General features: G+C 72.9%; 54 protein-coding genes and 1 riboswitch (2 of these 55 only partly in view). Of the genes, 21 read left to right on the top strand and 33 right to left on the bottom strand.

What is annotated here, in order from left to right:
- The 3 genes from CP977_RS09535 to CP977_RS09545 form a co-directional block, all read left to right on the top strand.
- On the top strand, positions 1-654 hold the final stretch of the coding sequence (locus CP977_RS09535) for an N-acetylmuramoyl-L-alanine amidase (protein WP_062757138.1). Its footprint begins 2,130 nt before the window's first position; the window shows 654 of its 2,784 coding nt (coding positions 2,131-2,784); its start codon lies off the left edge, out of view; its stop codon occupies positions 652-654.
- Positions 655-746: 92 nt separating this feature from the next.
- A complete protein-coding gene (locus CP977_RS35495) occupies positions 747-803 on the top strand; it encodes a trp operon leader peptide (RefSeq protein ID WP_353796211.1) in 57 nt (18 codons plus the stop codon).
- A 101-nt stretch (positions 804-904) separates the two neighbouring features.
- Positions 905-2,773 carry an anthranilate synthase family protein gene (locus CP977_RS09545; RefSeq protein WP_062756440.1) on the top strand — a complete coding sequence of 623 codons (1,869 nt, stop codon included), beginning with the start codon at positions 905-907 and terminating at the stop codon, positions 2,771-2,773.
- Positions 2,774-2,806: 33 nt separating this feature from the next.
- On the opposite strand, the gene CP977_RS09550 is transcribed toward CP977_RS09545, so the two are convergent.
- The 4 genes from CP977_RS09550 to CP977_RS09565 all read right to left on the bottom strand — a co-directional run bounded on the left by CP977_RS09550 (position 2,807) and on the right by CP977_RS09565 (position 6,635).
- Complete coding sequence (locus CP977_RS09550) at positions 2,807-3,805, bottom strand: 2-hydroxyacid dehydrogenase (protein ID WP_062756438.1); 999 nt, start codon at positions 3,803-3,805, stop codon at positions 2,807-2,809.
- A 148-nt stretch (positions 3,806-3,953) separates the two neighbouring features.
- Positions 3,954-4,601: a response regulator gene (locus tag CP977_RS09555; RefSeq protein ID WP_062757137.1), complete on the bottom strand. Its 648-nt coding sequence runs from the start codon at positions 4,599-4,601 to the stop codon at positions 3,954-3,956.
- Between the two features lie 20 nt (positions 4,602-4,621).
- Positions 4,622-5,833, bottom strand: a complete 1,212-nt coding sequence (macS, locus tag CP977_RS09560) for a MacS family sensor histidine kinase (protein WP_062756433.1) — start codon at positions 5,831-5,833, stop codon at positions 4,622-4,624.
- A gap of 70 nt (positions 5,834-5,903) precedes the next feature.
- Entirely contained in the window at positions 5,904-6,635 is a 732-nt protein-coding gene (locus CP977_RS09565; protein WP_030205630.1) for a lysophospholipid acyltransferase family protein, read from the bottom strand.
- A 225-nt stretch (positions 6,636-6,860) separates the two neighbouring features.
- On the opposite strand from CP977_RS09565, the gene CP977_RS09570 reads away from it, so the two are divergent.
- Both CP977_RS09570 and CP977_RS09575 read left to right on the top strand, forming a co-directional pair.
- Positions 6,861-7,643 carry an alpha/beta hydrolase gene (locus CP977_RS09570; RefSeq protein WP_062756431.1) on the top strand — a complete coding sequence of 261 codons (783 nt, stop codon included), beginning with the start codon at positions 6,861-6,863 and terminating at the stop codon, positions 7,641-7,643.
- Positions 7,636-8,436 carry a hypothetical protein gene (locus CP977_RS09575; RefSeq protein WP_062756429.1) on the top strand — a complete coding sequence of 267 codons (801 nt, stop codon included), beginning with the start codon at positions 7,636-7,638 and terminating at the stop codon, positions 8,434-8,436. The genes CP977_RS09570 and CP977_RS09575 overlap by 8 nt, the downstream gene beginning before the upstream one ends.
- 235 nt (positions 8,437-8,671) lie before the next feature.
- Here the strand turns inward: CP977_RS09575 and CP977_RS09580 are convergent, their stop codons facing one another.
- The 6 genes from CP977_RS09580 to CP977_RS09605 all read right to left on the bottom strand — a co-directional run bounded on the left by CP977_RS09580 (position 8,672) and on the right by CP977_RS09605 (position 13,628).
- Complete coding sequence (locus CP977_RS09580) at positions 8,672-9,424, bottom strand: endonuclease/exonuclease/phosphatase family protein (protein ID WP_062756425.1); 753 nt, start codon at positions 9,422-9,424, stop codon at positions 8,672-8,674.
- A gap of 89 nt (positions 9,425-9,513) precedes the next feature.
- Positions 9,514-10,455, bottom strand: a complete 942-nt coding sequence (locus CP977_RS09585) for an ROK family glucokinase (protein ID WP_062756424.1) — start codon at positions 10,453-10,455, stop codon at positions 9,514-9,516.
- A 66-nt stretch (positions 10,456-10,521) separates the two neighbouring features.
- Complete coding sequence (locus tag CP977_RS09590) at positions 10,522-10,962, bottom strand: DUF5304 domain-containing protein (protein WP_062756423.1); 441 nt, start codon at positions 10,960-10,962, stop codon at positions 10,522-10,524.
- Positions 10,963-11,004: 42 nt separating this feature from the next.
- Positions 11,005-12,156 carry an ArsA family ATPase gene (locus tag CP977_RS09595; RefSeq protein WP_062756421.1) on the bottom strand — a complete coding sequence of 384 codons (1,152 nt, stop codon included), beginning with the start codon at positions 12,154-12,156 and terminating at the stop codon, positions 11,005-11,007.
- A 130-nt stretch (positions 12,157-12,286) separates the two neighbouring features.
- Positions 12,287-12,730 carry an SRPBCC family protein gene (locus CP977_RS09600; RefSeq protein ID WP_062756419.1) on the bottom strand — a complete coding sequence of 148 codons (444 nt, stop codon included), beginning with the start codon at positions 12,728-12,730 and terminating at the stop codon, positions 12,287-12,289.
- 130 nt (positions 12,731-12,860) lie between these two features.
- Positions 12,861-13,628, bottom strand: a complete 768-nt coding sequence (locus tag CP977_RS09605; RefSeq protein WP_079131238.1) for a metallophosphoesterase family protein — start codon at positions 13,626-13,628, stop codon at positions 12,861-12,863.
- 302 nt (positions 13,629-13,930) lie between these two features.
- Here CP977_RS09605 and CP977_RS09610 point away from each other — a divergent pair, with 302 nt between their 5' ends.
- Positions 13,931-15,727 carry an AMP-dependent synthetase/ligase gene (locus CP977_RS09610; RefSeq protein ID WP_062756415.1) on the top strand — a complete coding sequence of 599 codons (1,797 nt, stop codon included), beginning with the start codon at positions 13,931-13,933 and terminating at the stop codon, positions 15,725-15,727.
- A 63-nt stretch (positions 15,728-15,790) separates the two neighbouring features.
- Here CP977_RS09610 and CP977_RS09615 read toward each other — a convergent pair whose 3' ends face one another.
- Positions 15,791-16,933, bottom strand: a complete 1,143-nt coding sequence (locus CP977_RS09615) for a glycosyltransferase family 4 protein (RefSeq protein WP_109185767.1) — start codon at positions 16,931-16,933, stop codon at positions 15,791-15,793.
- A gap of 85 nt (positions 16,934-17,018) precedes the next feature.
- On the opposite strand from CP977_RS09615, the gene CP977_RS09620 reads away from it, so the two are divergent.
- Positions 17,019-18,296: a glycosyltransferase family 87 protein gene (locus tag CP977_RS09620; protein WP_062756411.1), complete on the top strand. Its 1,278-nt coding sequence runs from the start codon at positions 17,019-17,021 to the stop codon at positions 18,294-18,296.
- Positions 18,297-18,334: 38 nt separating this feature from the next.
- Here CP977_RS09620 and CP977_RS09625 read toward each other — a convergent pair whose 3' ends face one another.
- The 5 genes from CP977_RS09625 to CP977_RS09645 form a co-directional block, all read right to left on the bottom strand.
- Positions 18,335-19,558, bottom strand: coding sequence for a hypothetical protein (locus CP977_RS09625; RefSeq protein WP_183953179.1), 1,224 nt, complete (start codon positions 19,556-19,558; stop codon positions 18,335-18,337).
- Between the two features lie 208 nt (positions 19,559-19,766).
- Complete coding sequence (locus CP977_RS09630) at positions 19,767-20,816, bottom strand: C40 family peptidase (protein ID WP_152369913.1); 1,050 nt, start codon at positions 20,814-20,816, stop codon at positions 19,767-19,769.
- 194 nt (positions 20,817-21,010) lie between these two features.
- Positions 21,011-22,060: a C40 family peptidase gene (locus tag CP977_RS09635; protein WP_062756410.1), complete on the bottom strand. Its 1,050-nt coding sequence runs from the start codon at positions 22,058-22,060 to the stop codon at positions 21,011-21,013.
- 255 nt (positions 22,061-22,315) lie between these two features.
- Positions 22,316-23,680: an NYN domain-containing protein gene (locus CP977_RS09640; RefSeq protein ID WP_109185769.1), complete on the bottom strand. Its 1,365-nt coding sequence runs from the start codon at positions 23,678-23,680 to the stop codon at positions 22,316-22,318.
- A 33-nt stretch (positions 23,681-23,713) separates the two neighbouring features.
- Positions 23,714-23,956, bottom strand: coding sequence for a hypothetical protein (locus tag CP977_RS09645; protein ID WP_015033005.1), 243 nt, complete (start codon positions 23,954-23,956; stop codon positions 23,714-23,716).
- A 159-nt stretch (positions 23,957-24,115) separates the two neighbouring features.
- Between CP977_RS09645 and CP977_RS09650 the strand changes: the two genes are divergently transcribed.
- Both CP977_RS09650 and CP977_RS09655 read left to right on the top strand, forming a co-directional pair.
- Positions 24,116-24,850 (top strand): rhomboid family intramembrane serine protease, encoded by a 735-nt coding sequence (locus CP977_RS09650; protein WP_152369914.1) that lies wholly within the window; start codon positions 24,116-24,118, stop codon positions 24,848-24,850.
- Positions 24,847-25,128, top strand: coding sequence for an Lrp/AsnC family transcriptional regulator (locus CP977_RS09655; RefSeq protein WP_030205672.1), 282 nt, complete (start codon positions 24,847-24,849; stop codon positions 25,126-25,128). Before CP977_RS09650 ends, CP977_RS09655 begins: the two co-directional genes overlap by 4 nt.
- A 69-nt stretch (positions 25,129-25,197) precedes the next feature.
- On the opposite strand, the gene CP977_RS09660 is transcribed toward CP977_RS09655, so the two are convergent.
- The 6 genes from CP977_RS09660 to ctaE form a co-directional block, all read right to left on the bottom strand.
- Positions 25,198-26,619 (bottom strand): aminotransferase class V-fold PLP-dependent enzyme, encoded by a 1,422-nt coding sequence (locus CP977_RS09660; RefSeq protein WP_062756405.1) that lies wholly within the window; start codon positions 26,617-26,619, stop codon positions 25,198-25,200.
- A gap of 208 nt (positions 26,620-26,827) precedes the next feature.
- Positions 26,828-26,944, bottom strand: a riboswitch (SAM riboswitch).
- Between the two features lie 86 nt (positions 26,945-27,030).
- Entirely contained in the window at positions 27,031-28,095 is a 1,065-nt protein-coding gene (gene trpD, locus CP977_RS09665) for an anthranilate phosphoribosyltransferase (RefSeq protein ID WP_062756403.1), read from the bottom strand.
- Between the two features lie 126 nt (positions 28,096-28,221).
- Positions 28,222-29,847, bottom strand: a complete 1,626-nt coding sequence (gene qcrB, locus CP977_RS09670; RefSeq protein WP_109185771.1) for a cytochrome bc1 complex cytochrome b subunit — start codon at positions 29,845-29,847, stop codon at positions 28,222-28,224.
- A complete protein-coding gene (gene qcrA, locus CP977_RS09675) occupies positions 29,844-30,896 on the bottom strand; it encodes a cytochrome bc1 complex Rieske iron-sulfur subunit (protein ID WP_062756399.1) in 1,053 nt (350 codons plus the stop codon). The genes qcrB and qcrA overlap by 4 nt, the downstream gene beginning before the upstream one ends.
- Entirely contained in the window at positions 30,893-31,702 is an 810-nt protein-coding gene (gene qcrC / locus CP977_RS09680) for a cytochrome bc1 complex diheme cytochrome c subunit (protein WP_062756397.1), read from the bottom strand. Before qcrC ends, qcrA begins: the two co-directional genes overlap by 4 nt.
- 74 nt (positions 31,703-31,776) lie before the next feature.
- Positions 31,777-32,397 (bottom strand): aa3-type cytochrome oxidase subunit III, encoded by a 621-nt coding sequence (gene ctaE, locus CP977_RS09685; protein ID WP_030205686.1) that lies wholly within the window; start codon positions 32,395-32,397, stop codon positions 31,777-31,779.
- Between the two features lie 202 nt (positions 32,398-32,599).
- Between ctaE and CP977_RS09690 the strand changes: the two genes are divergently transcribed.
- A complete protein-coding gene (locus CP977_RS09690) occupies positions 32,600-33,001 on the top strand; it encodes a DNA-binding transcriptional response regulator (RefSeq protein WP_062756395.1) in 402 nt (133 codons plus the stop codon).
- 14 nt (positions 33,002-33,015) lie between these two features.
- On the opposite strand, the gene CP977_RS09695 is transcribed toward CP977_RS09690, so the two are convergent.
- From CP977_RS09695 to ctaC, 4 genes are all read right to left on the bottom strand, one after another.
- Positions 33,016-34,269, bottom strand: a complete 1,254-nt coding sequence (locus tag CP977_RS09695) for a L,D-transpeptidase (RefSeq protein WP_062756393.1) — start codon at positions 34,267-34,269, stop codon at positions 33,016-33,018.
- Between the two features lie 122 nt (positions 34,270-34,391).
- Entirely contained in the window at positions 34,392-34,790 is a 399-nt protein-coding gene (locus CP977_RS09700; protein WP_030205698.1) for a cytochrome c oxidase subunit 4, read from the bottom strand.
- Complete coding sequence (ctaD, locus tag CP977_RS09705; RefSeq protein WP_062756389.1) at positions 34,787-36,523, bottom strand: aa3-type cytochrome oxidase subunit I; 1,737 nt, start codon at positions 36,521-36,523, stop codon at positions 34,787-34,789. Before ctaD ends, CP977_RS09700 begins: the two co-directional genes overlap by 4 nt.
- The gene (gene ctaC, locus CP977_RS09710; RefSeq protein WP_372460677.1) at positions 36,520-37,515 is read right to left on the bottom strand and encodes an aa3-type cytochrome oxidase subunit II; all 996 of its coding nucleotides are present in this window, start codon (positions 37,513-37,515) and stop codon (positions 36,520-36,522) included. Before ctaC ends, ctaD begins: the two co-directional genes overlap by 4 nt.
- Positions 37,516-38,067: 552 nt before the next feature.
- On the opposite strand from ctaC, the gene CP977_RS09715 reads away from it, so the two are divergent.
- Positions 38,068-39,465 carry a cysteine desulfurase/sulfurtransferase TusA family protein gene (locus CP977_RS09715; protein WP_109185772.1) on the top strand — a complete coding sequence of 466 codons (1,398 nt, stop codon included), beginning with the start codon at positions 38,068-38,070 and terminating at the stop codon, positions 39,463-39,465.
- A gap of 71 nt (positions 39,466-39,536) precedes the next feature.
- Here the strand turns inward: CP977_RS09715 and CP977_RS09720 are convergent, their stop codons facing one another.
- Positions 39,537-40,511 carry a carbohydrate kinase family protein gene (locus CP977_RS09720; protein ID WP_062756382.1) on the bottom strand — a complete coding sequence of 325 codons (975 nt, stop codon included), beginning with the start codon at positions 40,509-40,511 and terminating at the stop codon, positions 39,537-39,539.
- A 129-nt stretch (positions 40,512-40,640) separates the two neighbouring features.
- Here CP977_RS09720 and CP977_RS09725 point away from each other — a divergent pair, with 129 nt between their 5' ends.
- Together CP977_RS09725 and CP977_RS09730 are read left to right on the top strand one after the other, a co-directional pair.
- Positions 40,641-40,847 carry a hypothetical protein gene (locus CP977_RS09725; RefSeq protein WP_152369915.1) on the top strand — a complete coding sequence of 69 codons (207 nt, stop codon included), beginning with the start codon at positions 40,641-40,643 and terminating at the stop codon, positions 40,845-40,847.
- Between the two features lie 75 nt (positions 40,848-40,922).
- On the top strand, positions 40,923-42,482 hold the full coding sequence (locus CP977_RS09730; protein WP_152369916.1) for a hypothetical protein: 1,560 nt from the start codon (positions 40,923-40,925) through the stop codon (positions 42,480-42,482).
- 82 nt (positions 42,483-42,564) lie between these two features.
- Here CP977_RS09730 and CP977_RS09735 read toward each other — a convergent pair whose 3' ends face one another.
- Positions 42,565-42,921, bottom strand: coding sequence for a HesB/IscA family protein (locus CP977_RS09735; protein ID WP_018848827.1), 357 nt, complete (start codon positions 42,919-42,921; stop codon positions 42,565-42,567).
- Between the two features lie 238 nt (positions 42,922-43,159).
- Here CP977_RS09735 and nadA point away from each other — a divergent pair, with 238 nt between their 5' ends.
- The gene (gene nadA / locus CP977_RS09745) at positions 43,160-44,347 is read left to right on the top strand and encodes a quinolinate synthase NadA (protein WP_062756376.1); all 1,188 of its coding nucleotides are present in this window, start codon (positions 43,160-43,162) and stop codon (positions 44,345-44,347) included.
- Positions 44,348-44,464: 117 nt separating this feature from the next.
- Here the strand turns inward: nadA and CP977_RS09750 are convergent, their stop codons facing one another.
- From CP977_RS09750 to CP977_RS09765, 4 genes are all read right to left on the bottom strand, one after another.
- A complete protein-coding gene (locus CP977_RS09750) occupies positions 44,465-45,163 on the bottom strand; it encodes a response regulator (protein WP_152369917.1) in 699 nt (232 codons plus the stop codon).
- Positions 45,160-46,410: a sensor histidine kinase gene (locus tag CP977_RS09755; protein WP_372460674.1), complete on the bottom strand. Its 1,251-nt coding sequence runs from the start codon at positions 46,408-46,410 to the stop codon at positions 45,160-45,162. Before CP977_RS09755 ends, CP977_RS09750 begins: the two co-directional genes overlap by 4 nt.
- A gap of 249 nt (positions 46,411-46,659) precedes the next feature.
- On the bottom strand, positions 46,660-46,938 hold the full coding sequence (pspAA, locus tag CP977_RS09760) for a PspA-associated protein PspAA (protein WP_062756369.1): 279 nt from the start codon (positions 46,936-46,938) through the stop codon (positions 46,660-46,662).
- Between the two features lie 39 nt (positions 46,939-46,977).
- Positions 46,978-47,778, bottom strand: coding sequence for a PspA/IM30 family protein (locus CP977_RS09765; protein ID WP_079131236.1), 801 nt, complete (start codon positions 47,776-47,778; stop codon positions 46,978-46,980).
- A gap of 272 nt (positions 47,779-48,050) precedes the next feature.
- Here CP977_RS09765 and CP977_RS09770 point away from each other — a divergent pair, with 272 nt between their 5' ends.
- From CP977_RS09770 to CP977_RS09780, 3 genes are all read left to right on the top strand, one after another.
- Positions 48,051-48,656, top strand: a complete 606-nt coding sequence (locus CP977_RS09770; RefSeq protein ID WP_062756364.1) for a DUF3043 domain-containing protein — start codon at positions 48,051-48,053, stop codon at positions 48,654-48,656.
- A gap of 107 nt (positions 48,657-48,763) precedes the next feature.
- Positions 48,764-49,498, top strand: coding sequence for a class I SAM-dependent methyltransferase (locus CP977_RS09775; protein ID WP_183953201.1), 735 nt, complete (start codon positions 48,764-48,766; stop codon positions 49,496-49,498).
- A gap of 82 nt (positions 49,499-49,580) precedes the next feature.
- Positions 49,581-50,663: a S1C family serine protease gene (locus CP977_RS09780; RefSeq protein WP_062756362.1), complete on the top strand. Its 1,083-nt coding sequence runs from the start codon at positions 49,581-49,583 to the stop codon at positions 50,661-50,663.
- Positions 50,664-50,856: 193 nt separating this feature from the next.
- Here CP977_RS09780 and CP977_RS09785 read toward each other — a convergent pair whose 3' ends face one another.
- Positions 50,857-51,063 carry a hypothetical protein gene (locus tag CP977_RS09785; protein ID WP_030205728.1) on the bottom strand — a complete coding sequence of 69 codons (207 nt, stop codon included), beginning with the start codon at positions 51,061-51,063 and terminating at the stop codon, positions 50,857-50,859.
- 91 nt (positions 51,064-51,154) lie between these two features.
- On the opposite strand from CP977_RS09785, the gene CP977_RS09790 reads away from it, so the two are divergent.
- The 4 genes from CP977_RS09790 to CP977_RS34450 form a co-directional block, all read left to right on the top strand.
- Positions 51,155-52,357: a bifunctional adenosylcobinamide kinase/adenosylcobinamide-phosphate guanylyltransferase gene (locus CP977_RS09790; RefSeq protein WP_162603054.1), complete on the top strand. Its 1,203-nt coding sequence runs from the start codon at positions 51,155-51,157 to the stop codon at positions 52,355-52,357.
- A gap of 46 nt (positions 52,358-52,403) precedes the next feature.
- Positions 52,404-53,492, top strand: a complete 1,089-nt coding sequence (gene cobT / locus CP977_RS09795; RefSeq protein ID WP_183953181.1) for a nicotinate-nucleotide--dimethylbenzimidazole phosphoribosyltransferase — start codon at positions 52,404-52,406, stop codon at positions 53,490-53,492.
- A 110-nt stretch (positions 53,493-53,602) separates the two neighbouring features.
- On the top strand, positions 53,603-55,366 hold the full coding sequence (locus tag CP977_RS09800; protein WP_152369918.1) for a phosphatidylglycerol lysyltransferase domain-containing protein: 1,764 nt from the start codon (positions 53,603-53,605) through the stop codon (positions 55,364-55,366).
- Positions 55,363-55,895 carry the 5' portion of a hypothetical protein gene (locus CP977_RS34450; RefSeq protein ID WP_062756354.1) on the top strand. 193 nt of this gene lie beyond the right edge of the window, so only the first 533 of its 726 coding nucleotides appear in the window; its start codon is at positions 55,363-55,365; its stop codon lies beyond the right edge, outside the window. Before CP977_RS09800 ends, CP977_RS34450 begins: the two co-directional genes overlap by 4 nt.

Here is a 55,895-nt window from a genome sequence, read left to right on the forward strand (position 1 = left end):
AGCTGGCAGGTCTACGACGTGGTCACCCCCATGACGGCCCTCCGCGCCGACGGCACCGGGGACGCCGTGGCCCGGGAGCCCGGCGGCACGCTCTGGTACTACCAGGGCAGCGGCAACCCGTCGGCGCCGTTCAAGGGCCGGCTGCGGGTCGGCGGCGGCTGGCAGATCTACGACACCGTCGTCGGCATCCGCGACCTGACCGGGGACGGCAAGCCGGACCTGCTCGCCCGCGAGAAGTCGGGCGTCCTGTGGCTCTACAAGGGCACCGGCACCCCGGCCGTGCCGTTCGAACGCCGGGTGCAGATCGGCACCGGCTGGCAGATCTACAACAGCATCGTCAGCACCGGCGACCTCAGCGGTGACGGCAAGGCCGACTTCATCGGCCGCGACACCTCCGGCGCGCTGTGGCTGTACCGGGGCACCGGCAGCGCCACCGCCCCGTACGGCACGCGCGTCAAGGTCGGCACCGGCTGGCAGGTCTACAACAGCATCGTCGGGCCGAGCGACCTGACCGGGGACGGCAAGGTCGACTTCATCGGGCGCGACGCCGCCGGCGACCTGTGGCTCTACCGGGGCACCGGCAGCGCCACCGCTCCGTACACCGCGCGCGTCAAGGTCGCCAGCGGCTGGCAGATCTACAACACGGTCTTCTGACCGGACCGCGGGGCCGCTCCGGGGCCCGTTCCTCACCGTCCACGGTGCGGGACGGGCCCCGTTCCCGTCTCCGGCTGGGTTACAGTGCTCGCATGTACGCGCCGCTGAACCAGAACTGGTGGTGGACCGCTCTTCCGGCGGCCCACTGACTGCGCGTACACCGACACACGCGAAGGCCGCCCGAGGGGCGGCCTTTCCCGTACCCGGGGCCGTTCCTCTCCGCACACCACCGGAAGGAACGACGGACCCCATGGACCTCTCCCGTCTGCTCGACGACTCCTGCCCTCCCTTCGCCCTGCTGCGCAGGCGCACCCCGGGCCGCGACCACGACACCGTCGAGGTGCTGATCGGCCGGGTCCACGAGGCCGAGCGCCTCGCGGAGCTGCCGGTGGGCCCGCTGCCGACGCTCGCGCTCGTGCCCTTCCGGCAGATCCGGGAGCGCGGCTTCGACGTGCGCGACGACGGCACCCCGCTCTCCGTGCTCGTCGCCGACGAGGCGTACGAGCTGCCGCTCGCCGAGGCCCTGGAGCGGCTCCCGGCACACGACGTGCGGGTCGAAGGGGGCGGATTCGACGTCTCCGACGAGGAGTACGCGCAGACCGTGCGGCGGGTGATCGACGAGGAGATCGGCTCCGGCGAGGGCGCGAACTTCGTCATCCGGCGCACCTACACCGGGGAGGTCCCGGGCTTCGGGCGCGCCGACGCGCTCGCCCTGTTCCGGCGGCTGCTGGCGGGCGAGCGGGGCGCGTACTGGACCTTCGTCGTGCACACCGGGGAGCGGACGCTGGTCGGGGCGAGCCCCGAGGTGCACGTGCGGATGGCGGGCGGGACGGTCGTGATGAACCCGATCAGCGGCACGTACCGCTACCCGGCCGGCGCCGCCCCCACCCCGGAGGACCTGCTCGCCTTCCTCGGCGACCGCAAGGAGACCGAGGAGCTGTCCATGGTGGTGGACGAGGAGCTGAAGATGATGTGCACGGTGGGCGACCGGGGCGGGGTGGTGATCGGCCCGCGCCTGAAGGAGATGGCGCACCTCGCGCACACCGAGTACGAGCTGCGCGGCCGGTCCTCGCTGGACGTGCGGGAGGTGCTGCGGGAGACGATGTTCGCGGCGACCGTGACCGGGTCGCCGGTGCAGAACGCCTGCCGGGTGATCGAGCGCCACGAGGCCGGGGGCCGGGGCTACTACGCGGGGGCCCTCGCCCTGCTCGGCACGGACGGGACCGGCGCGCAGACGCTGGACTCCCCCATCCTGATCCGTACGGCCGACATCGCCGCCGACGGGCGGCTGCGGGTCCCGGTCGGCGCGACCCTCGTGCGGCATTCGGACCCGGCGGGCGAGGTGGCCGAGACCCACGCCAAGGCGGCCGGGATCCTCACCGCGCTCGGGGTGCGGGAGGGCCGGCCGGCGACGGGGGCGCCCGCCGCGCCCCGGCTGGCCGACGACCCCCGGGTGCGGGCCGCGCTCGACGCGCGCCGGGCGGACCTCGCCCCGTTCTGGCTGAAGATGCAGGTCCGCTCGGCCGAGCTGTCGGGGCACGCGCTCGTGGTGGACGCCGAGGACACCTTCACGGCGATGCTGGCGCACGTGCTGCGCTCCTCGGGTCTTGAGGTGTCGGTGCTGCGGTACGACGAGCCGGGGCTGCGGGAGCTGGCGCTCGCGCACGAGGGGCCGGTCGTCCTCGGCCCCGGGCCCGGCGACCCCTCGGACGCGGCCGACCCGAAGATGCGGTTCCTGCGCGCTCTGACCGCCGACCTGGTCCGCGACCACCGGCACGGCCTGCTGGGGGTGTGCCTCGGACATGAACTGATCGCCGCCGAGCTGGGCCTGGAGATCGTCCGCAAGCGGGTGCCGTTCCAGGGCGCCCAGGTGCGGGTCGACCTCTTCGGACAGGAGCGGACGGTCGGCTTCTACAACAGCTTCACCGCCCGCTGCGACGACCGGGCCGCCGAGGAGCTGGCGCTGCACCGGATCGAGGTCAGCCGCGACCCGGCGACGGGCGAGGTGCACGCGCTGCGCGGGCCCGGCTTCGCCGGCGTGCAGTTCCACCCGGAGTCGGTCCTGACGACGGAGGGCGCGGCCCTGACGGCCTCGCTCCTCGCGGGCGTGCTGGTCTGAGGGGCCGGGGGTCCCCGGGACCGGGCCGCCGGGTCATCCGGCCCTGGGGACCAGGACGTTCTCGCTGCGCCGGCCCGCGATGTGGTCGAGGACGTTGCGGAGGGTGGTGTCCACGATCTGGCCGACGGCGTCCGCCGTGTAGTACGCCTGGTGGGAGGTGACCACCACGTTCGGGAAGGTGACCAGGCGGGCCAGGGTGTCGTCCTCGACCACCTCCAGGGACTTGTCGAGGAAGAACAGCCCGGCCTCCGCCTCGTACACGTCCAGGCCGACGCCGGTGAAGCGGCCGGCGCGCAGCTCGGCGACCAGGGCCTCGGTGTCCACGAGTCCGCCGCGGCTGGAGTTCACCAGGATGGCGTCGTCCCTCATCGCCTTCAGGGCGGCGGCGTCGACCACGTGCCGGGTGGCGGGGAGCAGCGGCACGTGGAGGCTGATCAGGTCCGACTCCGCGAAGAGCCGCTCCTTCTCCACGTACCGCATGCCGAGGTCCACGCAGGCCGGGTTCTCGGCGACGTCCCAGCCGAGGAGCTTCATGCCGAAGCCGTGGGCGATCCGGGTGAAGGCCTCGCCGATCTTGCCGGTGCCGAGGACGCCGACGGTCCGCCCCCGCAGGTCGCGGCCCATCAGTCCGTCGAGCCGGAAGTCGAAGTCGCGGGTCCGGTTGGACGCGCGGACGATCCGGCGGTTGACGGCCATGGCGAGGGTCCAGGCGAACTCCGCGACCGAGTACGGCGAGTAGTACGACACCCGGGCGACGGTGAGGCCCAGTCGCTCGGCGACCTCCAGGTCGATGTTGTTGAAGCCCGTGGAGCGCTGGGCGATCATCTGGGTGCCGCCGGCGGCGAGGGTCTGCAGGACGCGGTGGTCCAGGACGGCGTTGACGCTGGTGGAGACGATCTCGTAGCCGGCCGCGATGCGGGCGGTGTCCTCGGTGAGGAAGACGTCCAGGCAGTGCACGTCGTGGTGTCCCTCGAAGGCCCGCTCGATGAGGGGCCGCTCGTCCGCCTGCACGCCGAATGCCAGGATTTCCACGCATGCCCCTCGGTGCGGTGACGGGCCGGATGCCGGCGCCTGTGTCCTGCCAGCGCGAATATACGGCCCCCGGCCCGTCCCCGCCCGTCGGACGGGGCCAGGTGCCGTGCCGGGCGTCGCGGCCCCGGCCATGATCCGTCGGACGGACCTACGCGTCGTCGAGGCCGCGCTCGATGGCGTACCGGACGAGCTCCACCCGGTTGTGCAGCTGGAGCTTGCCGAGGGTGTTCTGCACGTGGTTCTGCACCGTGCGGTGCGAGATGACCAGACGCTCGGCGATCTGTTTGTAGCTGAGGCCCTTGGCGACGAGCCGCAGGACCTCGGTCTCGCGGTCGGTCAGCTGGGGGGCCTTCGGCTCGTCGCCGCCGGCGGCCGGGGCGGGCTCGGAGGCCAGCCGGCGGTACTCGCCGAGGACCAGCCCGGCCAGGCCGGGGGTGAAGACGGGGTCGCCGGCCGCCGTGCGCCGCACCGCGTCGATCAGCTCCTCCGTACTGGCGGACTTGAGGAGGTAGCCGGTGGCGCCGGACTTGACCGCCTCCAGGACGTCGGCGTGCTCGCCGCTCGCCGAGAGGACGAGGACCCTCAGCTCCGGCCGGGCGCCGACCAGCTCCTTGCAGACCTGGACGCCGGGCTTGACCGGCAGGTTCAGGTCCAGGACGAGGACGTCGGGGGCGGCCGCCGCCGCGCGCCGCACGGCCTGCTCGCCGTCGCCCGCGGTGGCGACCACGTCGAAGCCCGCCTCGGCGAGGTCGCGGGCGACCGCGTCCCGCCACATCGGGTGGTCGTCCACGACCATCACTCTGATCGGCTGCTCGTTCACTGCTTCTCCGCCTTCCCCCGTGGGACCTTCAACTCGACTTCCGTGCCCTGCCCGGGGACCGAGACGACCTCGGCGCTGCCGCCCAGGTCCCGCAGCCTCCCCCGGATGGAGAGGGCGACGCCCATCCGGCCCTCGCCCTCCGCCTGCGCGAGGCGACCCTCCGGGATGCCCGGTCCGTCGTCCCGGACGGTGACGATCACCTCGTCGGGCCAGTCCTCGATCAGGATCCAGGCGTGGGCACCCTCGCCCGCGTGCACCCTCACATTGTCCAGGGCGGCGCCGACGGCGGCGGCCAGCTCGCGGGCGGCGGGCGGCGGCAGGAGGACCGGCGCGCCCGGCTCGGAGAGGGTGACCCGGGCCCCGGCGCGCGGGGCGATCAGGACGCGCAGGTCGACGGGGGCGGACTCGTCGGGCTCGTCGTCCACCTCCACGACCCGGACCACGGCCCCCTCGGACTCGTCCTCGGAGACCAGGCTGGGCCGGGCGAGCCCGCCCGCCACCAGGGTGCGCAGGGCCACCTCCTGCTCGCCGGCCATCCTGCCCAGTTCGGCGGCCTCGCCGCCGAGGGCGGTGCCGCGCCGCTGCACCATCGCGAGGACCTGGAGGACGCTGTCGTGGATGTCGCGGGCGAGCCGCTCCCGCTCCCGGGTGGCGGCCTCGATCTCCAGGGCGCGGGCGAGGGTGCGCTCGGAGGCGCGGGCGACCTCGACGACGTATCCGATGGCGATGGAGGCGACCCAGACCAGGATCACGTTGTGGACGGTGTCCCGGGTGGGGTGGCCGCGCTCGACGATGTTGGCGACGGCGACGAGGGAGGAGGCGAAGCCGGCCCAGCGCCAGCCGCCCTTGATGGCGAACGCGAGGACGGACCCCGCGGTCCATATGGAGGGCAGGGTGGGGCCGTCGATCGTCTGGGCGTGGGCGTCGGCGAGCGGGGTGAGGAGGATGCCGGTGAGGGCGACGGTGAGGTCGGCGCCGAGGAAGCGCCTGGTGCAGCCGGCCGCGTTCGCCACCCTGGGGAGGGTGGCGAGGGTCCAGACGCACATCACCGCCAGGTAGACGACGCCGATCCAGGGCCGCTCGTACCGGTCCCGGCCGGTGACGAAGATCAGGACCGCGTAGACCATGGTCAGGACGCGGTAGCCGGTCAGGGCCCGCCACAGCGGCTGCTCGACCGACATGCGTACGACGCGCTCGCGCTTGACCATCTCTCCCCCACCCCCGTCGCCCCGGCGGGGCGGTTCTCCCTGCTCGCGCTCCCTGCTCGCTCCCGCGCGCTTACGCCCCCGACTCCTCGCGGGCGGCGATCTCGGCCTTCACCGCCTCCTTGGCGGCCTTCTCCGCCTCCGCGATCTGCCGCTTGGCGGCGGTGGCGTAGATGTCGACGTACTCCTGGCCGGACAGCTTCATGATCTCGTACATGACCTCGTCGGTCACCGAGCGGAGGATGAAGCGGTCCCCCTCCATGCCCTGGTAGCGGGTGAAGTCCAGCGGCTTGCCGATCCGGATCCCCGGGCGCATCAGCTTGGGGACGAGCTTGCCGGGCGGCTGGATCTTCTCGGTGTCGATCATGGCGACCGGGATCACGGGCGCGCCGGTGGCCAGGGCGACCCGGGCCAGGCCGCCGGGCTTGCCCCGGTAGAGGCGCCCGTCCGGCGAGCGGGTGCCCTCGGGGTAGATGCCGAAGAGGCCGCCGCCCTCGATGACCTCGATGCCGGCCCTGATGGCGGCCTCGCCGGCGCCCCGGGCGCCCGAGCGGTCCACCGGGAGCTGGCCGACGCCCTTGAAGAAGGCGGCGGTGAGCTTGCCCTTCACGCCGGGGGTGGTGAAGTACTCGGCCTTGGCGATGAAGGTGACCTTGCGGTCGAGCACGGCCGGCAGGAAGAAGGAGTCCGAGAAGGACAGGTGGTTGCTCGCCAGGATGGCGGGCCCGTCGGCGGGAACGTTCTCCAGGCCCTCCACCCAGGGCCGGAAGGCGAGCTTCAGGGACCCGCCGAGGGAGAACTTCATTGCGCCGTAGATCAACTCGCCATGCCTTCCGTGTGCCGTAGGGCCCCGACTTTATCCCGTACCGGCGTACGCCCCCCGCTACGGCCCTGGTCGGTGTCGGTCCGGTCGCGTACGGTGAAGTCCCTTCCCCATTTTCCGTCGCTTCGGCGCACCGGAGGCGCACCCAGGGCGCATCCGGGGACGCGTCCGGGGGCGAACGCGAAGCCGAGCGAACAGGAGACCTTGGTGCCGGTCCTTCCCGGAGCCGAGCCGTACCGCCATGAGGGCGGAGAGGTCGGCGTCCTCCTCTGTCACGGATTCACCGGTTCCCCGCAGTCGATGCGGCCGTGGGCCGAGTACCTGGCCGAACGCGGCCTGTCGGTGTCGGTGCCGCTGCTGCCGGGGCACGGCACCCGCTGGCAGGACATGCGGATCACCACCTGGCACGACTGGTACGCCGAGGTGGACCGGGCGCTGCGCGAGCTGCGGGAGCGGTGCTCGACCGTCTTCGTCTTCGGCCTCTCCATGGGCGGGGCGCTCGCACTGCGGCTCGCGGCCCGGCACGGGGACGCGGTGCGGGGGCTCGTCCTGGTCAACCCGGGGAACAAGGTGCACGGCGTGGCCGCGCACGCGCTGCCGGTCGTCCGGCACCTGGTCCCCACCACGAAGGGCGTGGCCAACGACATCGCCAAGGAGGGCGTGACGGAGGTCGGCTACGACCGGGTGCCGCTGCACGCGGCGCACTCCCTGCGCCGGTTCTTCCGTACGGTGGACGGGGAGCTGCCGCAGGTCACGCAGCCCCTCGTGCTGCTGCACAGCCCGCAGGACCACGTGGTGCCCCCGGCCGACTCGGCCAGGATCCTGAGCCGGGTCTCCTCGACGGACGTCCGGGAGGTCCTGCTGGAACAGAGCTACCACGTGGCGACGTTGGACCATGACGCGGAGCGGATCTTCGACGAGAGCTGGGCCTTCGTCGAGCGTCTCGCCCCGGAACGGGTCGGCGGGAAGGGGAGCAGGAGCGGTGGCTGAGCAGCAGGACGGCGGAGACCGGGATCCGCAGCCCATCGACGAGGAGGCGGCCTGGGCCGCGATCGTCGCGGGGTACGGCGAGGAGCCCGCGGACCCTCCGGGGACGAAGCCGTTCCGGCCGATCGAGAACCTGTCCCTGCCGGAGCCGGAGGACCTCGACGGGGACGGCGACGGGACCGGGGCCGGTTCGGGGGGCGCGCCCGCGCCGAAGGCGGCCGGGAAGCCGGACGCGGCCTGGAAGCCGAGGACGGCCGGAAGGCCGGAGGCGGAGGACGGGCCGGGGAAGGACGGGCCCGCGAGCGGGAGCGGTGCGTCCGGGGGCAGTGGGTCCGGGAGCGGCGGGTCCGCGGCCGGCGGGAAGTCGGGGGCGGCGGAGGAGGCCGGGGCCGGCGAGGAGCCGGAGGCGGACGGGACCGGCGCCGGTCCGGAGAAGCCGGCGCTCGGCGGCTCGATCGTGTTCGCGCCCGGGGTGCGGCCCGCCGGCCCCCGGGACTACTCCCCCGCCGAGCCGGAGGACGGCCCGGCGGGCTCCGACGAGGGCCACTTCGTGCCGCCGGAGCCGCCCCCGCTGCCGGAGGCGGACGCGGCGGCCAAGTTCGCCTGGCTCGGCGTGGTCGGCGGCCCGGTGCTGCTTCTCGTGGCCGTCCTGCTCCAGTGGGACATGACGTGGTGGCTGACGACGCTCTGCGTGGGCGGCTTCCTGGGCGGCTTCGCGACCCTGGTCGCGCGCATGAAGCACGACGACGAGGACGACGACGGCTTCGACGATCCGGGCCGCGGGGCGGTCGTCTAGGGCCTGTCCGGCGGATCGGGGTCGGACAGGCCGCGGCGTCCGGTGCATGGGGCCTCCCCGGGCCCGCAAGGGCCCGGGGGAAGGCTCGCAAGGCGCCGAAACGGCCCGACGGCTCCGCCACCGACCCGCTCCGGCAACGCGGCGTGGGGGCACCTCCCGTGCCCGAAGGGCTACGGGGGGGGGAGCCGTGCCGGGCGTCGCGGCCCCGGCCATGACCCGCCGGACACGCCCTGGGTCACGGGCTCGGTGCGGCGGGCACCCGGACAGCCGCGAGGACCGGCAGGTGGTCGGTGGCGGCCCTCAGGTCGGCGGGGTCCAGGTCCGTCGGGACCCCGCAGCCGAGGAACTCGACGCCCGGGGTGGCCAGGACCGCGTCGATGCGCTGGTGGGGGTCCTCGGGGATCGAGGTGTACTCGCCGCCCCACGGGGCCTCGGCCCAGCCGTCCCTGAGCTTCCCGGTGAGCCGGGTGAAGGCGGGGCCGCCGGGCCGTTCGTTGAGGTCGCCGCCGACGAGGACGTGCGGGGTGCCGAGGGCGGCGACCCGGTCGAGGACCAGGCCGGCCTGGGCGTACCGCTCGTCCTTCCGCAGGCTCAGGTGGCAGCTGATCAGCCCGACCCGGGCCCCCGCGAAGCGGACGACCGCCGTCGCCAGGCCCCGGCGGTGCAGGCCCGGGGTGAGCGGGAGCAGCACGTCCTCGGTGCGTTCCACGGTGGCCCGCAGGGAGCAGAGCAGCAGGGGGCCCGCGGCGGTGGCGCCGCCGCTGAGGACGACGAGGTCGCTCTTGGCGGCGAGCCGGGCGGCGTGCTTGCGCCAGCGGAAGAAGCGCGGGGCCTCCTGGACGAAGACGACGTCCGGGGCGCAGGCCCGGACGACCCGGGCGAGGGCGTCCTCGTCGTCGCGCATCGAGCGGACGTTGTAGCTCAGGACCCGGAGGACGGCCGAACCGTCGTCCTCGGTGCGGGAGTTGGGCAGTTCGGTGATCGCCATGGGGGCCAACATACGACGACCGCCCGCCGGGTCCGAGGGGACGCGGCGGGCGGTCGTCGTATGGCTCCTCGCGGATGCTTCCGTACGGGTCAGCCCTGGCGGGCCAGGTCCGCGGCGCCGACCAGACCGGCCTTGTTGCCGAGCCGGGCGGCGAGGACCTGGGCGTGCGGGCGCCACTGGCCGCCGATCAGCCAGCGCCGGAAGGACTTGCGGATCGGGTCGAGGACGAGGTCGCCCTCGTCCGAGACGCCGCCGCCGACGATGAACGCCGAGGGGTCGAAGAGCGAGGCCAGGTCGGCGAGGCCGGCGCCGGCCCAGCGGGCCAGCTCCCGGAAGGAGTCGACGGCGACCGGGTCGCCGGCGCGGGCGGCCTGGCTGACGTGCCGGCCCTCGATGCCCTCGGGGGTGCCGTCGCCGAGGCTCAGCAGGACCTCGGCGTTCTCCGGGGTGGCGTTGGCGCGCTGCCGGGCGTACCGGACGAGGGCGCGGCCGGAGGCGTACTGCTCCCAGCAGCCCTGGCTGCCGCAGCCGCAGAGCAGGCCGTCGGGGACGACCCGGATGTGGCCGAATTCGGCGGCCACGCCGAAGCGGCCGCGGCGCAGCTTGTTGCCGATGATGATGCCGCCGCCGAGGCCGGTGCCGAGGGTGATGCAGATGACGTCCTCGTGGCCCTGGCCGGCGCCGAAGCGGTACTCGCCCCAGGCGGCGGCGTTGGCGTCGTTCTCCACGACGACGGGCAGGCCGACGCGCTGCTCGACCTTGTCCTTGAGCGGCTCGTGCCGCCAGTCGATGTTGGGCGCGAAGAGGACGGTGGCACGCTTGTCGTCCACGTAGCCGGCGGCACCGATGCCCACGGCCTCGATCGCGTGGCCCTTGCCGGCCTGGGAGACCGCGGTGCTGATCGCGTCGACGATGCCCTCGGGGGTCGGCGGGGTGGGCACCTTGTGGGTGTCGAGGATGTTGCCCTCCTCGTCGACCACGCCGGCCGCGATCTTCGTGCCGCCGATGTCGACGCCGATGGTGAGTCCCATGTGTCCCTCAGTTTTCGGTCGAGCCCCGCTAGGGCCCACCGTACCCGAGGGGGAGGGGCGTCCTGATCAATCCAGGTCGATGTGCTGGCCGGTTCCGGGCCCTTCGCCGTCCTCGCGGGGCGGCTTCGGTGCCTCGCGCGGGGGCTCTTCGGCGGGGGTGTCCTTCCGGGTCCAGCGGGTCTCGTGGCCCTCGACGGCGGAGCGGTAGGCGGCGAGGAGTTCGCCGCCGGCGGCGGCGAGGTGGTCGAAGACCTGCGGGTTGCGCTCGACGACGGGCTCGACGGCGGCCTTCGCCTGCTGGACGAGCTGCTGGACGGTCCGCGCGGCCTGCCCCGCGAGGAGCGGGTTCCCGAAGCCTTCGGAGACCTTGCCCGCGACGGCGTCGAAGAGCTTGCGGAACTCCTCGGCGGCCGGTCCCGGCCCGGCCCCGTGCTCGGCCCTGCGGCGGGCCTTCTCCGCCTCCAGGTCCTCGGCGCACGCCTTGGCCCAGGCGTCCGGATCGCTCATGGCGCACTCCTCAGTCGGCTGTACTTCGACGGTACACGGGCGTCATGACGTACGGGGCCAGAGTCCGGGGTCGGGGGTGAAGCGGACGCGGAGGTCGCCGTCCACGAGGCCGGCGCCGGTGACGGTGCAGCGGCGGAGGGCGCCGGGGAGGGGGAGGTTGCGGCGGAACGGGCCCGCGGCCAGGAGCAGCTCGTCGCCGCGCCGGACGAGGGAGAGCTCCTCCTTGGCGGCGCCGGGCAGGGTGACGTGCCAGACGAGGACGCCGTCCTCGTCGCGCCGGTCCTCGACGGTCCACTCGGGCACGGGCGCGGGCGCGGCACCGGTCCGGGCGGGGGCGAGGAGGGCGAGGTCGTCGGCGCCGCGCGGGGCGCGGCCGAGGTGCGGGAGCTCGTGGAGCGCGTCGCCGGCGCCGGCGCGGAGCTCCGCCAGGTGCCGGTGCTGCTCGGCGGTCAGTCCGGCGAGCCAGGGGTCCTCGGAGCCGGCGGGCAGGAGCCGGTTGGCGACGACGGCGTCGAGGGAGAGGCGGTGGAGGGCGAGGCCGAGGCGTGCGGTGCGCAGGGCGCGGGTGGCGGCGGGCCCGGGTTCGAGGACGAGCCGGACGGTGGTGGCGGGGTCCTCCACGACGGCCTGGACGGCGGCGAGTTCGGCCTCCCAGCGGGCGGTGGTCCCGTACAGCCACTGCGCGGGCATGGGGACCCCGGCGAGCTGGGCGAGCATCGGGCGCAGGGCGCGGGCGGCCTGCCGCTCCGGGGGCAGGAGCCGGTGCAGGTAGCGGCGGAGCTGCTCGGGCAGGGCGAGGAGGGCGAGGGCCTCGGGGAGCGGGGGCAGGTCCACGACGGCGAGTTCGTGGTCGCCCCCGGCGGCCTCGCGCAGGGCCCGCAGCAGGGCGAAGGGGCGGCTGCCGGGCAGTTCGGTCAGCTCGGCGTCCTCGAAGGGCGCGGCGCCGAGCAGGTCGAGGGCGGTGCCGGAGCGGGCCTGGAGGGCGAGGAACTCGCGGCGGAAGTCGGCGGCGGGCTCGGGCCGCAGCACCCGGAGGTCCCCGTGGCCCGCCGACCCTCCGGTGTCCTCGACGCCCTCCGCGTCCTCGGAGACGAGCAGCACCCGCCGCCCGGCCCGCGCCTCGGCGAGGGCGGTCGCGGCGGCCACGGTGGTGCGCCCGGCGCCGCCGAGGCCGGTGACAAGGATGATCCGCATGTGGAGGACGCTACCCGCCTCCGGCGGGGGCGGTCCCGGCGCCCCTGCCGGACGACCGGGCCCACTGGCCAGGGCCGTACCGCCGGAGCCGTACCCCGGAGAAGTCGTACCCCGCCCCGCCGCGCAGCGCCTACGCGCCGGATTCCACGCGCTTCTTCAGGCCCGCCAGGGCGCGGTCGATGATGACCTTCTCGGCCTTGCGCTTGATCATGCCGAGCATGGGGATCTTGACGTCGACGGTCAGCTGGTAGGTGACCTCGGTGCGCTTGCCGCCGTCGAGCGGGGCGAGGCGGTAGGAGCCGTCGAGGGAGCGGAGCATCTGGGACTTGACCAGGGTCCAGCTGACCTCGTGGGCGCCGGTCCAGGTGTACGCCAGGGTGTGGTCGTCCTTGATCGCGCCCGCGTCGAGAAGCAGCCGGACCTTCTCCGCGCGGCCGGCGGCGTCCTTCTCCAGGACCTCTGCCTCCTTCACCTCGCCCGTCCACTCGGGGTAGCGGGCGAAGTCGGCGATCACGCCCATGACGTCGGCCGGCGCCGCCTCGACGGTGATGCTCGAGCTGGTGTGTTCGGCCATCGCGGTGGCTCCTCCACTGTGCGGTCCGGCGGAAGTCAGGGGGGCACGGGCGTGCCGACGGCAGGCTATCGCGCCCCGGGCCCGGACCCGCCACGGGAAGGCCGGGGATCGCGCTCCGGGGCCTGGGAGATCACCACTCCAGGGCGAAGGGTCTGCCGGTGGAGGCGAAGTGCCCGACGTTGACGCACTCGGTCGCGCCGATCCGCATCCGCCGGGCCAGCGGCTGGTGGACGTGGCCGAAGAGGGCGTAGCGCGGCCGGGTGCGCCGGATCGCGTCCAACAGGGCCCGGCTGCCGCGCTCGAAGCGGCGGGCCACCGTGTCGTAGGTCAGGTCCGGCACCTCCGGCGGGATGTGGGAGCAGAGGACGTCGACCTCGCCGAGCGCCTCGACCTTCGCCGCGTACTCCTCGTCGGAGATCTCGTACGGCGTGCGCATCGGGGTGCGCAGGCCCCCGCCGACGAAGCCGACGACGAGGCCGCCGAGCTCGATCCGCTGCCCGTCGAGGACGGTCGTCCCGGGCCGGGCGAACTCGGGCCAGAAGCGGGGGATGTCCACGTTCCCGTAGGTGGCGTACGTGGGGGTGGGGAAGGCGGCGAAGAGTTCGGCGTACTGGCGGCGCACGGCGGCCTCGATGGCGGTGGTGCGGTCGATGCCCAGCTCGGCCCAGAGGCGGCGGCCCAGGTCGCGGGCCTCGTCGAAGCGGCGGGCGGTGCGCAGCTCGACGAGCAGGTGGGCGTTCTCGGTGCCGAAGAGGTCGGGGAAGATGCCCCGGCTGTGGTCGGCGTAGTCGAGGAAGAGGACCAGGTCCCCGAGGCATATCAGGGCGTCGGCGCCCTCCCCCGCACGGGCGAGGTCTCCGGCGTTGCCGTGCACGTCACTGACCACATGGACTCGCATGGAGCCACCTTAGGGGGCGCCCCGGGGGCCGGCCCGGGAATCGGGCGAAGGGCCGGCTCCAACCCCCCTACCTGCGGTTACTTCCGCGTCGGGAAACGGGTGGACTACTGTTCACGGAGCACCGCCACGCGTGTGTGACGCACGGAACATCTGGCCGGGACCCCCTATCGGGAACCATGTACTGGTGGGTAACGTCCGGGCGGTCCAGTCGTGCTCACCCCCACTGAGCACCTGACCGAACATGGACCGACCGGTGCATCACACAGAGCCGTGGCGCCGGCGCCCGATGAGGAGCAGCAGTCTTGCGCGAGTTCAGCCTTCCGGCCCTGTACGAGGTCCCCACGGACGGCAACCTGACGGATCTCATCCGCCGCAACGCCTCCCAGCACCCAGACGTCGCCGTGATGGGGCGCAAGATCGACGGCGTCTGGACGGACGTCACCGCCACCGAGTTCCTCGCCGAGGTCCGGGGGGTCGCCAAGGGCCTGATCGCCGCGGGGGTGGAGCCGGGCGACCGGGTCGCGCTGCTCTCCCGCACGCGCTACGAGTGGGTGCTCCTCGACTTCGCGATCTGGAGTGCGGGCGGCGTGACCGTGCCGGTGTACGAGACCAGCTCGCCGGAGCAGATCCAGTGGATCCTCGGCGACTCGGGCGCGGCCGCCGTCCTGGTGGAGAGCGCGGCGCACGAGGAGTCGGTGGCCTCGGTCCGTGCGGACCTGCCGGAGCTGAAGAGCGTGTGGCGGATCGAGGACGACGCCGTCGCGCGCCTCACCGCCGAGGGCGCCGGCGTCTCCGACGAGCTGCTCGACGCGCGCATGTCGGCGGCGAACGCGGACGACCCGGCGACGATCGTCTACACCTCGGGCACCACGGGCCGCCCCAAGGGCTGCGTCCTGACCCACCGGGCCTTCTTCGCCGAGTGCGGCAACGTGGTCGAGCGGCTGAAGCCCCTCTTCCGTACCGGCGAGTGCTCGGTGCTGCTCTTCCTGCCGGCCGCGCACGTCTTCGGGCGGCTCGTCGAGGTGGCGTCCGTGATGGCGCCGATCCGGCTGGGCTGCGTCCCGGACATCAAGAACCTCACGGACGAGCTGGCCTCGTTCCGGCCGACGCTGATCCTGGGCGTCCCCCGGGTCTTCGAGAAGGTCTACAACTCGGCGCGGGCGAAGGCGCAGGCCGACGGCAAGGGCAAGATCTTCGACCGGGCCGCGCAGACGGCCATCGCGTACAGCCGGGCGCTCGGCACCCCGCAGGGCCCGTCCCTCGGCCTGAGGCTGAAGCACAAGGTCTTCGACAAGCTGGTCTTCGGCAAGCTGCGGGCGGTGCTCGGCGGGCGCGGCGAGTACGCGATCTCGGGCGGCGCGCCGCTGGGCGAGCGGCTCGGCCACTTCTTCCGGGGCATCGGCTTCACCGTCCTGGAGGGCTACGGCCTGACGGAGTCGTGCGCGGCGACCGCGTTCAACCCGTGGGACCGGCAGAAGATCGGCACGGTCGGGCAGCCGCTGCCGGGCTCGGTGGTGCGGATCGCCGACGACGGCGAGGTGCTGCTGCACGGCGAGCACGTCTTCTCGCGGTACTGGAACAACGAGGCGGCGACGGCCGAGGCCCTCGCCGACGGCTGGTTCCACACGGGCGACATCGGCACGCTCGACGAGGACGGCTACCTGGCGATCACCGGCCGGAAGAAGGAGATCCTGGTGACGGCGGGCGGCAAGAACGTCGCCCCGGCGGTCATCGAGGACCGGATCCGGGCGCACGCGCTGGTCGCGGAGTGCATGGTGGTCGGCGACGGGCGCCCGTTCGTGGGCGCGCTCGTCACCCTGGACGAGGAGTTCCTCGGCCGCTGGGCGTCCGAGCACGGCAAGCCGGCCGGTGCGACGGCGGCGTCCCTGCGCGAGGACCCGGAGCTCCTGGCGGAGGTCCAGCGGGCGATCGACGACGGCAACGCGGCGGTGTCCAAGGCGGAGTCGGTCCGCAAGTTCCGTGTGCTGCCCGCCCAGTTCACGGAGGAGGCGGGGCACATCACCCCGTCCCTGAAGCTGAAGCGGAACGTGGTGGCGAAGGACTTCGCGGACGAGATCGAGGCGATCTACCGGGGCTGAGCCCGGTACGTACGTGAGGAGGCCCCGGACGATGCGTCCGGGGCCTCCTCACGTACGTACCGCTCAGAGCAGCTCGCGCAGCCGCTCCGCGAGCAGGTCCCAGCGCCACTTCTCCTCCACCCAGGCCCGGCCCCGCTCGCCCATGCGGGCGCGGAGTTCGGGGTCGAGGAGGAGGGCGGTGACGCGGTCGGCGGTCTCCTCCGGGGAGTCGCCGCGCACGACCCAGCCGGTCTCGCCGTCGAGGACGGCGTCGGGGGCGCCGCCGGAGTCGCCCGCGACGACGGGCAGGCCGGTGGCGGAGGCCTCCAGGTAGACGATGCCGAGGCCCTCGACGTCGAGGCCGCCGCGCCGGGTGCGGCAGGGCATGGCGAAGACGTCGCCGGCCCCGTAGTGGGCGGGCAGTTCGGCCCAGGGGACGGCGCCGGTGAAGCGTACGGATCCGGCCACGCCGGTCTCGGCGGCCAGGCGCCGCAGGTCCTTCTCGTACGGGCCGCCGCCGACGATCAGGAGGACGGCGTCGGGGACCCGGCGCAGGATGCCCGGCAGGGCCCTGATCAGGGTGTCCTGGCCCTTGCGCGGGACGAGCCGGGAGACGCAGACGACGACGGGGCGGTCGCTGAGCCCGAGGCGGGCGCGGACCTCGTCGCCGCCGGAGCCGGGGTGGAAGGTCTTCTCGTCCACGCCGGGCGGGAGCTGGACCATCCGGCCGGCGGCGGCGGGCGTGAGGGCCGAGGCGATCCGGGAGCGGGTGTACTCGCCGAGGTAGGTGATCGTGTCGGTGCCCTCGCCGATGCGGCGCAGCAACTGCCGGGCGGCGGGCAGTTGGGCCCAGCCCGCCTCGTGGCCGTGGGTGGTGGCGACCAGCCGCCGGGCGCCGGCCCGGCGCAGGGCGGGGGCCATCAGGCCGAGCGGGGCCGCGGCGCCGAACCACACGGACTCACAGCCGTGTTCGCGCAGCAGCGCGGTGGCGCGGGCGGTCACCCGGGGAGTGGGCAGCAGCATGGTGGTGCGGTCCCGGACGACGGTGAAGGGCTGTTCGGCGTCGAACGCGGCCGTCGCCTCGGCCCCTTCGCGGCCCCGCTTCCACGTGGAGGCGTAGACCACGACCTGCTGGGGGTCCAGGCGCAGGGCCATGTTGTGCAGGAAGGCCTGGATTCCCCCGGGACGCGGCGGGAAGTCGTTGGTTACGATCAGGGTCTTGTGCATCGTGGCCGACAGTACGCGATGGCACCCCCAGCCCGGCACCACCACTCCCCCGCGCGAGCGGGCCGACCCGACGAGGACGAGTCACGTGACGACGGGCGCGGCGGGGAAGGGATCGCGCGCGGGCCTGTGGCTCCCGGTCGGCCTCTGGGGGCTCACCCGGGTCCTGCTCCTGCTCTGCGTGTTCGACGTCGTGGAGGTCCCGGGGCCGGACATCGCGTACGACGTCGAGAACATCTACCGGGGCTGGTACGAGGTGCTGCGGGACGGCACGTACCCGCGGGACGACGTCACCTGGCAGTACCCGCCGGCGGCGGCGTTCGTGATGATCGCCCCCGACCTGCTGCCGTTCCTCGGCTACGCAGCCGCCTTCTTCGTCCTCGCCCTGCTCTGCGACGCGCTGGTCTTCGGCCTCCTCCTGTACACGGGCCGCCGGGCGGGCCGGACGTCCCGGGGCGCCTGGATCTGGCTGGCGGGCGTCGCGCTGCTCGGCCCGACCGCGTACGCCCGGTACGACGTGATGGTGACCGCCGTCGCGGTGGCGGGGCTCCTCGCGGCCGGCCGCAGTCCCCGGGTCCTCGGCGCGCTCGCCGGTTTCGGGGCGGTCCTGAAGGTGTGGCCGGCGCTGGTGCTCGTGGGCACCCCGAAGGGGCGGGCGACGCTCCGCTCCTGGTCGGCGGCGGCGGGCGCGGCGGCCGGAGTGCTGCTGCTGTGCGTGCTGTGGAAGCCGGGGGCGCTCTCCTTCCTCACCTTCCAACGGGACCGGGGCACCGAGGTGGAGTCGCTGGGCGCGACGGTCTTCCACGTGCTGCGGCACTTCGGCTGGGAGGGCGAGGTGCGGATGAACTACGGCTCGATGGAGTTCCTCGGCCCGTACGTGTCCGCGGTGTCGACGGCCGCGATGGCGGTGACGATCGGCGCCTTCGGCTGGCTGCTGCTGTGGCGGATCAGGGCGCGCCGGTTCGTCTCCTCGACGGTGGCGGACGCGGCCTTCGTGGCGGTGCTGCTCTTCACGCTGACGAGCCGGGTGCTCTCCCCGCAGTACATGCTGTGGCTGATCGGTCTGGCGGCGGTGTGCCTGGCCTTCCGGTCGAGCCGGATGGAGCGGCCCGCGCACCTGGTGGTCTGGGCGACGGCGGTGACGCAGTTCGAGTTCCCGGTGTGGTTCTGGCACGTGACGCGGAGCGATCCGCTGGGCATGGCGGTGCTCTTCACCCGCAACGGCCTGCTGGTCGCCGCCGCCGTCCTGGCCTGCCGGATCCTGTGGCACCAGACGGTCACGGAACCGCGCCTCACCACCGCGACCGTCCCCGCGCAGGCCTCCCGCCCGGACTCCGAGGGGGCCTTGTCGGGCTCGTCCCGCTGAGGGAGGACGCCCCTGCGACGGTGGTGCGCCGGACGGGCCTATCCGAGCTGCTCCCGCACGTACGTCCGCCAGGACTCGGTGAACTCCTCCGGGGTGGTGCCCAGGACGTCGTGGAGGGCGTTCTCCACCGCGCCCTCCCGGCCCGGGTGCGCGCCCACCGCACGGTAGAACGCGGTCAGTCTCTCCTCGCCCCAGCGCTCCGCGACCATCTCGCAGGCCAGCCAGCCGCCCTCGTAGGCCCGCGCCAGGGACTCCGCGTCCCCGCCGAAGGAGAAGTCGGCGTCCTCCGGGAGACGGACGGGCGGTTCGCCGCCCTGGACCGCGCGGCGCAGCTCGGGGGCGGCCTGTGCGGGGGTGCGGTCGGCGTCCCGGTAGGCGACCCAGTCCGCGAAGCCCTCGGAGAGCCAGATCGGGGTCGACGGGGTGGTGTGGGTGCGGGTGGCGACGTGGACGGTCTCGTGGGTGAGGACGAGCTGCCGGCCGAAGTCGCCGAGGACCCCGTACGCGTCGGGGTTGACGATCACCCGGTCGGCGGGCGCGTCCGCCCCGCCCTTGGTCTCGCCCGTGGTGACGGCCGCTATCCCCCGGTAGGAGTCCCCCGGCGCCCCGAGGAGCTGCCCCATGGCGTCCAGGGAGCCGGGCACGAGGACGACCACCCGGCGGGCCCAGTCCTCGGGCCAGACCCCTGCGACGGCGGGGACCGCCCGGTCGGCCGCCGCCGCGATCTCCCGGAGCCGCGCCCGGTCCCGGCCGGCGCCGAGGACCAGGGAGCGGGTGCCGTGGACGGCCGCGACGTCGCCCTGCTCCCACAGCTGCCGGGGCGCGCCCTCGGCGGGCCGCTCGCCGGTCACGTACCAGCGCCCGTTCCGCTCGGTGAGGTCCAGGACGCGGGCGCCGGTGACGGGCCGCCGGTCGTGGCCCCTGAGCCGGTGGCCCAGCTCGGCGCGGGCGGTGACCCGGTCGGGGCCGGTGCGCTCGACGCCGGTGACCCGGTACGACCAGTCGTCGAGCGGCACCGCGGCGAGCCGCCGGTAGACGGTGAGGGCGGTCGGCGCGTACGCGGGGTCGAGGGCGGCGCGGTAGGCGGGCTCGTCGCGGGCGAGGAGGGCCCTGGCGTGCGCGTCGAGGAGCGTCTGGATCTCCCGGGTGGTCGCGCGGCCGGGCCCGGTCTCCGCGCAGCCGACGAGGCCCGTCAGGGCGAGCAGCAGGGCCAGCAGGCAGAAGACCGCCGGCCGTCGCGCTCCGTACCCCTGCTCCGCCACGCCTCCGATCGTACGATCCGAACGGCGGGGACGGCTCCCGAGCCGACCGGGGGCCGGGCGGGACGGCCCTCGGAAGGGACCGGCCCGGGACGGACCGGCCCGGGGCGGTCGCGGCTCCCGGGACGGGCGGCGGGCCCCGGTCCGCCCGGCCCCCGGCGGCCGGGCCCGTGTCGTCCGGTTCAGGGCCGGGTCGCCCTCGCCGACCGCCTCAGACCCGGGTCACCGTCACGTGCGACATCATGTTCACCGGGTCGTAGCGGACCCGGGCGCCCGGGTAGGGGGCGTGGATGACCTGGCCGTTCCCGACGTAGATCGCCACGTGGCTGGCGTCGCTCCGGTACGTGACCAGGTCCCCCGGCCGCGCGTGCGAGAGCGGCACCCGGCGGCCCGCGTGCCGCTGGGCGGCGGAGGTGCGGGGCAGGCTGATCCCGGCCTGGCGGTAGGACCAGACCATCAGGCCCGAGCAGTCGAAGGCGGAGGGCCCGGTCGCCCCCCACACGTACGGCCTGCCGACCGCGCCGCGGGCGGCGGCCACGGCGGCGGCGACCCGCGAGGAGACCGGTCCGGCGTCCGCGGCGGCGGGCGCCGTCTCCCCGGCCGGTCCGCCGGGGGCGCCGCCGGCGTCCTCGCGGCCCCCGGTGCGGGAGGCGCGCTCCTCGAAGTCGGCGCGCTCCTCGGCGGTGAGGGAGGCGAGCACCCGGCGGGCCTCGGCGAGCTTCCCCTCGACGGTGCGCTTGTGGCGGGCGACCTCGGTCCGGCTGCGCTCCAGCTCGGCCAGGGCCGTGCGGGCCTCGCTCCGCCGCTGGCCCAACCGGCGCTGCTCCCGCTGGAGTTCGCCGAGCGCGGTGCTCTGCCGGGCGGTGAGCCGGTCGAGGGCGGAGGCTCGTTCGAGGTAGCTGTCGGGGTCGGAGGAGAGCAGCAGGGCGAGGGCGGGGTCGATGCCGCCGGAGCGGTACTGGGCCCCGGCGACCGAGCCGAGGACGCCCCGCATGCGGTTGACGCGCTCCTGCCCGCGGGCCAGGCCGTCGCGGGCCCGGGCGACCGTGCGGCGCAGCGCGTCCGCCTTCTCGTCCGCCTCGTTGTAGCTCTCCGTGGCCCGCTCGGCCTCCTCGAAGAGGCGGTCGACCCTGGTCCGGGCGGTCTCGGTTCCGGTTCCGGGGTCGGCGCTCGCGGGGACGGCCCCGAGGGACGCCGCCGCGGTGGCCGCGGCGGCGGCGGTGAGGACGGTGACCCGGGCGGGTCGGCGGTGGGACGCCACGGATCGCGCTCCGTTCGGCTCGACGCAGACTGGCGCGGCAGACAGTAGCCGCTGATCACTCTCCGTCCAACGAAGGCGCCGGGCACGCAAAGTGACGCCCCGCCGGAGACCACAGGTCACCGGCGGGGCGTCGAGTCAGCGTGCGTCGCGGGGAACCACCCGTTCGGGCGGCTTGCCGCGGCGGGTCGCGGGGGTCAGCCGCCGATGCGGACGCCGAACTGGAACGTGCCCATGTAGTCCATGGACTCGTAGCGGACGTTGGCGCCCGGCTTGGGGGCGTGCAGGATCGTGTTGTTGCCCGCGTACAGGCCCACGTGCGACAGGCCGTTGAAGAAGACCAGGTCGCCCGGCCGGAGCTGGCTGCGGCCGATCTTCGTGCCGTCGTTCTGCTGGGTGTAGGTGACGCGGCTGAGCTTGACGCCGGCCTTCCCGTAGGCCCACTGGGTCAGGCCGGAGCAGTCGAACGAGGTGGGACCCTCGTGACCGGAGACGTACGGGTACCCGACCCGGGTGGCGGCGGCGCTGAGCGCGGCGGCGCCGAGGCCGCTCGCGGGGACTTCGTTGCCCAGGTCGACGCGCTCGCCGGCGGCGCGGCTGGCGCGCTGCTCCTTCTCCTTCTCCTCCTGCTCCATCTTGGCCTTCTCGGCGGCCGTGAGGGTGTTGAGGAGCTTCTGGGCCTCGGCCAGCTTGCCCTGGTACTTCTGCTTCTTCTCGCCGAGGGTCTTGCGGACCCCGTCGAGGTCGGCGAGCTTCGCGGTGGCCTCGGCGCGCTGCTGGGCGAGGGTGCGCTGCTTGGCCTGGATCGCGGTGAGGACGTCGGCCTGCTGGGCGCTCAGCTGGTCGATCGCGGACGCCTTGTCGAGGTAGGTGTCCGGGTCGCCGGAGAGGAAGAGCTGGAGCGCCGGGTCGATGCCGCCGGAGCGGTACTGGGCGCTGGCGACCGAACCGATCTTGTCGCGCAGGGTGTTGAGGTCCTGCTGGCCGCGGGCCACCTTGTCCTGGAGCTCGCCGATCTCCTTCTGGAGCTTGCCCCGGCGCTCGTCGGCCTGGTTGTACTGCTCCGTGGCCTCCTCGGCCTCGTGGTGCAGCTCGTCCACCTTCGACTTGACTTCGTCGATCTTGGGCTTGGCGGGGGCCGCCTGGGCGCCGGACTGGGCGGTGAGGGCGACGGCTGCGGCCGCGGTCACGGTGAGCACGGTCACACGGGCGCGGCTCGGCTGCTTGGGTCGACGGTGGGACGCCACGAAGGCGAGCTCCTTCTTCCTCGAGCCGCCCGACCGGTCAGGGGCAGGCGGTTCCTCCGCCGTCACCCCGGATGGGCGATCAACCGCGCGAAGGTTCGAGGCCTGACCCTAGTGACCGAGTTGTGATCATTCAAATCCCACCGGAGAAAATCTCGCTCACGCACCACATTATTTACATACATCGCACGGGCAGTGAGGGGAGGTTGACGGACCGCCGTCCACAATCCGGGCATAAAGCGCAGGAGTTGCGAGAGGTCACGAGAGGCGCGAAAGCCGCTTCAGCAACAAGGCGGACGCGACCGGCCGTGCCCCCGCCTTCGCGACCCCGTCGGCCACCTCGCGGTCCGTGGAGACCACCACGACCGGCCGCCCCGGCGGCTCCGCCCGCACCAGCTGCCGGATCAACTCGTCGGCCGTCACACCGGGCTTGGAGAACAGCACCCGCACCCCGCGCGGCGGCGCGAGGAGCACCGGGGCCGCCAGCTCCGCCCCGTCGAAGACGCAGGTGACCTCGGCGCCCGAGCGGGCCGCGAGGGCCGAGAGCCCGCCGAGCAGCCGCAGCCGCTGCTTCTCCAGGGGCATCGTCGGATAGCCGGTCTTGGTGACGTTGTAGCCGTCGACGACCAGGTGCGTCTGCGGCAGCGACAGGAGCTGGTCGAGCAGCGCCGGGTCGGTCTCGGAGAGCGCCCGCGCCGCGATGTCCTTCGGCGACATCCGCCCCGGCTCCACCGCGTCCACGGTGTCCGCCGGATGCGTCGAGACGGGCGGCAGCGCCAGCTCGCGGCGCAGCCCCTGGGCCGCGTCGAGGACCGTGTCGAGCAGCAGCCGCAGCCGCATGTCCTCCACCGAGCGCCCCTCGCGGGCGCTCCTGCGGCTGGCCTCCAGGGCCGCCTCGACCTCGCCGAGCCGGGCCTTGAGCCGCCGGCTCTCGCTCTCGGCGGCCGACACCTGGGCCGCCGCCTCCGCCCGTACGGCCTCGATCTCGCCCCGGGCCTTGCGCAGCGCGGCCTCGCCCCGCTTCACGTCGCTCTGCGCGCTGCGCAGCTTGCGGTGGAGGGACTCGGCCTCCTTGCGGGCCGCGTCGAGGTCGTGCCGCAACTGCTCGGTCTCGCCGCGGGAGCGGTCCCGGGCGGCGGCCAGCTCCTCGCGCAGCCGCTCCAGTTCGCGCCGTCCGGCCTCGTCGGCCCGCTCGGCGTCGGCCCGCAGGGCCTCCTCGCCGGCGGCGGCGACCAGCTTGACCCAGCCGGGCGGGCGCAGCACGTAGGCGGCCGCCGCCACGTCGACGGGATCGGCGGCCGCGGGCGGGGCGCCGCCCTCGACGGCTCCGGCCAGCTCGGGCCGGCCCTGCTTGAACCGCTCGCCGATCCGCTGCCGGAAGAGCGGGTCGCTCTCCAGGGCGGCCGCCATCGCGGTGCCGGCGAACTTGGCCCGCCGGCTCGGGGTGAAGCGGGCGTACTGCCGCAGGGGCGCGGGCAGCTCCGCGACGGTCAGCCCGCCGAAGGCGTCGGCGACCAGCGCGACGACCCGCCGCCGTACGCCTTCCGGCAGTGGGTGGTCGAGCGTCTCGGCAGCGTCACCTGCCGCGCCGGCCGACTCTCCACCGTGCGCGGGCTGCTCCACGATCCGTCACCCCTATGTCGTCCGCGCCGTCCCTCAGGAGGCGGCGCCCGGCCTGTCCACCAGCTCGATCTGGTCCACCGCGTTGCACCACCGGCAGCGGACCGACTCGATGGTCTCACTGACCACCTGCCGCTCCTCGACCGTCGGCTCCCCGGCGAGGTCCAGATGGACGTACTCGACGACCTTGGACGAGCGGGTCACGTCGAAGCGGGTGAGGTTGCCGCAGAGCGTGCAGCGCCAGCGGGTCTCGGCGGTCGGCAGGGGAACCGTCGTCATCGAGCCGTCCTTCTTCCTGTTGCGTGGTACTCAGGTGCGGGAGCCGCGGTGCGCCGTCGAACTGCGGTCGTACTGCCCGCAACCCTACGGCCTCACGGCCCGGCGGGGGCACGGCGAGGCACTCTGTCCACTTCGCCACCGGTACGCCATGATCTGTCCGTGATCGATTGGCGAAGCGCGGCGACCGGCGCCCTGCGGGGCCTGCGCGGCGGGCCCGCGGTGACGTACGGACTGATCGCCGCCTGCTGCCTCCTCTTCGCGTTCAGCCCGGTCTCCGGTCTGAACCCGGCGCACGGCACGGGTGACGCGCTCCTGGCGGCCCAGGGCTCGTACTTCCGCCGCTGGGGGGTCGTCCCCGCCGAGCTGATGAGCGGCGAACCGCGCGCCCTGCTCACCCCGTTCACCGCGCTCTTCGTCCACGGCAGCTGGCTCCACCTGCTGGGGAACATGCTCTTCCTGTACGTCTTCGGCGCGATGGCCGAGGAGCGCATGGGCCGGTTCGCGTACGCCCTCTTCTACCTGGGCACCGGCTACCTCGCCCTCGCCGGGTACGCGGCGGCGCACGCCCACAGCGAGCAGACCCTCGTCGGGGCGTCGGGGGCGATCTCCGGGGTGCTCGGGGCCTTCCTCTTCCTCTTCCCGCGCTCCCGGGTCACCAGCCTGTTCCCCTTCCTCTTCTTCCTGCCGCTGCGCTTCCCCGCCTGGATCGTGCTGATCTTCTGGTTCACGCTCCAGTGGATGGCCGCGCGGGCGGCGGGCGCGGGCCCCGGCGTCGCCTATCTGGCCCACGTGGTGGGCTTCGCGATCGGCTTCCTCTACGCCTGGGTGCGCTACCGGGGTGGGGATAGAGTGAAAGCCCCAGCCGCGGCGACCGAGGGAGAAAGCCAGCCGTGATCACCGCGATCGTGCTCATCAAGACCAGCGTGGACCGCATCCCCGAGATCGCCGAGTCGATCGCGGCGCTCGACAGCGTCAGCGAGGTCTTCTCGGTGACCGGTACGTACGACCTGATCGCGATGGTCCGGGTGCCGCGCCACGACGACCTCGCGGACGTGATCCCCGGCAGCATCAGCAAGATCCCGGGCGTCGAGGCCACGGACACGCACGTGGCGTTCCGCACGTACTCGCAGCACGACCTGGAGGCGGCCTTCGCCATCGGTCTGGAGTCCTGAGGCTCCGTACGCGCACAGGGTGAAGGGGCCTCCCGGTCGGGAGGCCCCTTCACCCGTACGAGTGAGTGGTCAGCCGCGGTCGGGGACGCAGCGGCCGTCCTCGGTGCGGTACTTCCACCGGGCGCCGTCCCGGACGAGCTCCTTCACGGCGCGGACGAACCGCTCCACGTGCTCGTCGGGCGTCCCGGCGCCGAAGCTCACCCGGATGGCGTTGAGGGACCGCTCGCCGGGGGCCGCCTCGGGGGCGCCGCACTCGCCCGGGTCCCGCGGGTCGCTGCCGAGCAGGGTGCGGACCAGCGGGTGGGCGCAGAAGAGGCCGTCGCGGACGCCGATGCCGTACTCGGCGGAGAGCGCGGCGGCGAAGTGGGAGCTGTTCCAGCCCTCCACGACGAAGGAGATGACGCCGACGCGCGGGGCTTCGTCACCGAAGAGCGAGAGGACCCGGACCTCGGGGACCTCGGCCAGGCCCGCGCGGACCGTGTCGATCAGGTGCCGCTCGCGGGCGACGAGGGCGTCGAAGCCGGCCTCGGTGAGGGCCTTGCAGGCGGAGGCGATCGCGTAGACCCCGATGACGTTCGGGGAACCGGCCTCGTGCCGGGCCGCGGTGGTGTGCCACTCCACGTCCACACCACCGTCGGCCCGGCGCGCCACCTTGCGGGAGGCGCCGCCGCCCGCGAGGTAGGGCTGGGAGTCCTGGAGCCAGTCGGCGCGGCCGGCGAGGACGCCGGAGCCGAAGGGCGCGTACAGCTTGTGCCCGGAGAAGGCGACCCAGTCCACGTCGAGGTCGGCCACGGAGACCGGGTGGTGGGGCGCGAGCTGGGCGGCGTCGAGCACGATCCGGGCGCCGTGGGCGTGCGCGGCGGCGGCCAGCTCCTTCACCGGCCACAGCTCGCCGGTGACGTTGGAGGCGCCGGTGACGCAGACCAGGGCCGGGCCGTACGGGTCGCGGTCCGCGAGGGCCCGCTCCAGGGTCTCGACGGCCCGGGCCGGGGTGCGGGGCGCGTCGAGGTAGGTGACCCGGGCGTCGCGCCACGGCAGCAGGGAGGCGTGGTGCTCGGTCTCGAAGACGAAGACCTCGCAGCCGGCCGGGATCGCGGCGGCGAGCAGGTTGAGCGAGTCGGTGGTGGAGCGGGTGAAGACGACCTGGTCGCCGGGGCGGCAGTCGAGGAACTCGGCGACGGTGGCGCGGCTGTTCTCGAAGAGGTCGGTGGAGAGCTGGGAGAGGTACCCGGCGCCGCGGTGGACGCTGCCGTAGTACGGGGCGTACGCGGCGACGTCGTCCCAGACCCGCTGGAGGGCGGGGGCGCTGGCCGCGTAGTCGAGCGCCGCGTAGGTCACCTCGCCGCCGGTGACGAGCGGGACGGTCACGTCCCGGCCGAGGACGGGCAGCGGGGCGGCGCAGCAGGGGTCGGCGGACTCGGTGGCGACGGTCTCGACGGCCTCGGCGACGGCGGTGGCGGCAGCGGCGGTGGCGTCAGGGCGTGCGGACATGGCGGTATCTCCCGGCGGGCGGTGCGGAATGGCTTCGGTGATCCCGTACGCGGCCGGACACGGCGGGGTACGAGTGAGGCCTCGGAAGACATGGGGGTACGCGGAAGGGACCCTGATCCGAGGGTGAAGAAGGGGCGGACTCGCCCTATCGCATTCGCTTGCTCACGGAAAAAGCTCCTCGAGAGACCAGGACCCCTGGTGTTCGAGGGGTCCGCGCTTGCCGTAGACCTCGCTGCCTACGGCCTGGTCATCACCCGGGGCACCCCGCCACGGACGGAGGGTTGCCGGACAGCAAGCCGGGGCCAAAACGCTGTCACTCGTGACCTGAAGAGCATCCTGCCACAGGAACGCCGATGCGCAAGACCCCGGTCCGCATGCTGGACCGGGGTCGTACGGCGAAAGGCCGGAAGGCTACGCGTTGCTGACGGAGATCCAGCGCTCCAGGGCCCGGCGGGCGGCGCCGGAGTCGATCGCCTCGGCGGCCTTCTCGATGCCGGCGCGGATCCGCTCCACCAGGGTGCCGTCGCCCGGTTCGAGGGCCGTGAGCGCCGCCGCCGAGTTGAGCAGCACCGCGTCCCGCACCGGGCCGGTCTCCCCCGCGAGCAGCCGGCGGGCCACGTCGGCGTTGTACGAGGCGTCCGCGCCGCGCAGCGCCTCCACGGGCACCAGGTCGATGCCGACGTCCCGGGGGTCGAAGGCCTCCTCCCGCACCGAGCCGTCCCGGACCACCCAGACCCGCGAGGTGGCCGTGGTGGTCAGCTCGTCGAGCCCGTCGTCGCCGCGGAAGACCAGGGCGGAGGAGCCGCGCTCGGCGAGCACCCCGGCCATGATCGGGGCCATCCGGGCGTCGGCGACCCCGGTCGCCTGGGCCCGGACGCGGGCCGGGTTGGTGAGCGGGCCGAGGAAGTTGAAGGTGGTCCGGATGCCCAGCTCCTTGCGGGCCGCGGCGACGTGCCGCAGCGCCGGGTGGAACTTCACCGCGAAGCAGAAGGTGATGCCCGCCTCCTCGGCGACCTCGGCGACCCGGCGCGGGGTCAGCTCCAGGTTGACGCCGAGCTTCTCCAGGACGTCGGAGGCGCCGGAGGCGGAGGAGGCCGCCCGGTTGCCGTGCTTGACGACCTTGGCGCCGGTGCCGGCGACCACGATCGCGGACATGGTGGAGATGTTGACGGTCTTGGCACCGTCGCCGCCGGTGCCGACGATGTCGACGGAGGGGCCGGGGACCTCGATCGTGTTGGCGTGCTCGTACATCGTCCGGACGAGTCCGGAGATCTCCTCGACGGTCTCGCCCTTGGCGCGCAGGGCGACCGCGAAGCCGGCGATCTGCGCGTCGGTGGCCTCGCCGCGCAGGATGCGGTCCATGGCCCAGGCGGTGTCCTCGGCGCTCTGGTCGCGGCCGGTCAGCAGGCCGTCCAGGACGACGGGCCAGGAGCGGCCCGCCGTGGTAGGTCCTCCAGCGGGGGTCGCAGCGCTCATGGCAGCTCCTGGTCATCGAGACGTGACGGACACGGCCCCACCCTATCGATCCCCGGGGACGGCGAAGAGCCCCGTCCATCGGATGGACGGGGCTCTCACCGTGGCGAACTTCAGGTGTTCAGGCGATCAGTGGTGGCCGTGGCCGCTCTGGATCTCCTTGTACTCCTCGACGGTGGGCTTGGCGACCTGGCTGTCCTCGCCGTAGTAGCCCTTGTTGAGCTTGACCCGCAGCTTCTCCATGCGGCCGATCTTCCGCTCGACGCCGTTCTCGTCGACGGCCGGCGGCAGCTCGGCGGGCGCGTACTGCTCGTGCGCCGTGAGGCGGTGCAGCTCGCCCTGGCTGAGCGGCTCGTGGACCTCGACGAACTCACCGTGCGGCAGGCGCTTGATGATGCCCGACTCGCGGCCGTGCAGCACCTTGTCCTTGTCCCGGCGCTGGAGGCCGAGGCAGATCCGCTTGGTGACGACGAACGCGATGACCGGACCGGCGAAGAAGAAGATCCGCACGAACCAGGTGATCGAGTTGATCGACAGGTGGAAGTGGGTCGCCCAGAGGTCGTTTCCACCACCCACGAGCATGATCATGTACGCGGTGATCCAGGCGACGCCGAACGCGGTGCGCGTCGGGGCGTTGCGCGGACGCTGCGCGATGTGGTGCTCGCGCTTGTCGCCGGTGATCCAGGACTCGATGAACGGGTAGACCGCGATCGCGCCGAGCACCGCCGGGAAGATCACCAGCGGGATGAACACGCCCAGGACCAGCGTGTGGCCCCAGAGGTTGATCTCCCAGCCGGGCATGACACGGATCAGACCCTCGGCGAAGCCCATGTACCAGTCGGGCTGGGCGCCGGTGGACACCTGGTCCGGGCGGTACGGGCCGATCGCCCAGATCGGGTTGATCGAGGCGATCGCCGCGACGATCGCGATGACGCCGAAGACCAGGAAGAAGAAGCCTCCGGCCTTCGCCATGTACACCGGGAGCAGCGGCATGCCGACGACGTTCTTGTTCGTGCGGCCGGGGCCCTCGAAGTGCGTGTGCTTGTGGACGAACACCAGGATGAGGTGGGCGACCATCAGGCCCAGCATGATGCCGGGCAGCAGCAGCACGTGCGCCGAGTAGAACCGGGCGACGAAGTCGCCGCCGGGGAACTCCCCGCCGAACAGGAACATCGAGAGGTACGTGCCGATGACCGGCACGGACAGGATCGCGCCCTGCATGAAGCGGACACCGGTGCCGGAGAGCAGGTCGTCCGGGAGCGAGTAACCGGTGAAGCCGGTGAACATGCCCAGGAAGAACAGCAGGAAGCCGAACAGCCAGTTGATCTCACGCGGCTTGCGGAACGCGCCGGTGAAGAACACGCGCATCATGTGCACGAACATGCCGGCGAGGAAGATCAGCGCCGCCCAGTGGTGGATCTGCCGGATGAGCAGACCACCGCGCACCTCGAACGAGATGTGCATGGTCGAGTTGAACGCCTCGGACATCAGCTGTCCCTGGAGCGGGACGTACGAGCCGGCGTACTCCACCTCGTTCATCGACGGGTGGAAGAACATCGTCAGGTAGACGCCCGTCAGGATGATGATGATGAAGCTGTAGAGGCAGATCTCGCCCAGCATGAAGGACCAGTGGTCCGGGAAGATCTTCCGCATGTTGGCCTTGGCCAGCGAGTAGATCCCCAGGCGACCGTCGGCCCAGTCGGCGACCCGCTCACCGGCGGGTGCCTTCTTCTTAGAATCCGTCACGGTGCTCATCCGCGCTCCCAGAAGGCAGGACCGACGGGCTCGTCGAAGTCGCCGAGCGCCTCCAGGAAGCCCTTCTCGTTCACGCCGATCCGCAGCTGCGGAAGGGCGTGACCGGCCGGGCCGAAGATGACGCGGGCGCCGTCGGAGAGGTCGAAGGTGGACTGGTGGCACGGGCAGAGGACGTGGTGCGTCTGCTGCTCGTACAGGGAGATCGGGCAGCCCACGTGGGTGCAGATCTTCGAGAAGGCGACGATGCCCTCGTGCGACCACTCGAGCTCGCGCTTGTCCTTGATGTCCTCCGGCTGGATCCGGACGATCATCAGGGCGGCCTTGGCGATCTCGGTCTGGAAGCCGTGGTCGTGCTCGGAGAGGCCCTCGGGCATCGCGAAGGTCAGCGAACCGACCGCGACGTCCTCGGGGCGCAGCGGCTCGTGCGTGTTCATGTTGATGAGCTGCTTGCCCTTGGCCCACAGGGTGGTCCGGAGCTTCTTCTCGGGCAGCGGGCCCATGTCGCGCAGCAGGACGATGCCGGAGAGCGGCACCAGCGACAGCGCGCCGAACATCGTGTTGCGGATGAGCTTGCGGCGGCCCATGCCGGACTCGGCGGCACCGGCCGCGAAGTCCGCCATGACCTGCGCCTTGACCTCGGGCGACGCCGCGATCGGGTGACGCTCGTCGGCGACCTCGACGTCGGACATCAGGGTGCGGGCCCAGTGGACCGCTCCCGCGCCGATGAAGAAGAGGGCCGCGCCGAGGGTCATGCCCAGGGCGAAGTTGAGCGCGGACACCCGGCCGAAGGGCCAGATGTACACGATCTTGTCGACCGGGAAGATCACGTACGAGGCGATGAAGCCGACGGTGGCCAGCATCGACAGCGTGAACATGAAGGCGACCGCGCGCTCGGACCGACGGGCGGCCCGCTCGTCGATGTCCTGGATGCGGGGCTTGTGGGGCGGGAGGCCCGGGTCGGCGAACGGGTCGTCGGCGACCTTCACCGCGCCGTGCGCGGTGTCCTGCCCTGCCGGCAGGTTCTCTTCTGAAATCTCTTGGCTACTCATGACTTCTTGGCCTTAGCGGTGTGGGCCGCGACCCAGACGGCGACTGCGATCAGCGCACCCAGGCCGAAGACCCAGGCGAACAGGCCCTCGCTGACGGGGCCGAGGCCACCGAGCGAGAGACCGCCCGGGCTGTCGGTCTTGTCGCTGTTGACGGCCTGGACGTACGCGATGATGTCCTTCTTCTGCTGCTCCGGCATGGTCGTGTCCGGGAAGGAGGGCATGTTCTGCGGGCCGGTCTGCATGGCCTCGTAGAGGTGCTTCGGGCTGACGCCCGCGAGGTCGGGGGCGTACTTGCCGTGGGTCAGCGCGCCGCCCTTGCCGGTGAAGTTGTGGCACTGGGCGCAGTTGTTGCGGAACAGCTCGCCACCCTTGGCGGCGTTGGCGCCCGCGGGGTCGTACTGCTTCTCGGTGGGCGTGATCGGACCGGCGCCCAGGGAGGCGATGTACGCCGCGAGCTGGTCGATCTCGGCCTGCGAGTAGATGTTCTTCTTCTTCGGGACCTGCGCGCCCGGCTGCTGGGCCGGCATGCGGCCCGTGCCGACCTGGAAGTCCACGGAGGCCGAACCGACGCCGACGAGGGACGGGCCGTCAGAGGTGCCCTGACCGCCGGTTCCGTGGCAGCTGGCGCAGCCGACGGAGTAGAGCTTCTTCCCCTCCTCGATGGCGAGGGACTGGGCGGTCTCGTCGGCCTTCGCCGTGCCCGCGGGCGCGAACGCGGCGTACAGACCCCCCGTGGCCGCCAGCGCGAGAAGTAGGACGACGACCGCCGCCAGCGGATGGCGTCGTCGTGCGGAGAGCTTTTTCACGGATTACCCCGGTGTCAGGATCTTCTGCGTCGATGCTTGCTGGATGTCTCGGTCCGCCGCGTGGGCGGGTCCGATCACTTGATCATGTAGATCGTGGCGAAGAGGCCGATCCAGACGACATCGACGAAGTGCCAGTAGTAGGACACGACGATGGCGGCGGTTGCCTGCTCGTGAGTGAACCTCTTGGCGGCGTACGTCCGGCCGAGGACCAGCAGGAAGGCGATGAGACCGCCCGTCACGTGCAGGCCGTGGAAGCCGGTGGTCAGGTAGAACACGGAGCCGTACGGGTCCGACGAGAGGGAGAGCCCCTCGTGCTTGACCAGCTCGGTGTACTCGAAGACCTGGCCGCCGATGAAGATCGCACCCATCACGAACGTGATGATGAACCACGTCCGGAGCTTCTTCACGTCGCCCCGCTCCGCGGCGAACACGCCGAGCTGGCAGGTGAGGGAGGAGAGCACCAGGATCGTGGTGTTGGTCGCCGAGAACGGGAAGTTCAAGGCGTCTGCCTTTTCCGCCCAGAAGTCGGCACCCGTCACCGATCGCAGGGTGAAGTACATCGCGAAGAGGGCCGCGAAGAACATCAGCTCGGAGCTCAACCAGATGATGGTTCCGACGCTGGTGAGGTTCGGTCGATTGACCGACGGGTGTGCGTGCCCTGTTTCTACTGTCGTTACTGTCGCCACGACCGACATTATGTCGGTCGCTTATCCCGCCCTCACTCCGGGGGGTGCCGTTCGGAGTGTCAGGGGGGTGTGTCCAGCCCGAACGGCCCAGCGCGGAGCCTCCGGGACACCCTTCGAACAGGTGTTGAACGGCTGTTGACGGGCTGTGGACCGGAGTAGCATCCGCCGCATCGATCGACGACCTTCCCACGGACTTCTCCACGGAGGAACGATGCAGTCGAGTGCCACGGTCCTGGTCTACAGCGACGACGCGAACACCCGCGCGCAGGTGCGCCTGGCGGCCGGACGCAGGCCCGCGGCCGACGTCCCCCCGGTCGAGTTCGTGGAGTGCGCCACACTCCCCGCGGTCCTGAAGCGCCTGGACGAGGGCGGGATCGACGTCTGCGTCCTGGACGGCGAGGCCGTGCCGGCGGGCGGCATGGGGGTCTGCCGGCAGATCAAGGACGAGGTCTTCCGCTGCCCGCCGGTGCTGCTGCTCATCGGGCGCCCGCAGGACGCCTGGCTGGCCACCTGGAGCCGGGCGGACGCCGCGGTCACCCTTCCGGTGGAACCGGTCGAGTTCGCGGCGTCCCTGGCGTCCCTGCTGCGCTCCCGCCTCCCGATCGACGCGTGAGCTGACCGGGCCCGTCAGAGGGAGGGCCGCAGTCGGGCCTGCTCGGTGGAGACCACCGGTTCTCCGGCGGCCTCCACCAGGGCGCTGCCCTCGCGCCACTTCTCCCAGGACAGGTTCCAGTCGCCGAAGCCGTTGCCGAAGGCGTCCATGGCGTCGCCGGAGCTGTTGACGGTCTTCACGATGTCGCCGGGGCGCACGGTCTCGAAGAACCAGGCCGCGTTCCCGGTCGACATGCCCACGCAGCCGTGGCTGACGTTCGCCACGCCCTGCGAGCCGACCGACCAGGGCGCGGCGTGCACGTACTCGCCGCTCCAGGTCACCCGGGTGGCGTAGTACACGGGCAGGTCGTACGACTCGGAGCTGCCCTCCGCGATGCCGACGGTGGTGCTCCGCATCCGGACGTAGTACTCCTTGCCGAGCACCACCTTGACGCCGTTGCGGGTGTCGAAGCCGGGCTTGCCGGTGGTCACCGGAATGGTGTTGATCACTTCTCCGTTGCGCTTCACCGTCATGTGGTGGGTCCCGGCGTCCGCGATGGCCTCGATCCGGTCGCCGATGGTGAGCTTCAGCGGCTTGGACTCGCCGCCGTAGAGCTTGTCGCCGACCTTGAGGCCGTCCAGGTTGCCGCTGACCGTGACGGTCGCGCCGGCGGGCCAGTACTCCTTCGGGCGGAAGTGCAGCTTCTTGTCGTCCACCCAGTACCAGGAGCCCTCGACGGAGGGGGTGGAGCGGACCTTGAGGGCGCGCTCGACGATCGCGCGGGAGGCCCGGTCCCCGACGGGGAGGCTGAGCTCGGCGGTGATCGGCTGTCCGACCCCGTACGTGCCCGCCTCCGGTCCGAAGACCGCGGTCAGGGCCCGCTTCGCCGGGGCCGTCTCGAACGTGAACGTACGGGCTCCGGGGGCGCCGTCCTCGTCCTCCGTGGCCACCCGGACCGTGTAGCGGGCGCCGGCCGCCAGGGTGGCCGTGGAGCGCCAGCGGCGTCCGTCCGCGGTGAGTTCGCCCGCGAGGTGGCGTCCGGAGGCGTCGACGGCGGTGACGTCGGTGATCCGGCCCTCGTCGCCCTTGGCGGTGATCTCCAGGGGCTTCTCGGGGTCCGCCTTGGCCCCGTCGGCGGGGGCGCTGACGGCGAGCTGGTCCGCCGCGTCGTACGCCTTCACCGTCAGCGGGTGGTCGTCCGATCCGGAACACGAGGCGGTGCCCGCGGTGACGGTCACGGCCAGCAGGGTGCAGCCCAGAACAGTCCGAATGCGCGGCGTGTCGTTCATGACTTCACCGTAAGAACAACACTCGGAGGGGGCGCGCCGAGTGCGGCAAACGAGGGGCCCGGACACTTCGGTGACGAAGTGTCCGGGCCCCTCGGTGTGCTCCGGTGCGGAGCGGGGTACGGCTACTGGTTCTGGTTCTCGCCGCGGTAGAACTCGAAGACCCAGCCGAACAGGCCGACGAGGATCAGCGGGGCGGAGAAGTACAGGATCCACCAGCCCATCGCGACGGCGAGGAAGGCGAGCGCGCCGCCGACCGCGAGCGAGAGCGGCTGCCAGCTGTGCGGGGCGAAGAAGCCCAGCTCACCGGCCTCGTCCGCGACGTCGGCCTCCTTGTCGTCCTGCGCCATCGCGTCGACCCGCTTGGCCGTGAAGGCCAGGTAGTAGCCGATCATGATGGCCAGGCCGAAGGCCAGGAAGAGCGCCGTCGTGCCGACCGGCTCCTTGGACCAGACGCCGTACAGGATCGCCATGGCAAGGATGAAGACGCTCAGCCAGATGAACATCTTGCCCTGGATCTTCACTTGCCGGCCTCCTTGCTGCCCGTGAGGGCCTCGGCCTCGTGCGGCTTGTTCTCGAGCTGGTCGAGAGCGGCGATCTCAGGGTGGTGCAGGTCGAACGCCGGGGATTCCGAGCGGATCCGCGGCAGGGTGAGGAAGTTGTGCCGCGGCGGCGGGCAGGACGTCGCCCATTCGAGCGAACGGCCGTAGCCCCACGGGTCGTCGACCTCGATCTTCTTGCCGTACTTGGCGGTCTTCCAGACGTTGTAGAAGAACGGCAGGATCGACAGGCCCAGCAGGAAGGAGGAGATCGTCGAGATCGTGTTCAGGGCGGTGAAGCCGTCGGCGTCCAGGTAGTCCGCGTAACGGCGCGGCATGCCCTCGGCACCGAGCCAGTGCTGCACCAGGAAGGTGCCGTGGAAGCCGATGAACAGCGTCCAGAACGTCATCTTGCCGAGGCGCTCGTCCAGCATCTTGCCGGTGAACTTCGGCCACCAGAAGTGGAAGCCGGCGAACATCGCGAAGACGACGGTGCCGAAGACGACGTAGTGGAAGTGCGCCACGACGAAGTACGAGTCGGAGACGTGGAAGTCCATCGGGGGCGAGGCCAGGATGACACCGGTCAGACCACCGAAGGTGAAGGTGATCAGGAAGCCGATCGTCCAGAGCATCGGTGTCTCGAAGGACAACGAGCCCTTCCACATCGTTCCGATCCAGTTGAAGAACTTCACGCCGGTCGGTACGGCGATGAGGAACGTCATGAAGGAGAAGAACGGCAGGAGCACGCCGCCTGTGACGTACATGTGGTGGGCCCACACGGTCACGGACAGACCGGCGATCGCGATCGTCGCGGCCACCAGGCCGATGTAGCCGAACATCGGCTTGCGGCTGAAGACCGGGATGATCTCGGAGACGATGCCGAAGAACGGCAGGGCGATGATGTACACCTCTGGGTGTCCGAAGAACCAGAAGAGGTGCTGCCAGAGCAGGGCGCCGCCGTTGGCCGCGTCGAAGATGTGGGCACCGAACTTCCGGTCCGCCTCCAGGGCGAACAGCGCGGCCGCCAGGACCGGGAAGGCGAGCAGGACCAGGACACCGGTCAGCAGCACGTTCCAGGTGAAGATCGGCATGCGGAACATCGTCATGCCCGGAGCGCGCATGCAGATGATCGTGGTGATGAAGTTGACCGAGCCGAGGATCGTGCCGAAGCCGGAGAAGGCCAGACCCATGATCCACATGTCGGCGCCGACGCCCGGCGAGCGGACGGCGTCCGACAGCGGGGAGTAGGCGAACCAGCCGAAGTCGGCCGCACCCTGCGGGGTGAGGAAGCCGGCCACCGCGATGATCGAGCCGAAGAGGTAGAGCCAGTACGCGAACATGTTCAGCCGCGGGAACGCCACGTCGGGCGCGCCGATCTGCAGCGGCATGATCCAGTTCGCGAATCCGGCGAACAGCGGCGTCGCGAACATCAGCAGCATGATCGTGCCGTGCATCGTGAACGCCTGGTTGAACTGCTCGTTCGACATGATCTGCGTACCCGGACGGGCCAGCTCGGCGCGCATGAAGAGCGCCATGAGTCCGCCGATGCAGAAGAAGACGAACGACGTGACCAGGTAGAGCGTGCCGATCGTCTTGTGGTCGGTGGTGGTCAGCCACTTCACCACGACATTGCCGGGCTGCTTGCGCCGTACGGGCAGCTCGTTCTCGTACGAGCCCTCAGCTGCGGCGGCACCCTGGGTTTCGTTGTGGATGCTCACAGTTGGTTCTTCTCCGCATTCCTGGCCGGGTCCGTCTGCTCGATGCCAGACGGGATGTAGCCGGTCTGCCCCTTCTCGGCCAGCTCCTTCAGGTGCTGCTGGTAGCGCTCCGGGGAGACCACCTTGACGTTGAAGAGCATCCGGGAGTGGTCGACACCGCACAGCTCGGCGCACTTGCCGAGGAAGGTGCCCTCACGCGTCGGAGTGACTTCGAAGGAGTTGGTGTGACCCGGGATGACGTCCTGCTTCATGAGGAAGGGGACCACCCAGAAGGAGTGGATGACGTCGCGCGAGGTCAGGACGAACCGGACCTTCTCGCCCTTGGGCAGCCACAGGGTCGGACCCGGGTTGCCGGTCTGCGGGTTCCGGTCGCCGGGGATGCCGGCGTCGTAGACGCCACCGGCGTTCGCCGGGAAGTCGTCGATGAACTTGTCCGGAATCGAGGCGAGGTTCTTGTCCGTCTTGGCGTCGCCCTGAACACCGGGCACGTCCTCGATGTAGTTGAAGCCCCAGCTCCACTGGTAGCCGACCACGTTGACGGTGTGGGCCGGCTTGTCGGAGAGCTCCAGGAGCTTCGACTCGTCGCGCGCGGTGAAGTAGAAGAGCACCGAGACGATGATGAGGGGGGTGACCGTGTACAGCGCCTCGATGGGCATGTTGTACCGGGTCTGCGGAGGTACCTCGACCTTGGTGCGGGTGCGCCGGTGGAAGATGACGGACCACAGGATCAGGCCCCACACCAGTACACCGGTGACGAGGGCGGCCGCCCAGGAGCCCTGCCACAGGGAGAGGATCCGAGGAGCCTCCTCCGTGACGGGGGTGGGCATACCGAGGCGGGGGAAGTCTTCCCAGTTGTACGAGCAGCCGGTGGCTGTCGCCAGGATCAGGCCCGCAGTCAGCACCTGCGGCAGCTTCCGCCGCATCGGGCGCCGAGACGCGGGGGTACCACCCGCGCCTTGGCTGCGGGGGAGGTCGGAGCCGTTGGGACTCACGTAGCGCCTTCCCGAGAGTCTCGGCCCGCGTTGGTCGGCCACGGCCGTCCGTCTCGCTGGTCGGTCGCCGCCCCGGCCGCGGGCAGGGGTTTGGATGTTTATGCGGACCAAACCCTACTGGACGCTATTTGGGGTCGCGCGGGGAGGGTGCCCAACGCGCCGTCCGACTCCCCGAAGGGGTGGAGCCGGGGGTTCCGGAGGGGGGTCCGACGGGCCCGCCCGAGGGCCTGGCGACGGGCCGGACGGGTGTTCTGACGAGGGCTCACCGGGGGACGGGCGACACGCCGGGGTGGTGGGGAGTGCGGGGCGGCGGGGCGGAGAGGGGTGGGGGCGGGCGAGGGTGCGCCACCCGGCCGGCGTCCAGCGCCACGCCTCCCGCGGGCGGGCCCGGGCAGGCGGGCGAGGGTGCGCACGGGGCCGGACGGGACCGAGGGTGTGCCCGGGGCCGGACGAGGGCGGGGGTGCCCGGGGCCGGACGAGGGCGGGGTGCCCGGGGCCGGATGGGGCAGGGGGAGCCCGGGGGCGAAGTCGCGCACGTTCTACCGTGGGCGGATGCCGTACTTCGACGCCGCGTCCGCCGCCCCCCTGCACCCCGTCGCCCGTCAGGCGCTGCTCGCCTCCCTCGACGAGGGCTGGGCCGACCCCGCCCGGCTGTACCGGGAGGGGCGGCGGGCCCGGCTGCTGCTCGACGCCGCGCGGGAGGCCGCGGCGGAGGCGGTGGGCTGCCGCGCCGACGAGCTCGTGTTCACTCCTTCGGGTACGCGCGCGGTTCACGCGGGGGTCTCCGGCGCGCTCGCGGGCCGCCGGCGCGCCGGGAACCGGCTCGTGGTGTCGGCGGTCGAGCACTCCTCCGTCCTGCACGCGGCCGAGGTCCACGCGGCGGCGGGCGGGACGGTGGCCGAGGTGCCGGTGGACCGGTCGGGCGCGGTGGACGCGGGGGCCTTCGCGGCGGCGCTCGGGGAGGGGACGGCCCTGGCGTGTCTCCAGTCGGCCAACCACGAGGTGGGGACCGAGCAGCCGGTGGCCGAGGTGGCCGAGGCCTGCCGGGGGGTGGGCGTGCCGCTGCTGGTGGACGCGGCCCAGTCGCTCGGCTGGGGCCCGGTGGAGGGCGGCTGGTCGCTGCTCGCGGCGAGCGCGCACAAGTGGGGCGGTCCGGCGGGGGTGGGTCTGCTCGCCGTGCGGAAGGGGGTGCGGTTCGCCCCGCAAGGGCCGTCGGACGAGCGGGAGTCGGGCCGGGCGCCGGGCTTCGAGAACCTGCCGGCGATCGTGGCGGCGGCGGCCTCGCTGCGGGCGGTCCGGGCGGAGGCGGCGGCCGAGGGGGCGCGGCTGCGGGGCCTGGTGGACCGGATCCGGGCGCGGGTGCCGGAGCTGGTGCCGGACGTGGAGGTGGTGGGCGACCCGGTGCGCCGGCTCCCCCACCTCGTCACCTTCTCCTGTCTCTATGTCGACGGAGAGACGTTGCTGCACGAGCTGGACCGGGAGGGTTTCTCCGTTTCGTCCGGTTCGTCGTGTACGAGTTCGACGCTGACGCCCAGCCACGTGCTGCGCGCGATGGGTGTGCTGAGCGAGGGGAACGTCCGGGTGTCCCTGCCGGCCGGCACGGCGGCGGAGGACGTGGACCGTTTCCTCGACGTGCTGCCGGGGGTGGTGGCGGGGGTGCGGGGACGGCTCGGCGTCCCGGCCGGATCGGCCGCCCCGGCCGCGGCCCCGGCGGACGCCCCCGGCTCCCTGGTCGTGGACGCGCTGGGGCGGCGCTGTCCGATCCCGGTGATCGAGCTGGCGAAGGTGATCGGCGACGTGCCGGTGGGCGGCACGGTGACGGTCCTCGCGGACGACGAGGCCGCCCGCCTGGACATCCCGGCGTGGTGCGCGATGCGGGGCCAGGAGTACGTGGGCGAGGAGGACGCGCCGGAGGGCGGCCGGGCGTACGTGGTGCGGCGGACGTCCTGACCGCGCGGGCCGGGTGCGTACCCGGTCCGGCCTCCGGGCCCGGGAGGTCCCGGGCCCGGCGGGGGCGGACGTCAGGCCAGGTGGGCGTGGACCTCGGCGGCGGCCTCGTCGCCGTACGCCTTGGTGAAGCGCTCCATGAAGTTGACCCGGCCCAGGGTGTACTCCTGGGTGCCCAGGGTCTCGATGACGAGCGTGGCCAGCATGCAGCCGACCTGGGCGGCGCGCTCGTGGCCGACGCCCCAGGCCAGGCCGGTGAGGAAGCCGGCCCGGAAGGCGTCGCCGACGCCGGTCGGGTCGACCTTGGCCGTCTCCTCGGGGCAGCCGACCTCGATCGGGTCCTCGCCGACCCGCTCGATGCGCACGCCGCGCGAGCCGAGGGTGGTGACGCGGTGGCCGACGCGGGAGAGGATCTCCGCCTCGGTCCAGCCGGTCTTGGACTCGATGAGGCCCTTCTCGTACTCGTTGGAGAAGAGGTAGGTGGCGCCGTCGAGGAGGGTGCGGATCTCCTCGCCGTCCATGCGCGCGATCTGCTGCGAGAAGTCCGCGGCGAAGGGGATGGACCGGGTGCGGCACTCCTCGGTGTGGCGGAGCATCGCCTCGGGGTCGTCGGCGCCGATCAGGACCAGGTCGAGGCCGCCCACGCGGTCGGCGACGGCCTTGAGCTCGATCAGCCGGGCCTCGCTCATCGCGCCCGTGTAGAAGGAGCCGATCTGGTTGTGGTCCTTGTCCGTGGTGCAGACGAAGCGGGCGGTGTGCAGGACCTCGGAGATGCGGACCGAGCCGGTGTCGACGCCGTGCCGGTCGAGCCAGGCCCGGTACTCGTCGAAGTCGAAGCCGGCGGCGCCCACCAGGACCGGGCGGCTGCCGAGCTGTCCCATGCCGAAGCAGATGTTGGCCGCGACGCCTCCCCGGCGCACGTCCAGGTTGTCCACGAGGAAGGAGAGGGACACCGTGTGGAGCTGGTCGGCCACGAGCTGGTCGGCGAACCGGCCGGGGAAGGTCATGAGGTGGTCGGTGGCGATGGAGCCGGTGACTGCGATGCGCACGGCGGGTGCTCCTGCGGGAAGGCGGTAATGACAGTTCACGCTACCCGCTGGGAGGGGCCCTGCCGAACAGTGGAAACTACCCCAGAGTAGGCCTTTTCTCCGCGGGCTCGTGGTGCGTACGGTGCGCCCATGAGTCTCTACCCCGCTCCTCGCGAGCGACACGAGTCCGAGTTGAGCCTCGCCGAGCTGCGCGGCGACGGCGCCCGGATGGCCCCGCACTGGGTGGTCCCCCTGGCTCCGGAGCCCGCTCCGGTCTCCCCCGCCCTGATCAACGGGGTCGTCGTGCCCGCCGCCTCGGCCCGGCTGATCGACGCCACCGCCGAGTACGGCGGCTGACGGAACCGTCCGGGCTCCCGCTCCGTCCCACCGGTGTCTTCCACGGGGACGACCAAGGGCCGAAGGAGCTGAGCCGTGAGCGGTACGGAGAACGGTCGGAGGCGGCGGACGCTGCTCGCCGCCTCGGTGGCGGCGGGCGTGCTGCTCGCCGGGGGCGGCGGGGTGTACCTCGCCACCGCGGCGTCCGGCGACGGCGGCGCGGACGGCGCGAGCCGGGCCGCCGACGCGGACGGGTCCCCGCCGCCGCTGCGCCTGGGAGCCGGTGACGGCGGTACGGGCGGGGGTCCCGGGATCGCGCCCGGCGAGCCCGACCCGGGCGGCGGTCCGCGCGGGACCGTCTACAAAGCCAAGGGCCCGCTCCCCCAAGGGCCCTCCTCGGCCGCGGTCCACCGGCCCGAGGGCCTGGTCACCTCGGCGGAGGTGACCAGGCTGGCCGATGCGCTCGGCCTCTCCGGGCGCCCCGTCCTGACCGGCGACGTCTGGTCGATCGCGCCCGAGAAGGACGGCTCCGGGCCGCGCCTCGACGTGGCGCGGAAGGCGCCGGGGAACTGGACGTACTCCTGGTACGAGGGCGGTCCGATCGGCGACACCTGTCTCAAGGGCAAGGCGTGTCCGCCGCCCGGCGAGACGAAGCCCTCGCGCGGCGGTTCGCCGGTGAGCGAGGCGGCGGCGCGGGCGGCGGTCGCCCCCGTCCTGAAGGCGCTCGGCCAGGACGACGCGAAGGTGGCCGCCGGTCAGGTGATGAACGGGTCCGTACGGGTGGTCAACGCCGAGCCGGTGGTGGGCGGCCTGCCGACCTACGGCTGGTCGACGGGGCTGCACGTCGAACCGGACGGCCGGATCTCCGGCGGGAGCGGGATGCTGAAGGAGCCGGCCGGGGGTGCCTCGTACCCCGTGGTGGGGGCGGCGAAGGCCCTCGCCGAACTGAACGAGGACTCCGAGGGCACGGGCCCGATCGGCATCGGCGGCTGCGCCACGCCCGTCCCGAACGGGGAGCGGCCGGGGGCCGGGACGGCGGAGGTACCGGGTGCCGAGGTGCCGGGCTCCGGGAAGCCGGGGACGGCGGACGTGCCGAGCGCCGGGAAGCCCGAGGTCCCGAGCGCCGGGAAGCCCACGGGTGAGCCCGTTCCGCCCTGTCAGTCGCCCGCCGATCAGGGCCCGCCGGCCGAGGTGCCGGTGACGGGCGCGGTCTTCGGGCTGGCCGCGCAGGACGTGGACGGCGAGCGGCTGCTCGTACCGGCGTGGCTGTTCACCGCGGACCCGGCGGACACGGCGCCGTACACGGTGGTGCGCACGGCGGTCGAGGAGCGGTACCTGGCTCCGCCGGTGACGACCCCGCCGCCGTCGTCCGAGGACGGCACGGCGCCGGCCCGGCAGGTCCAGTCGTACAAGGCCGGGGACGACGGCCGGACGCTGACGGTCGCCTTCTGGGGCGGGGTGTGCAGCACGTACGCGGTGACGGCGGAGCAGACCCCGGAGCGGGTCGCCCTCCGGATCGAGGAGTCCCCGGCCGACCCGGACCGGATGTGCGTCGCCGTGGCCGTGGAGATCGTGAAGACGGTGACCCTGGACGCCCCGCTCGGCTCGCGGCCGGTGGTGGACGCGGCGAGCGGCGAGACGGTGCCGCGCCGCTGACCTCCCCGTACGGGCGTGGGCCCGGACACGCGTGAGGGCGGGCCCCGGAATCTCTTCCGGGGCCCGCCCTCACGCGTACGACTCAGCTGAACGAGTCGCCGCAGGCGCAGGAGCCCGTGGCGTTCGGGTTGTCGATGGTGAAGCCCTGCTTCTCGATGGTGTCGACGAAGTCGATCGAGGCACCGCCGAGGTACGGGGCGCTCATGCGGTCGGTGACGACCTTGACGCCGTCGAAGTCCTTCACGACGTCGCCGTCGAGCGAGCGCTCGTCGAAGAAGAGCTGGTAACGCAGGCCGGAGCAGCCGCCGGGCTGAACGGCGACGCGCAAGGCCAGGTCATCGCGGCCTTCCTGGTCGAGGAGGGCCTTGACCTTGGCCGCGGCGGCGTCGGACAGGAGGATGCCGTCGCTGACAGTGGTCTTCTCGTCCGATACGGACATCTGCTTCTCTCCCGGTGTGTACGGAGACTGCTTACCGACGGTGGAAACCGACGGTGCCCCGGATTCATTCCGGGCCCGCGTGGGGTTTTTCCTCCTTTCATGCTCGCACACCCTGTCCAGACGTGTGGAAGGCGAATTCGTCACATCGACACTATGGACATCGTCAACGTGACGTGAAGGGGTTATGATAGATAGCGTCATTTAGACGAAAAGGTTCCCCGAAGAAAGGGTGCGTGACGTGACCACGGCCCATCCCCGTCATGAGCTCGACGTCCAGCCGTCGCCGCTCGCCCTCCTCCTGCTCGGCCGCGAGGCCGACCCGAAGAGCGAGCGCGGCGTGGAGTGTCCCGGCGATCTGCCGTCGCCCTCCGACCCCGACCTCGTGGAACGCGCCCGCGCGGCCAAGGAGAAGCTCGGGGACAAGGTCTTCGTCCTCGGCCACCACTACCAGCGCGACGAGGTCATCCAGTTCGCCGACGTCACCGGCGACTCCTTCAAGCTCGCGCGCGACGCGGCCGCCAAGCCGGAGGCGGAGTACATCGTCTTCTGCGGCGTGCACTTCATGGCGGAGTCGGCCGACATCCTCACCGGCGACGACCAGAAGGTCGTCCTGCCCGACCTGGCGGCCGGCTGCTCGATGGCCGACATGGCCACCGCCGAGCAGGTCGCCGAGTGCTGGGACGTGCTGACCGAGGCCGGGATCGCCGAGCAGGTCGTGCCCGTCTCGTACATGAACTCCTCGGCCGACATCAAGGCCTTCACCGGCAAGCACGGGGGCACCATCTGCACCTCGTCCAACGCCGAGCGGGCCTTGAACTGGGCCTTCGAGCAGGGGGAGAAGGTGTTGTTCCTGCCGGACCAGCACCTGGGCCGCAACACCGCCGTCCGCGACATGGGCATGTCCCTGGACGACTGCGTCCTGTACAACCCGCACAAGCCGAACGGCGGACTCACCGTCGAGCAGCTGCGCGCCGCCAAGATGATCCTGTGGCGGGGGCACTGCTCGGTGCACGGCCGGTTCTCGCTGGAGTCGGTCGAGGACGTGCGGGCCCGCATCCCCGGGGTGAACGTGCTGGTCCACCCCGAGTGCCGGCACGAGGTCGTCGCCGCCGCGGACTACGTGGGCTCGACCGAGTACATCATCAACACCCTGGAGGCGGCCCCGGCCGGTTCCAAGTGGGCGATCGGCACGGAGCTGAACCTCGTCCGGCGCCTGGCGAACCGGTACGCCGACCAGGGCAAGGAGATCGTCTTCCTCGACAAGACGGTCTGCTTCTGCTCGACCATGAACCGCATCGACCTGCCGCACCTGGTGTGGGCCCTGGAGTCCCTGGCCGAGGGCAACCTGATCAACCGGATCGAGGTCGACAAGGAGACGGAGAGCTTCGCGAAGCTGGCCCTGGAGCGGATGCTGGCGCTGCCGTAACGATTCCTCGCCGTACTCCGGTACGTACGCCGAAGGGCGCCCCGCGCGTGTCGCGGGGCGCCCTTCGGCGTGGGCGTCCTTCGGCGTGGACGCGCTCCGGCCTGGGTGTGCTCCGGGTCACTCGCCCCTCGGGCGCACCAGTCCCGACTCGTAGGCCGTGACCACCAGCTGGGCCCGGTCGCGGGCGCCGAGCTTGGCCATGGTCCGGTTGACGTGGGTCTTCACGGTGAGGGGGCTGACGTCGAGCCGGTGGGCGATCTCGTCGTTGGACAGGCCGCCCGCGACGAGGACGAGGACCTCGCGCTCGCGTGCGGTGAGCGCGGCGAGGCGTTCGGAGCGGGCCCCGGCGCCCCCGTCGGCGGCGCCCGTTCCGTCGTCGTGGGGGCCCTGCGCGAGGAAGGTGGCGATCAGGCCCTTGGTGGCGGCCGGGGAGAGCAGCGCCTCGCCGGCGTGGGCGATCCGGATCGCGCCGAGCAGCTCCTCCGGTTCGGCGCCCTTGCCGAGGAAGCCGGAGGCGCCGGCGCGCAGCGACTGCACGACGTACTCGTCGACCTCGAAGGTGGTCAGCATCACGATCCGCACACCGGAGAGGTCGGGGTCGGCGGTGATCGCGCAGGTGGCGGCGAGGCCGTCGGTGCCCGGCATGCGGATGTCCATCAGGACGACGTCGGGCCGCTCGGCGCGGGCCAGCTCGACGGCCCGGGCGCCGTCGGGCGCCTCGCCGACGACCCGCATGTCGGGCTCGGAGTCGACCAGGACCCTGAAGGCGCTGCGCAGCAGGGCCTGGTCGTCGGCGAGCAGCACCCGGATCGTCATGTGTCCTCCCCCTCCCCCGTGCGGGGGGCCGCGGGCAGTATCGCCTGTACGCGGAATCCGCCGCCGTAGCGGGGTGCGGCGGTCAGGGTGCCGCCGAGCGCGCCGACCCGCTCGCGCATGCCGAGCAGCCCGTGGCCGCCGGTGGGGGCCGGGGCGGGTGCGGTGGCGGGCGGCCCGTTGTCGAGGACGGTGATCTCGACCGTACGGCCCACCCGCACGACGCTGACCTCGGCCTCGGCGTCCGGTCCCGCGTGCTTGCGCACGTTGGTCAGGGCCTCCTGCACGATCCGGTACGCGGCCAGGTCGACGGCGGCGGGCAGCGGCTTGTCGCCGTCGGCGCGGGCCAGGGCGACCGGGAGGCCGGCCTTGCGGAAGCTGTCGAGCAGCCCGTCGAGGACGGCGAGGCCGGGGGCGGGCTCGGTGGGGGCCTCCGGGTCGTCGGACTGGCGCAGCAGGCCGACGGTGGCGCGCAGCTCGTCCAGGGCGGAGCGGCCGGCCTCGCGGACGTGCGCGAGGGCCTCCTTGGCCTGGTCGGGGCGCTTCTCCATGAGGTGGGCGGCGACGCCGGCCTGGACGTTCACCAGGGCGATGTGGTGGGCGACGACGTCGTGGAGGTCGCGGGCGATCCGCAGCCGCTCCTCCGCGACCCGGCGCCGGGCCTCCTCCTCGCGGGTGCGTTCGGCGCGTTCGGCGCGCTCCCGGATGGCGTCGACGAAGGCCCGCCTGCTGCGGACGGCGTCCCCGGCGGCGGCCGCCATGCCGGTCCAGGCGAAGATGCCGAGGTTCTCCTGCGCGTACCAGGGGGTCGGGCCGAAGACCATGGCGGTGGCGGTGAGCACCGTCATGGTGGCGAGGCCGACCCGCCAGGTGGTGGGCCGGTCGGTGCGGGCGGCGACCGTGCAGAGCGCGACGACGACGCTCATGGTGAGGGGCGCGGGCCTGCTGTCGTCGACCAGCTCGACGAGGGTGAGCGCCACGGTGAGGGCGAGCACGACGAAGGGGTTGCGGCGGCGCCGCACCAGGGCGGCGGCCCCGGCGCCCATGAGCAGCACGCTGTACGCGTCGGGCGCGCGGTCGCCGAAGGTGGGCCCGTTCGGGCTGCCGTGCGGGTCGGTGAACGACCCGGCGACCATGCAGACGAACACGCCGGCCGCGAGGACCGCGTCGAAGGCGAGCGGACGCGCCCGGAACCAGCCGACGATCCGCCGGAGGGAGAGCGCGCCGACGGCGGATCCGGTGGGAGTCACGGGAGGCAACGGTACGGGGCGGGGCGGGGGACCCGGGACGGGGGCGGGCTGGTGGTCCGGGGACGGGTGGGGGTGGTGCGGCCCGGGCGGAAGGCGGCCGGGGGTGATGTGGCCCGGGGGCGGGACGGTCTGGGGCCGGGGTCGGGCACGGTGTGGCCCGGGGCAGGGGCCGTCGAGCGTGAGGGGGCTCGGGGGGGCAGCGCGAAGGTCCCGGCCCCCGGAGGGGTCGGGACCTTCGGTGTCGTGGGGTCAGCCGGGGATGAGGCCGTCGTCGGTGAGCATCTTCCTGACCTCTTCGAGGCTCGCGTCCGGAGCCGGGAGGATCAGTTCCGACGGCTCCAGGACGTCGTCCGGGAGCGGCTCGCCGAGGCGGCGGACGGCGTCGAGGAGGGCGCCGAGCGTCCGCCGGAAGCCGTCCGTGTCGCCGTTCTCCATCTCCGCGAGCAGTTCGTCGTCGAGCCCGTTCAGCTCGCCGAAGTGGCTGTCGGCCAGCTTCCACTGGCCCTCCCCCATGATCCGTACGATCATGACGCGTCCTGTTCTTCCGGTCCTCCGGAGAGCCGGGGGCTACTTCTCGAAGCGCGGGTGGGACTGCTGCTGGTTCTGGTGCTGCGGCGCCGCCGTGCCGTTGCCGCCCTCGATCGCCTGCTGCTGCGCCGACGGGCCGCCGGCCAGCTCGGCCTTCATCCGCTGGAGCTCCAGCTCGACGTCCGTACCGCCGGAGAGCCGGTCCAGCTCCGCCTGGATGTCGTCCTTCGCGAGCCCGGACTGGTCGTCCAGGGCGCCCGAGGCGAGCAGCTCGTCGATCGCGCCGGCCCGCGCCTGGAGCTGGGCGGTCTTGTCCTCGGCCCGCTGGATCGCCAGGCCGACGTCGCTCATCTCCTCCGAGATGCCGGAGAAGGACTCCGCGATCCGGGTCTGGGCCTGGGCCGCCGTGTAGGTCGCCTTGATCGTCTCCTTCTTGGTGCGGAAGGCGTCGACCTTGGCCTGGAGGCGCTGGGCGGCGAGGGTGAGCTTCTCCTCCTCGCCCTGGAGGGTCTGGTGCTGCACTTCGAGGTCGCTGACCTGCTGCTGGAGCGCGGCCCGCCGGGACAGCGCCTCGCGGGCCAGGTCCTCGCGGCCGAGCGCCAGCGCCTTGCGGCCCTGGTCCTCCAGCTTGGCGGACTGGCCCTGCAGCTGGTTCAGCTGGAGTTCGAGCCGCTTGCGGGAGGTGGCGACGTCGGCGACGCCCCGGCGCACCTTCTGCAGCAGCTCCAGCTGCTTCTGGTAGGAGTAGTCGAGCGTCTCGCGCGGATCCTCGGCCCGGTCAAGGGCCTTGTTCGCCTTCGCGCGGAAGATCATCCCCATACGCTTCATGACACCGCTCATGGGCTTCGCGCGCCCCCTTCTGACGGACTCGGCTCCAGCTCTCCAACAAGGTCCACAGTACGGGCCCCGACTCCATTACCGCACTGTTCGGAGCGGGATGCGCTCCTCCCCAAGGACGACTGCGTGCGGCGTCCCCTCCCGCGCAGGGAGTAGACGGAGTCCGGGGAAACCCGTGGCCTTCCCCCGTACGTACCGCCCAAGACGCAGTCCGTTAGCGGATCGTTCCCGCCCGGCATGGGGTTCATGCCTGCCACCCCGTACCCTTGGGTTTTGTGTTCCGTAGCCGTTCGAAGGAAGAGAAGGCCCCCACCGACAAGGTGACGGCGGACCTCTCCACCCAGCAGCCCCGCGACCCCGAGGCCCCCAAGGGCCGCCCGACGCCGAAGCGGAGCGAGGCGCAGTCCCAGCGCCGTCGCGCCTCGACGGTGCCGCTCGACCGCAAGGAGGCCGCCAAGCGCCAGCGCGAGGCACGCCGCTCGGACCTGGCCCGTCAGCGCGAGGCGCTGGCCAGCGGCGACGAGCGCTATCTGCCGGCCCGCGACAAGGGTCCGGTGCGCCGCTTCGTGCGCGACTTCGTGGACTCGCGGTTCGCGATCGCCGAGTTCTTCCTGCCGATGGCCGTGGTGATCCTCGTCCTGTCGCTGTTCGGCAACGCCAACCGGGCGCTGCAGAACATCTCGCTGCTGCTCTGGCTCGGTGTGATCATCATGATCGTCATCGACTCGATCGGCATCTGGATCCGGCTCCGGAAGCAGCTCAACGCCCGCTTCCCGAACGAGCCGAAGCGCGGAGCCGTGGCCTACGGTCTGATGCGTACGCTCCAGATGCGCCGACTGCGGCTGCCGAAGCCGCAGGTCAAGCGCGGAGAGCGGCCCTGAGCGCCGACCGCTCGGAGTTGGGCGGGCCCGCTTTCGAGGGGTCCGCGACGGAGGCGGCCGGTCCCGTACTGCCCGTCGTCACGCACTGGCCCGCCGGGACCGGCGGGCTGCGCGACACCATCCGCCACGAGATCGTCGCCCGTCAGCTCGACGAGCAGATAACCGGCCGGTACCCGGTGGGGCAGCGGCTGCGGATCCTCGACGCGGGCATGGGGCAGGGCGCGCAGGCCCTGCGCCTGGCCAGGGCCGGTCACACCGTGACCGGCCTCGAAGCCGATCCCGACCTCCTGAAGGCGGCCCGCGACTCGCTGGCGACGGAGCCCGCCGGGATCCGCGAGCGGGTCCGGATGATCGAGGGCGACGGGCGCGAGACCGGGGTGCACTTCCTGCCCGGCAGCTTCGACGTCGTCCTCTGCCACGGCGTGCTCATGTACGCGGACGAGCCGGACGCGCTGCTCGCGGGCCTGGCCCGGATGCTGGCCCCCGGGGGCCTGCTGTCACTGGTGGTGCGGAACGCCGACGCCCTGGCCATGCGGCCGGGGCTCGCCGGGGACTGGGCGGGGGCGCTCGCGGGCTTCGACTCGGACGTCTACGCCGACGACGGCGGGGTGAAGGTGCGGGCCGACCGGCTCGACGCGCTCACGGCGACGCTGGCGGGGATCGCGGCGCCGCTGCACGCCTGGTACGGGGTGCGGGTCTTCACGGACGGCGTCCCGGCCGAGGTGGGCCTGCCGGCCGCCGACGAGCTGGACCGGCTGTTCGCCGCCGAGGAGCGGGCCGGGCGCACGGATCCGTACCGGCGGATAGCGGCGCTGCTGCACCTGTGCGGGGTGCGGGGGTAGCGGGACCGACGGGGCCGGGGCGGGCCCCCTGATCGGGTGCGCTCGCCGGGCTCCGGGCGGGGACGGAACGGATACTCCGGACATGGACGTTTCCCGCACCCGTGTCCGTACCCGCCTCCGCACCCGCCGGCTCCTCCTCCCCCTGGCCGCCGGGGCCTGTGCCGCCGCGCTCGTCGGAAGCTGCTCCGCCACCGGGGAGGCCGGGCCCGAGCGGTCGACCCGGGCGGCGGCGCCGCGCTCCGCCAACGAGCTGGAGGACGACTACCGGGCCGTCATCAAGGACGTCCTGCCGTCGGTCGTGCAGATCGACGCGGCGAACAGCCTCGGCTCGGGGGTCGTCTACGACGACAAGGGGCACGTCGTCACCAACGCGCACGTGGTCGGCCAGGAGAAGTCCTTCAAGGTCACGGCGGCGACCGGCGGGCAGCCGGTGACGGCGCGGCTCGTCTCCTCGTACCCCGAGCAGGACCTCGCCGTGATCCGCCTGGAGGACGTGCCGCAGGGGCTCAAGGCGGCGCGGTTCGGGGACTCGTCCGCCGTCGACATGGGGCAGATCGTGCTCGCGATGGGCTCCCCGCTCGGGCTCTCCGGCAGCGTGACCCAGGGCATCGTGTCGGCCACCGGCCGGACGGTCAGCGAGGGGCGGGCGGGCGGCGGTACGGGCGCGACCATCGGGAACATGGTGCAGACGTCGGCCGCGATCAATCCGGGGAACAGCGGGGGCGCGCTGGTGAACCTGGACGGCGAGGTCGTCGGCATCCCGACGCTCGCGGCGTCCGACCCGGAGATGGGCGGCGGTTCGGCGCCCGGCATCGGCTTCGCCATCCCGGCGTCGATGGTGCGGACGGTCGCGGACCAGATCATCAAGGACGGCAGGGTGACGGACTCGGGCCGGGCGGCCCTGAACATCACCGGGCGCACGGTCCTGGACGACGACTACGAGCCGGCGGGCGTCGCGGTGGTCGAGGCGCCGGCGAGCGGGGCGGCGGGCAAGGCGGGTCTGAAGCCGGGCGACGTGATCACGCGGCTCGGCGACACCGACATCACCACGATCACCTCCCTGTCGGAGGCGCTGGCCTCGCGGAAGCCGGGCGAGAAGGTCCAGGTGACGTACGTGCGGGGCACGCAGACGGAGAAGACGGAGGTCACGCTGGGCGAGATGTGACGGGCACCGCCCGGCGGGACGCTCGGCCTTCGGCCGAACCGCCGCGCGGGCGCGTCCTGGCGGGTCCTCCGGCCGGAGGACCCGCGGGCGGCCGCTTCCGGCCCCGAAGGGGCACAGGTCCGCCGGGCCCAGGGCCGAAGGGGTGCGGGGTCCCGTCACGGGACCCCGCACCCCTTCCCGGTCGCCGGGCGCCCTAGCCCTCCGCGTTCAGGGGCATCGGGCCGTAGATCTTCGTGCCGTCCTCCGAGAGGGTGACCTGGTCGGCGCCGCCGCCCAGGAGGTCACGCCAGTGTTCTCCGATCCAGCTCTCCGCGTCGCCCTGGGTGGTGAACTCCTCGGGGGTCACCACCGGCTCGACCTCGGTGCCGTCGGACTTCTCGAACCGCCACGTCCATGCCATGTCCGCCTCCTGGCGCTCACCGGATGATCGGTTTCCTGCCCGCAGCGTAGCCGGGCGCGCACGCCTCGCGGCGGCGCGGGAGGATCTGAGGGTGGAACTGACTCTGCTCGGCACCGGCGCCCCGCTCGGCCTCCCCCGTCCCGACTGCCCCTGCGCCGTGTGCGCGCTCTCCCGGGGGCCACGCGCGCGTGCCGCGACCGCGCTGCTGGTGGACGGGGCCCTGCTGCTCGATCTGACCCCGGGGGCCGCGCTCGCGGCGGCCCGGTCGGGGCACTCGCTCGTGGGCGTCCGGCAGGTGCTGCTCACGCATCCGCACGACGGGCCGGCCGTGGAGCTGCCCGCCGGACTGCCGACGGCGGTGCGGGTGCCGGACGGACGCGAGTTGACGCTCATCAGCGGACACCGGGTGCGGGCGGTGGCGATGGACTCCCCCGGCACCGGGTACGAGGTGACCTCGGCGGACGGCGAGCGGCTGCTCTACCTGCCGCCGGGCGGGGCCCCGGCCGGGCTCGGCGAGGAGCACCGGGCGCCGTACGACATGGTGGTGGCCGATGTGACGGGCCGTCCGGACGGGCTGGCCCGGCTGCGGGCGGCCGGGGCCGTCGGCCCGGCCACGGACGTGGTCGCGGCGCACCTGGACCACGACGCGCCGGCCGGCGCCGAGCTGGACCGGCGGCTCGCGGCGGCGGGGGCGCGGGCGGTGCCGGACGGGACGACGCTGTACGTGGGCGAGTACCACGAGGTGCCGGACGTGCCCCGGCGGACCCTGGTGACCGGCGGGGCCCGGTCGGGGAAGTCGGTGGAGGCCGAGCGGCGCCTGGAGTCCTTCCCCGAGGTGCTGTACGTGGCGACCGGCGGGAGCAGGGAGGGGGATCCGGAGTGGGCGCAGCGGGTGGGCCTGCACCGGGAGCGGCGGCCGGCCTCGTGGCGTACCGCCGAGACCTGCGACCTCGTACCCCTGCTCGCGGAGGACGGGCCCGCCCTCCTGGTCGACTGCCTGTCGCTGTGGCTGACGCACGCCATGGACGAGGTGCGCGCCTGGGACGACGAGGCGTGGGCGGACGGCGGGGAGAAGGCGCTGCGGGAGCGGACGGCGGAGCTGGTGGCGGCGGTGCGGGCGACGCGGCGCACGGTGGTGGCGGTGACGAACGAGGTCGGCGCGGGCGTGGTGCCCGCGACGGCCGCGGGGCGCCGCTTCCGGGACGAGCTGGGCCGGCTGAACGCGTCGTTCGCGGACGAGTGCGAGCAGGTGGTGCTCGTGGTCGCGGGGCAGGCGCTCGTACTGCGCGGGTAGGGTGCGAGCACCGATGGCCCTGGCTGATGTGTCTCAAGGCGGAACCGTGAACCTGGACGACTTCTCCGATCTGATCGAGCGCCCCGACGGGGGGATACGGCGTGACGCCGAGGAGCGCCGGGAGCGGCTCGTGGTGCCGCCGGGGGCGCTCGGACGCCTCGACGAGCTGGGCGAGTGGTTGTCCGCCGCGCAGGCCTCGGTGAAGGTGCGGGCGATCGAGCAGCCGAAGGCCGTCCTGTTCGCGGGCGACCACGGGGTGGCCTCGCTGGACGTGTCGGGGCGCCGGGCCGGCACCGCGCACGAGCTGGTGCGGGCGGTCCTGGACGGGGCGAGCCCGGTGGCCGTCCTCGCCCGCTCGATGAACGTGCCGGTACGGGTCGTGGACGCCGGTCTGGACTGCGACCCGGAGCTGCTGCCCGCCGAGGTCGTACGGCACCGGGTCCGGCGCGGCAGCGGCCGGATCGACGTGGAGGACGCGCTGACGCCCGAGGAGGTCGAGGCCGCGCTCCGGCTCGGCATCGCGATCGCGGACGAGGAGGCGGACTCGGGCACGGACCTGGTGGTGCTCGGGGACCTGAGCGTCGGCGGCACGACCCCTGCGTCCACCCTGATCGCGGCGCTGTGCGGGACGGACGCCTCGGTGGTGACCGGCCGGGGCGGCGCCGGGATCGACGACCTGGCGTGGATGCGCAAGTGCGCGGCGATCCGGGACGCGCTGCGGCGGGCCCGGCCGGTCCTCGGCGACCAGCCGGCGCTGCTCGCGGCGGTCGGCGGCGCGGACCTGGCGGCCATGACCGGTTTCCTGCTCCAGGCGTCGGTGCGGCGGATGCCGGTGATCCTGGACGGTGTCGTGGGGGCGGCCTGCGCGCTCGTGGCGCAGCGGGCGGCGTTCCGGGCGCCGGACTGGTGGCTGGCGGGCCAGGTGAGCGGCGAGCCGGCGCAGGCGAAGGCGCTGGACCGGATGGCGCTCAACCCGCTGCTCGACCACGGCGTCCATGTGGGCGAGGGAACCGGGGCACTGCTCGCGCTCCCCCTGGTCCAGGCCGCGGCGGCGTTCGCCGCGGAGCTGCCCGAGCGTCCGGATCCGACCACTCCGGACGACGGCGGCGACACCCCGGGAACGCCCGGGGCCTGACGGGGAGCACGACGGACTCACATCGTCTCCGGAGGCGGCCGTACGCGACGCGCGTGCGGCCGCCTCCGGCGTCGCCGCACGGCCGACGGTGCCCCATATGATCGCTTTTCATGGGAGAGGTCCGTTTGTCCGCCGAAGGCACGCCCCGGAGCACCACCGCCCGCTCACGGCGCGGCGCCGCGTTCGCCGTCTGGTACCTGCGCGTCGTCACGTTCGTCAACTTCCTGAGCGCCGTCTGGGTCTCGTTCGGCCAGGACCTGCGCCGCCACAACGAGGACGACCACTTCACCCCGTACCTGCTCACGGCCGGTTTCGCCTCGGGGCTCTTCACCCTCTTCCTGGCGATCACCATGCGCCGCCGCAAGCGGGCCGCGTGGATCCTCAACCTGGTGCTCGCCGGGCTCTTCCTGCTGCTCTTCGCCCTGCTGATGTTCTTCCCGGAGATCCGGCGGCACCCCCAGAACTGGGTCTCGCTGGTCCTGACCGGCGCCTTCGTGCTCGCGCTGCTGCTCGGCCGCAAGGAGTTCTACGCGAAGGGCGACCGCTCCAACCCGCTGCTCGCCGCGGTCGTGGCGGTCGGCGGACTGCTCGTCACCTCGCTGCTCGCGGCCGTCCTGGTGACCGTCACCGACACCTCCTCCGGCCACCCCACCTTCCTGGACCGCTGGCGGTACGGCCTGATGCGGCTCGTCACGCTGGCCTCCGGCGACTCGCGGTTCCCCGGGATCGCCCCGCCAGGCTGGGTGGACGTCACCATCAACGTCCTGTCCACGCTGCTGCTGTGCGCGGTGCTCTTCGCCGCCTTCCGCTCCCGCCGGGCCGTCGACCCGCTGACCGAGGAGGACGAGGAGCGGCTGCGGGCGCTGCTCGACAAGCACGGGGACCGCGACTCGCTGGGGTACTTCGCGCTGCGCCGCGAGAAGAGCGTGGTGTGGTCGCCGAGCGCGAAGGCGGCCGTCGCCTACCGGGTGGTCGGCGGGGTGTCCCTGGCCTCCGGCGATCCGATCGGCGACCCCGAGGCCTGGCCGGGCGCCATCGAGCCCTGGCTGGCCGAGGCGCGCGAGCACGGCTGGATCCCGGCGGTGATGGGCGCGGGCGAGGAGGCCGGAACGATCTACGCCCGGCACGGCCTGGACGCCCTGGAGCTGGGCGACGAGGCGATCGTGGAGACGGACGAGTTCACGCTCGACGGGCGGGCCATGCGGACGGTCCGGCAGGCGTTCAACCGGGTCAAGCGGGCCGGGTACGAGGTCCGGATCCGGCGCCACGAGGACATCCCCGCCGAGGAGATGGCGGAGCTGGTGCGCAAGGCGGACGACTGGCGGGACGGGGCGACCGAGCGCGGTTTCTCGATGGCGCTCGGCCGGCTCGGCGACCCCGGGGACGGGCGCTGCGTGATGCTGGAGTGCACGGACGCCGAGGGCGAGCTGCGGGCCCTGCTCTCGTTCGTGCCGTGGGGGCCGCGGGGGCTCTCGCTCGACCTGATGCGCCGCGACCGGGAGGCCGAGAACGGCCTGATGGAGTTCATGGTCATCGAACTCCTCCAGCGCGGCGGGGAGATCGGGATCACTCAGGTCTCGCTGAACTTCGCGATGTTCCGCTCCGTCTTCGAACGCGGCTCGAAGCTCGGGGCGGGGCCGGTGCTGCGGATGTGGCGTTCGCTGCTCGGCTTCTTCTCCCGGTGGTGGCAGATCGAGTCGCTGTACCGCGCCAACGCCAAGTACCGACCGATCTGGGAGCCCCGATTCATGCTCTTCGAGAAGAGCGCCGACCTGTTGCGCATCGGCCTGGCCGCCGGGCGGGCCGAAGGGTTCCTGGAGGCCCCGGGGCTGCCGAAGTGGCTGCACCGCCGGCATCTGGAGGGCGGGCGTTGAGCGGGACCTCTCGGGGCGGTGGCGCCAGGGGGTTCGCCCGCCGCGAGTGGGCCCCGCTGTTCACCGCCGTACGGACGGCGCTCGCCACGAAGCGGTGGCGGGCGATACCGATGACGCTGGCGGCGGTCTGCCTGACGGCCCTGTTCCAGGTGGTGCAGAACCAGGACTGGGGCTACGGGCCGGTCCACGACCTCGGTTTCGTACGGGCCGAGGACCCGCTCTGGCTCGCGCTGCTCCGCACCCCCCTCTCGCTCTTCGTGCCCGCGCTCGACCTGCCCGTCTGGGGCGCCCTCGCGCAGGTGCTGCTGGTGTTCGGGATCGCCGAGATCTGCCTCGGGCGCCGCCGGACGCTCGCCGTCGCCTATCTGGCGACGCTGGCCGGCACGCTCTACGCGCGCGTGGGCGTCGCGATCGGCCCGGACAGCCCGTTCGGGCTCCCGGCCTCCGACGCGCTCGTGGTCGACACCGGCCCGTCGGCGGCCGTCGTGGGCCTCGCCGTCTACGTCTGCTGGCGCTACCGCGCGTACTG

Source organism: Streptomyces cinereoruber (assembly GCF_009299385.1).
Classification (GTDB): Bacteria; Actinomycetota; Actinomycetes; order Streptomycetales; family Streptomycetaceae; genus Streptomyces; species Streptomyces bikiniensis.

Bases quoted from the DNA above. Each gene is read 5' to 3' on its own strand.
- CP977_RS09750 (WP_152369917.1), bottom strand. From the start codon at position 45,163: ATGACGATCCGGGTGCTGCTCGCCGACGACCAGGCCCTGCTGCGCAGC.
- CP977_RS09715 (WP_109185772.1), top strand. From the start codon at position 38,068: ATGCCGTACTTCGACGCCGCGTCCGCCGCCCCCCTGCACCCCGTCGCC.
- ctaE (WP_030205686.1), bottom strand. From the start codon at position 32,397: ATGTCGGTCGTGGCGACAGTAACGACAGTAGAAACAGGGCACGCACAC.
- macS (WP_062756433.1), bottom strand. From the start codon at position 5,833: ATGGTCAAGCGCGAGCGCGTCGTACGCATGTCGGTCGAGCAGCCGCTG.
- qcrB (WP_109185771.1), bottom strand. From the start codon at position 29,847: ATGAGCACCGTGACGGATTCTAAGAAGAAGGCACCCGCCGGTGAGCGG.
- CP977_RS09595 (WP_062756421.1), bottom strand. From the start codon at position 12,156: ATGCGGATCATCCTTGTCACCGGCCTCGGCGGCGCCGGGCGCACCACC.
- trpD (WP_062756403.1), bottom strand. From the start codon at position 28,095: ATGAGCGCTGCGACCCCCGCTGGAGGACCTACCACGGCGGGCCGCTCC.
- CP977_RS09735 (WP_018848827.1), bottom strand. From the start codon at position 42,921: ATGTCCGTATCGGACGAGAAGACCACTGTCAGCGACGGCATCCTCCTG.
- CP977_RS09600 (WP_062756419.1), bottom strand. From the start codon at position 12,730: ATGGCCGAACACACCAGCTCGAGCATCACCGTCGAGGCGGCGCCGGCC.
- CP977_RS09660 (WP_062756405.1), bottom strand. From the start codon at position 26,619: ATGTCCGCACGCCCTGACGCCACCGCCGCTGCCGCCACCGCCGTCGCC.
- CP977_RS09615 (WP_109185767.1), bottom strand. From the start codon at position 16,933: ATGCACAAGACCCTGATCGTAACCAACGACTTCCCGCCGCGTCCCGGG.
- CP977_RS09565 (WP_030205630.1), bottom strand. From the start codon at position 6,635: ATGAAGTTCTCCCTCGGCGGGTCCCTGAAGCTCGCCTTCCGGCCCTGG.
- CP977_RS09690 (WP_062756395.1), top strand. From the start codon at position 32,600: ATGCAGTCGAGTGCCACGGTCCTGGTCTACAGCGACGACGCGAACACC.
- CP977_RS09580 (WP_062756425.1), bottom strand. From the start codon at position 9,424: ATGGCGATCACCGAACTGCCCAACTCCCGCACCGAGGACGACGGTTCG.
- qcrA (WP_062756399.1), bottom strand. From the start codon at position 30,896: ATGAGTAGCCAAGAGATTTCAGAAGAGAACCTGCCGGCAGGGCAGGAC.
- pspAA (WP_062756369.1), bottom strand. From the start codon at position 46,938: ATGATCGTACGGATCATGGGGGAGGGCCAGTGGAAGCTGGCCGACAGC.
- CP977_RS09765 (WP_079131236.1), bottom strand. From the start codon at position 47,778: ATGAGCGGTGTCATGAAGCGTATGGGGATGATCTTCCGCGCGAAGGCG.
- CP977_RS09585 (WP_062756424.1), bottom strand. From the start codon at position 10,455: ATGGGACTCACCATCGGCGTCGACATCGGCGGCACGAAGATCGCGGCC.
- CP977_RS09780 (WP_062756362.1), top strand. From the start codon at position 49,581: ATGGACGTTTCCCGCACCCGTGTCCGTACCCGCCTCCGCACCCGCCGG.
- CP977_RS09695 (WP_062756393.1), bottom strand. From the start codon at position 34,269: ATGAACGACACGCCGCGCATTCGGACTGTTCTGGGCTGCACCCTGCTG.
- CP977_RS09605 (WP_079131238.1), bottom strand. From the start codon at position 13,628: ATGCGAGTCCATGTGGTCAGTGACGTGCACGGCAACGCCGGAGACCTC.
- CP977_RS09800 (WP_152369918.1), top strand. From the start codon at position 53,603: ATGGGAGAGGTCCGTTTGTCCGCCGAAGGCACGCCCCGGAGCACCACC.
- CP977_RS09590 (WP_062756423.1), bottom strand. From the start codon at position 10,962: ATGAGCGATCCGGACGCCTGGGCCAAGGCGTGCGCCGAGGACCTGGAG.
- CP977_RS09545 (WP_062756440.1), top strand. From the start codon at position 905: ATGGACCTCTCCCGTCTGCTCGACGACTCCTGCCCTCCCTTCGCCCTG.
- CP977_RS09555 (WP_062757137.1), bottom strand. From the start codon at position 4,601: ATGGTCGTGGACGACCACCCGATGTGGCGGGACGCGGTCGCCCGCGAC.
- CP977_RS09785 (WP_030205728.1), bottom strand. From the start codon at position 51,063: ATGGCATGGACGTGGCGGTTCGAGAAGTCCGACGGCACCGAGGTCGAG.
- CP977_RS09645 (WP_015033005.1), bottom strand. From the start codon at position 23,956: ATGACGACGGTTCCCCTGCCGACCGCCGAGACCCGCTGGCGCTGCACG.
- CP977_RS09725 (WP_152369915.1), top strand. From the start codon at position 40,641: ATGAGTCTCTACCCCGCTCCTCGCGAGCGACACGAGTCCGAGTTGAGC.